The sequence below is a fragment of the Halopenitus sp. H-Gu1 genome (assembly GCF_041821145.1).
In the GTDB taxonomy this organism is placed as follows: Archaea; Halobacteriota; Halobacteria; order Halobacteriales; family Haloferacaceae; genus Halopenitus.
The window spans coordinates 57,109-99,872 of record NZ_JBGUBC010000011.1 but is presented as its reverse complement, the minus strand read 5'-3'; the positions used below and the strand labels follow the sequence as shown (position 1 = coordinate 99,872).

Sequence of the window (42,764 nt, the reverse complement as noted above, 5' to 3'; positions counted from 1 at the left end):
ATTGACGCGCTGATGGGCGGTCACGACTCGGTCACTCCCGTGATCTCGAAGCGTGCACCGCCCTCCCTCCCATCGGTCACCTCGATCGTCCAGCCATGAGCGTCGACGACCTGTTTTACGATCTGCAACCCGAATCCGGTTCCCGACTCGGCGGTCGAGAATCCGGTGGAGAAGACCTCGTCGCGGTCCGCCTCGGGGATGCCCGAACCATCGTCGGCGACGTAAAAGCCGCCTTCGCACTCGCCGACGGTTACAGTCACATCCTTTCCGCCGTGTTCGATGGCGTTCCGAAAGAGGTTCTCGAGGAGTTGTTGGAGGCGACGCCGGTCGGCTTCGATCGATCGGTCGATCCTCGTCATGAGCGTTGCCCCGTCGGTGTCGACGGTGCTCCAACACCGTTCACAGAGTTCCGCGAGATCCACGGACGTGACGGTAGACACCTCCTCTCCCTCACGCGCCAGCGTCAGGAGGTCCTCGATGAGGGTGCTCATCCGCTCGTGTGCGTTCTTCACTGCATCGAGATGTGGACTGTCGCAGTCCTCGATGGCGAGTTCCGTCCGTCCCTCGGCGACGTTGAGTGGGTTTCGCAGGTCATGAGAGACGATGCTCGCGAACTCCTCCAATCGCTCGTTTTGCCGTTCGAGTTCCTGTTCTCGTCGTTTCTGTTCGGTGATGTCGGTATCGAGGCCGACGAGACGTTGGGGAGTCCCGTCCGCGTCAGTCGAGACGTACGCCTCGAATCGGATCCAGCGTTCCTCGCCACGGTCGGGGTGAGTACGGAACTCACAGCCGACGGTCGTGGTATCCTCGTCGATCGATCGCTGTAACTCCTCGAGTTCCTCGCGATCGTCGGGATGGACGCATTCCTCGTAGAACTCCTCGCTCGTCTCGACGCAGCCGGACGCGACTCCGTAAAGGCGTTCGAAGGGACCGAGTCGCGTTACCACCTGCGTTCGCAGATCGATCTCGAAGAGGATCGAATGAGTGGCATCGAGCGCGAACTCCATGCGTTCCCGAAGTGCCTCGAGCGTTTCCAGCCGTGTGCGATCGGTGACGTCGACGTAGAGGGCGTGGGTCCCGACTATCTCGCCGTGCTTGTTTCGACGCGGCGTCGCACGGAGCAGCGTCTCGATCTCGTCTCCGTCGCGCGTGAGAAGGTGTCGGGATTCGCGTGTGAACTCGCCGGTGAGTGCCCGATCGTAGCCGCCGTCACGAAGCAGCGCTTCCGTGGACTCCTCCGTGTAGACGTCCGCTAAGGGCCGTCCACGCAATTTCTCACGCGAATATCCGAGTGTCTCCGCGAACAGCTGGTTGCAGTCGTCGATGATCGGATTTTCCCCGACCGTTCTCGTGAACGCGAACATCACCGGTGCCTCCTCGAAGAGCTCCCGATACTGGTTCTCGTATGCTCGTTGGATGTCGAGACGGTTGTAGGCGTGTGCGATCGTGTCCGAAAGCTCCTCGAGGAGGTCTCGTTCGGATTCGTTGAACGCGTTTGGCCGCTCCGCGTACACACAGAGAACGCCGTAGTCGGTGTCCTCGTAGGCGAGCGGGATCCCGGCGACGGCCCGATACCCGCGTTCGATCGCCTCCTCGCGCCAGGGCTCGAAGGCATCGTCGTGGGTGATGTTTTGGGAGACCGCGATCTCCCCCTCTCGAAGAGCCGTTCCTCCCGGTCCCCGTCCCGTCGGCTCTTCGTCGACGGTCACGGTGATCGTATCGAGGTAGCCGTCCTCGACGCCGGCCGCGGCCTCGGGGATGATGCGGTTCGTTTCCGGATCGGCGGTCCCGATCCAGGCGAACCGGTAGAAGGCCGATTCGGTGAGAATCCGACAGACCTCCTGGTTGATCTCCTCGCGGGTCGTTGCCTGGACGAGAACTTGATTGATATCCCGGACGGCGGTACTGACACGGCGATACTTCGCGGCTTGCTGGTGTGTGCGAGCCTGCGATACGGCGTTCTCAATGCGGTTCGCTAGCAGTTCGTACTGTTCCGATCCGCCGCGCTTCTGGAGGTAGTCGGTTACGTCCATCGAGATCGCGTGGCTTGCGATCTCCTCTGACCCCGTACCCGTGAACAGAATAAACGGGAGATCGGGGTACTGCGTTTCGACCTCCTCGAAAAACTCGAGACCGTCCCGATCCGGAATATCGCACCCACTGACGATGCAGTCGATCCGGCCGTCGAGCCGATCGAGGGCATCCTCGACGCTGTGGGCGGTCTCGACGGTGAATCGGTTGTCCGCCCGCTCGAGGAAACGCGTCGTTAGCTCCGTGAACTCCGGGTCGTCGTCCACGTGGAGAACGCGTATCTCGCCGCGATCGGAGTCATTCGTCATTTTTAATTCTCCATCGTGATAGCGGGGCCGATCATGATGGGTTCATCGTCACCGATGAGGGGGAGTGGGATCGTCCTCGGCCGGGACCGACCACTGGATCCACACACACCTGTGTAAGATCTTCTCACAGTATTCGTATGTCAACCAATTATCTCATTTGATAAATAACTACCTGATGGAGGCGTTTCGGATCCTCATTCCTCGGTCCGGTCAACGTCCCCCATGATGGGTACGGATCCACTCGTCGACCGATCGTAATCACGGAGCACGTCGATCGTTCACCTTCGATCCGGAGGTCGACCCCGTCTACGGCGAGGTCGTCGCCTCGCTTCAGGACTCCTCAGCTTCGCTCGCGGTCATCGTTGGCCACCACCGGCATGGGAGGCATCGGGAATCTCACCGTCTGCAAGTGTTTCGCGCCCATAATAGGCAACGAGCACTGCAACCACGAGCAGGTAGATGACGACGTGCGTCACGACGACGAGTCCGACTGCGTATTCGTCGATGATCCCGTCGACAATGATCTGATCCGGTGCTAGCGGTACGATCACGTCGGCGGTGTTCGCCATCGCGTGTAGGACAATTACGATCAGCACGCTCCCGGTGCCGTTGTACACCCACGCAAGAACGACCGACAGCGTGAGAATGCCGAATATCCAGCCGATCTGATTAACGAGCGTGAAATCGGAGTGTGGCGTCACGGGCGCGAGGAAGTACGGTAAATGCCAGCCTGCCCAGACGACGCCGATAATGAGACTTGCGTTCAATGCTCCGTACTGGTCGTTTAATCGGGCTTGCGCGAACCCACGCCAACCGGGTTCTTCATTCAGGCCGCCACTTACGGTGAGTCCAAACAGGAAGATAATGGCGAAAATCTCGGGACTTACGAGTGCTTGATCGAGATCAACGGGGCCTCCGAGTGCGACAAGGACACCGGTATTGATCACGGCGAGGGCGACCGGAAGTCCGAGTGCAATGGCCCACCAGTACCAACTCACTCGCCACTCGGTTAGTTGTCGTGCCCACGCTCTGAGGTCGTCTCCTCGTCCCCACGTCACGACAGCAGCACTGATTGGAGGGCCGAAACTGCCCACGTATATGAGGATCATCGCCGTCCAGCTTGGCTCCATGAACACGGCCGGCGCGGAAACGATCCACGTGTAGGCGTATGCCCCCATGAAGAAGGCCGCGACGGGATGCTCGTCGAGCCAGGAACGCCATCGGCCGGACATATTGTGAGTACTCACCCGGTGAGAATAAAAAGCAAGGGGCGCTGTCGAACTTCCCGCCGTTTGGTTCGTCGTCTCGAATTACGGAACGCCGCCGTCCGAACACCGTACAGGAAGATGAACGAGACGCTGTTTGAGCGTGTTCGAAACGAGATCCGCTAGCTACGACCGGAGAGACGCCGACTCGACGGTCTCTGGACATGAGTTCTTCAGCCCCATCTAGGTGTGCTCACACCACGCACAGTGATCGGATCCCGGCGGGAATCCGTCCGCTCGTTTCCCACTCGTCATCAACTTCACGGAGGACTCGACCATCGTTTGTCCCGGCAACGACGTGTCCGTTTGCGACCGTCCAGGCGAGCACTATCTCCCGGGGTTCGCCGGGGTAAGAGACGGTGATAACGGTTTCATCGTCGTCCGTGAACACGAACAATCCGGCGTCCGCCCCGGACTCACCACGCCACGTCCCGGGTGAGCCACGAGCGGCCGCGGCGTACAGCCGGCCGTCGTGATCGATCGCTTCACGGAAGTATCGATGCGCGATATCCTCGTCCAGCCGCGTCCAACGTCGGCCAGCGTCCCGTGTTCGGTAGAGACCGTTGCCACACGAAGCGATATACTCTGCCGGATCGCGAACGAACACATGATGCACGTCATCGTGAATGCCGTCTCGGCGCTCGGTCCACGTTTCACCACGATCATCGCTGATATGGACACCGCCGACTTCGACCCCTGCGACGACGCGATCTGGCGCGTCAGGATGTGTCTCCAGACTTCGAACGTGGGCTTCGTTTCGATGGCGGGGCGTGAACCATTCTTTACGTGACGGCAATTCCTGAAAACCCTCCAGTTCACGCCATGATTCACCCTCATCCTCGCTGACATAGAGATGGGCCGGATGCGTCCCTGCATACAGGCGCTCGCCGTCAGGACTCACACAGACCGAATAGACCTCCTCGCGGGGAACGCTTAGATCGGACCATGTCCTCCCACCGTCCGTCGATCGATACAGCCCGGTTTTCGAACAGGCGAAGACGTCCTCGGCTCCCAACCCTCGTTGGACACGCATCACTCGATCAACAGCAAGTACCCGTGTCGCGTCATCGAACGGGATAGTGGACGCACGATACACGCCGTCCTCCGTTCCGAATACTACCGGCATACCCGTGTGTACACTCCCTGCGACCGTAATACTGCTTGCCAGTCCGTTCGGGATAGATGCCACCGATCTGGAAGACGACGGGTGAACGTCGAGTGCCGGGTCGGTTCCCACAAGAAGGCGATCGTAACGTCAGCTCTATCGCGATCCTTTCACCGTGGTGAGATCACGACGGCTCCGGAATGAGGCGTTCTGGTTGTGACCCCGACTGGCTCACTCCTGGTCGGCGGTCGTATCCCCCGCCTCGCTGCTTGCCTCTTCCTCCTCGGATCGGGCTGCCACGAGCGCTCCGCTGGCGACGCTGTACATTGGCTCTGCGGCCGACCGAACGTCGCTGATCGAGAAGGGGATCGTGGCCTCCTTGAGGTGGTCCGCGAACAAGTCCTCGAACCCGTTCGGACTCGAAGTACCGCCGGTGACCACGACCGGCACGTCAAGTCCCTCCTCGATGTCCTCGTCGTCCACCTCCCGTGTGATGTTCTCGATGACGTAATCGAGGAGGTTTTCGTAGTAGATCGCGAGGGCACCTTCGACTCCGCCGACGTCGGTTCGAAAGTCCAACTCGAAGTCGTCCTCCTTGATGCTCGTCACTTTATCCACGGGCGTGCCCGTCGCCTGTGCGGTCTGTTCGTCGATCCAGTCGCCTCCCCGGGCGATCGAGAACTTCATTACGGGAACGGCGTAGTAGGAGAGACAGACGTTCGTCATTCCCGCCCCGAAGCTGATTCCCAGCCCGGTGAAGTTGTTGTCCGCGAGTTCCGAGTAAATGACTGCCATCCCCTCGTTGATCGGCTCCGGATCGTATCCCATATCGCCGAGCATCGATTCGAGCGTCTTCTCGTGATACAGCGTCGAAAGGCCCGAGTCGATCGGATCGGCAGGACTCGAGTAAAAGAGCCGTTCGTTCGGTCTGGAAGGCTCACCGACGACCTGTTCGGTGATGAGCTTAATCATCGGGATCGCCGACGATTCCTCACTGGAGAGGATACCGTGTTGCATCGGTCGACGCGTCTCCTTGTTAAAGATGTTCGCGAAGTTGAGCGCGTCATCACCGACGACGTACACCTTGTCGTCTTTTCGAATATGGAGGACCTCGCTGCGGGAGAGCATCTGCTCGGCCATATCGCTATACTCGATCTCAACGAAGGAATTGCGCTGTTGAACGAACACCGTCTCGGAGCCGTCCTGACGACCCGAAAGGATGTTCATCGTGCCGACATCTAGTCCTTTAGCCATATGTGACAGTTTCGCGCATTCAGCATAAATGTTTGCGAGCGATTGACATTTATAGGATTACTTACCATTGTTAGTTGTCGGACTCCATGAGGTCCTTTCGCGTCCATGCGAGGACGCTCCGACATCACACTCTAATCAGACATCCCACTCTAATCAGACATCCCACTCTAATCAGACATCCCACTCTACGTCGGTCCACAAAGAGTCGGTCAAAGCAGCTTGCGGATCCGGTCGACCACCGAGTTCTCCTCGCTATCGGATTCGTTCTGACGTTCCCGCAACTCCCGGAGTGCCGCAGCTTGGTCATCGGTACTTCCGCCACTTGCCGTTTCAACGGTCCCGCCCTGAAGTCCTTTGAGTTGCCCGACGGCATCTTCGACGGTGTTCGACTCCGTTCTCGTCTCGGTTGCCGTCCCCGCGAGCGTGTCCCGATCGACGTCGTCGACGGCGCTCGTGTCGAGTTCGAGGCGTCGGGTCTCCTGTCGTTCGACGCCGCCCCAAGAAAGCTCCGCCTCGTCGAGTTCGCGTTCGATATCGGCACGGACGTCCTCGTCGCTGATCTCCGGATCAGTGACTGATTCCGAATCGGATCCATTCGCGACATCTGCCGTGGCTCGTTCGACGCGGTGTGCGACCAGCGCTGCCCCGGTCGCTGCGATGACGAGGACGATTCCAAGGCTGTAGATACCGACCCCTTGGGCACTGTAGTCGACCCGACCGACCACGTTCCAGTTGCTCGGGTACGCCCAGACGAACACGCCGGTGGCCGCGACGCAAACGAGCGTTCCCAGTCCCGCGACGTACAACATCCGTTTGTCGACCGGAAGGAGGACGACGACGCCGAACAGGAGAACCGGAAGGCCGACTGCCCCGGCGATGCCGGAGATCTCCCGAACCGTGTACATCGACATGGAACTCGGGCGAAGCGTCGCGCTATAGATGTACACGAGGACCCCCACCAGCACGAGGCTGAGGCCCGCGAAAAAGAGACCGAATCCAACGTAAACGTCCACCGTTCGATCCGGATCCCCGATGTACTCCCGGTAATAGCCGAGGAGGGGATTCGTGTTGTCCGAGTCGCTCATACGAAGGGATCTTCGCCGATCGTAATGATTGTTCGCCCCATCACGAACGAGACTGCCCAGGTGACCCCCGTATTTTAGTCATCTCCGGTCGAAGGACAGTCGAACGCCAGTGTCTCCAGACTGTCCGCGATGTGACGCCACACTAAGCACGTTTACGCTCTCGGGAGCGACCGCGTACGCGTGTGACTCCTGCGGGTACGTCGGCGTCGAAGCCGACCACAGGGGCGAACCGAAACGTCTCGAGACGTGGGAAGAGGCGATCCAACGCTTCGGGGACGAGTGATGCCACCGATCGACCTCTCCGACGACCAGTGGACGCGCCTCGAGGAACTCCGTGAAGAACTTGCCGAGGAGTACGCGGGCGAGTACGCGTCCGTCACGTCCGCAGATGTGCTCACGTTCCTCTTTGATCTCGTCGAAGCCGTCGACGATCCGGGCCAGCATCTCGCCGATCCGGATCCGATATCCGACGGTGACCGGTCATCTGACGGGAGTGACGACGGACGTGGGGGATTCCCCCGCGATCAACTCGAAGCCGTGCTTCGAGATCGAAATCGCAAGGACGAGGCCGACGACGAGATGGATCTCTATACGATCGCTGCCGAATACGAGATCACCGGTCGCAGCGAGATGACGAAAGAGGAGCTGATCGACGCGATACTATCCGAGACACGACGACGCTACACCGACCCGTTTGCGCCCGTGGATGTCACGTTTCCGCCGACCGAGGAAACCGAGGCTGGCGGATCGAAGCGGAGCGAGGACGAACCGGACGGAGCGAAATCGGAAGCATCCTCAAGCGAGCAAACCGCGACCGAGGACGCGTCCAATGGTGATGATTCAGGCACCGATGGCTCAAGCGCCGATGATTCAAGCACCGATGCCGGTGACGCCGATCAGCTGGATGCCATGTTACACCTTCTGGAAACCCACGAGGACAAATGGTGGCAGTCGGACGGAGATGCGAGATACGAAGTCGAACTTCCGGACGGGAGCCGTGAAACGGCCCGGACGAAGGACGACGTTCGTGCGCTCTTGTTCAGAAATTACTGACGCGTTCGCCGCGGAACCACCCGTCGACTCGGTGAGATCGGGTGAGGACGGGGTCGTCGATATCGTCAGCGAGGAGCGAGAAGCGTCTCTCCGGTAATTCGGAATGGTCGCCCGGAACACTAACGACCGGTCTCATCTCCGGCGGCGTGCCGCGTCAACCGGGAAACCCTCGTGCCGGGCGGCCGGATACGTTCCGGCGGACGATCGGAACGCGATCGACGTTCGATCGCATCCACGACGGAATGTACCGCGCCCGGGTTCGCCGCTCGGTCATCGCTCCCAGATGGGATGGCTCCGGCGGGGACAAAAGGCGCGTACGCATTCTATCGGCCACAGGCTCTTAAGACGTGCGGCGCCCTGGATATCGCGTTCTTCCCCATCCGCTCTCGGCTCGCTCGACGATCGACGTCCGCGATCGAGTCGCGTCCGTCACCCATTCCCCATCCGTCCCCCTATTCCCCGTCCGAATTCCCGCCATCTTCCTGGGGCGCGTTCGCGGCGATCGGGTCGATCCCGCGACGGCGCGCGTCGATCTCCGAAAGCCCGTAGACGAGTCCGACGAGAACGATCGCGCCGATCGGAAGCAAGACGAGCGGCGCAATACCGAAGAATCCCCACACAAGCAATAGCACGATCGCGACGCTCCCGACGGTCACGGCGTAGTACAACTGCGTCCGGACGTGGTCGATGAGGTCCGCGCCGGTGAACGTCGCGGAGAGGACGGTCGTATCGGAGATGGGCGAGGTGTGATCGCCGAATATCGCTCCCGAGAATATCGTCCCGACCATTGCCGCGACGAGGGTGTGCCCCTCTGCGCCGCCGCCGGTGATCGTCCAGGCAACCGGAATGACGATCGGGGTGAGAATACCCATCGTTCCCCACGAGGTACCCGTCGAGAAGGCCATGAACGCGGCGATGACCACCACGAGTGCGGGCAATATCGCCGGATTCACCACGTTTTCGGCGATGCCGGCGACGTACTCGCCGGTTCCGAGCGCGGTTACGACCTCGCCGATCCCCCACGCGAGCGTGAGGATCGAGACCGCCGTGAGCATGAGCCCGAACCCCTCTATCGTCGTGTCGGTCGCCTCGCCAAGCCTGACGATCCCCTGTACCTTTCCGAGCACGAATCCGGAGACGATCATCCCGAACGATCCGTACATGAGTGCCCGGTCGTAGGCGGCGTTCGTGACGCCGTCCCAGAGCGCACCGGTCGGATCGGTGCCCAACGCCCCGAGGGTGAAGCCGCCGGTCCAAAGTGCCGTGACGAGGGTGACGACGACGAGTACGGCGACGGGGACGAAGAAGTTGATCAACCGAGGATGGTCCGCTGCCGGCTCACCGAGTTCGGCGGCGACGTCCTGCATTGGCCGTGCGCCATCTCGGTTCACCTTCCCCGTCGTCCACGAGCGTCGTTCGGCGGTGAGCATTTCGCCGTAGTCCCGCCGGGTGCTTACGATGGCGAATACCATCACGATCGCGAGGATCGCGTACATGTTGAACGGGATCGAGTTGACGAACACTTCGAAGACCGGCGGGTGATCGGAGACGCCTGCCGCCTCGTACCCGTCCGCGATGAGCGACAACTGGAAGGCGACCCACGAGGAGATCCCGAGCGTCGCTACCGGTGCGGCGGTCGAGTCGACGACGTAGGAGAGCTTCTCGCGGGAGATCCGAAGGCGAGTAGAGGCATCCTTCATCGCGCTGCCGACGATCGCGGTATTGGCGTAGTCGTCGAAAAACAGGATGACGCCCAACGCACCTATCGCGAGTCCGCCCTTACGCTGGGTGTCGAGCCGTGAAAGCGCCCAATCGCGGATCGCGTACGATCCGCCGAGGTTCCAGACCATCCCCACGCCCGATCCCAGAAACAGCGTGAAGACGATGATCGTCGCGTGGAACTCGCCGGAGACGGCTGCGATGATCCAGTCGAACGTCGGGAAGAATCCGAATCCCGCCCCGACGACGCTTGAGATCCATCCGACCGGATCTCCGAAGGGGTCCGGCCCTCCAGCCTGAAGGATCCCGCCGGACCAGATGCCCAAAAACAGCGACAGTACTGCCTTGCGCGTGATGATCGCCAACGCGATCGCGAGCAAGGGCGGGATCAACGATGCTGCGCCGAACTCGCTCATTTCCTCCGCATCCTTGCGGATGGCACTTAAACCCATCTCGATGGCGTGGGGACGGTGACAGCCCGGTTCGGCGACGTCCCCCTCACGGATGACGTGATCCTCCCGGCTAACGCAACCTCGCGGATCGATTCGCGTCGGGACGATCGTCTGGCCGATCCGTTTGGGATCCGAACGCACTTATGCGCCTGTGACCCACTCCCACCAATGACTGTACGAGTCGGCATCCTCGGTGCGACAGGCGCCGTCGGACAGCGGTTCATTCAGCTACTCGACGACCACCCGACCTTCGATCTCGCCGCGGTCACCGCCAGCGAGGCGAGTGTCGGAGAGACCTATCGGGAGGCGGCCAAATGGCGCGTCAATACGCCCATCCCCGAGGACGTCGCCGGGATGGAGGTCGCGGCAACCAGGCCGGATTCGATTCCCGACGATGTCGATCTCCTCTTCTCCTCGCTTCCCTCGGGCGTGGCCGCATCGGTCGAACCGGACTTCCTTGAGGCGGGGTACGTCGTCTCCTCGAATTCCTCGAACGATCGAATGGCCGCCGACGTCCCGTTGACGATCCCGGAGATCAACCCCGATCACCTCGGGTTGATCGACGTCCAGCGCGAACAGCGCGGGTGGGACGGCGCGCTCGTGAAGAACCCGAACTGCTCTACGATCACGATGGTTCCGACGCTCGCCGCGCTCGATCGATTCGGGCTCGAAGTGGCGAACGTCTCGACCCTCCAGGCCGTCTCGGGTGCCGGCTACTCCGGTGTCACCTCCATGGAGATCATCGACAACGCGATCCCCCACATCGGCGGCGAAGAGGAGAAGATGGAGACCGAATCGCGAAAACTGCTCGGCGCCTTCGATGGCGCGTCGGTCTCGCTTCACGACGCCGAAGTCACGGCGTCCTGTAACCGGATCCCGACGATCGACGGGCACCTGGAGAACGTGTTTGCCGAACTCGCCGAGGACGTTACGCCCGCCGACGTCCGTGACGCCATGCACGATCAGCCCTCGGCCGATCTCCCCAGTTCGCCCGACCAGCTGATAAAGGTCTTCGACGATTCGGATCCCGAACGCCCACAGCCCCGTCTCGATCGCACCTACGCCGACGGAATGGGGATCGTCGCCGGCGGTGTTCAGGAGATGTCGGGAGGCGTGAAGTACAACTGTCTCGCGCATAACACCATTCGCGGTGCCGCCGGCGCGTCGCTTCTCAACGGCGAACTTCTCGTCGAGGAAGGGTGGATCTGAGGGCGACTCCGACCATATCGATCCGAAATCGGCGGCACACAGCTGTTCTCACCACGTCGAACAGTCGAATCGATCACGGACGTTCGAACTCGGCTCCACGCGGGAGAACCGACGATAAGTCGGTGAGAACGCCGAGATCGTTCTCGACTTCACTCGAGCGTCCGGTTCCCGACTCCAAGATCGAGCGTCGTCATCGCTCGTTCGTCACGAGCGCCTCCGCAACCTTCTCGATCGGGTGCGGTGGCTGTTCGTCAGTGGATCGCTCGCCGAGTTGCGAGCGACAGGATCCTCCCGGTGCGACGACGACATCCCCGTCGCTGTCGTCGATCTGCCCGAACAGGATCCGACCGATCGCCATCGAGAGGTCGTGATGTTCGGCCTCGTAGCCGAACGATCCCGCCATGCCACAGCAGCCGGAATCGAGCGGGTCGACCGCATAGCCCGCACGCCGGAGGACGCCGACGGCGTGATGGTCCGTGTTCATGGCCTTCTGGTTGCAATGGCCGTGGTAGGTCACCGTCTCCGCGGGCGCGTTGAACGTGAGCTCCTCGTCGATGCGGGCGAGATCGAGAAACTCCATGACGCCGTGAGCGTTCGCGCTCACGCGTGTCGCGTCCTCGTCCGCCAGGAGATCGAGATACTCGTCCTGGAACATGACGGCGTCGGAGGGTTCGACGAACACGACGTGTGCCCCTTTCTCGACTCGGGATGCGAGCGCGGCGACGTTCTCGCGTGCTCGATCGCGAGCGACGTCGAGAAACCCAGTCGAGTGGGCCGCCCGCCCCGAGGGCGCGAGATCGTCGGGAATCTCGACGCGGTATCCCGCCGCCTCAAGCACCTCGACTGCTGCCTTGCCGGGGTCGGGATAACTGTAGGTCGTGTAGGTGTCGGGGAACAGAAGTATCGTCCCCTCGGCGTCCGCCTCGTCGATCGCGGGGCCACCGCGGGCCTCGAACCAGTCGAGGAGACTCTCAGAGCGGAACGTCGGGAGCTCCCGATCCGCGGCGATCCCGACCGTCCGTTCGAGAACCGTCCTCGCACCCGGGATCGATGTCGCGACGTTCGAGAGGGGGGCGAGCGTGCTCGCAAGCGCCGAGAGCCGATCGATGTCGCGGAACAGACGCTCCCTGAGACTCGATCCGTGCGAATCGTGATGTCGGTGCTTCACCTCGGCTTTCAACTTTGCCAGATCGACGCCGGTCGGGCAGTCGCTTTGACAGCCCTTACAGCCGACACACAGACCCAACACTTCCTCCTGGAACCGATCGGAGTGCAGTTCCTCGGCCGGGAGTTCCCCGCTTATCGCCGCTCGGAGCATGTTCGCGCGCCCCCGGGTCGACTGGATCTCCTCTCTGGAGGCGCGAAAGGTCGGACACATCGTTCCCGATTCGGTCTCCCGACAGGTCCCACAGCCGTTACACAACTCGACGAGGTGGGAAAATCCTCCTTCCTCGGAGAAGTCCATCTCCGTCACCGGCTCTATCGACTGATAGTCCGGTCCATACCGGAGGTGTTCGCGGTTGTCGGCGCCGACGCCTCGATCCGAATCCGGCCCCGGATCCTCGGGACCGTCGCGGTAGACGACGTTTCCCGGATGCAGTTGCCAGTCAGGATCGAAGGCCGTCTTTACCTCCTTGAATGCCTGCCACAGGTCCTCCCCGTACATCTTCGGCGTGAACTCGGTTCGGGCCATCCCGTCGCCGTGTTCCCCCGAGAAGGCGCCGTGGTGTTCCAAGACGAGATCGGTGACGTCGTCGGTGATCGAATGGAGCGTCTCGGCTCCGTCACGTTCCTTCAGGTTCACGATCGGCCGGATGTGGAGCGTCCCCGAGCCGGCGTGAGCGAAGTAAGCCGCCGAGGTGTCGTGGGCCTCCAGGATCGACTGAAATCCCTGGACGTATTCGGCGAGTTCCGCTGGTGGCACGGTCGCGTCCTCGATGAACGGATACGGCTTCGGGTCGCCTTCCAGGCTCATCAACAGGGGAATCGCCGCCTTCCGGAGCTTCCACAGATCCGCCTGAGCACGCTCCGAGTAGGCCTCGACTGCCTCGAAGGCGCGTCCGTCCCCACGAAACCACTCGTTCGTTTCGTCGATCGCGGTCTGGAAGTCGTCGACGAGTTCCGAGTCGAACTCCAAAAGCAGCGCGGCGGCGGTCCCCTCCGGGATCGCCTCGACGTACTCCGCGTATCCCTCGGAGTCGGCGGCCAGTCGGAACACCTCCTGATCCATCAACTCGACAGCACTCACCTCGAACTCGAGTGCCTCCGGGACTGCCCGCAGCGCGTCGATCAGGTCCGAAAAGCAGTAGAGGACGAGTGCGGTCTCCTCGGGTAACCTCACGAGCGAGAGTTCCGCCTCGACGACGATCCCGAGCGTGCCCTCGGCACCGACGAACAGTTTCGAGAGGTTGATGACCCGATCGCCGTCGTCGGTCTCGTAGATCGCCTTTTGGAGGTTGTATCCGGAGACGGAGCGTTTGAGATCGGGGTATCGATTCTCGATCTCCCGTTCGTTCTCCTCGATGATCCCGCGAACCGTTTCGTAGATCCGTGCTTCGGCGTCGTCTCCCTCGACGATCGCCTCGTATTCCGGCGAGTCGAGGACGATTTCCCGGGTATGGATCGTTTCGCCGTTCGCGAGCACGACCCGAAGTTCCTCGGTGTAGGCGTCCGTGATCCCATAGCGTACGGAGTGAGCCCCCGTCGAGTTGTTTCCGATCCCACCGCCGATCGTCGCCCGACCGGAGGAGGCCGGATCCGGCGCGAACTTCAAGCCGTGTTCGGAGAGCGCGTCGTCGAGGCGGTCCTGGACGACGCCGGGTTCGACGACCGCCCGCCGGTCGTCCGGGCGAACCTCCAGAATATCGTCCATGTACCGGGTGAAATCCAACACGACGCAGCCGGGACCGACCGCCTGTCCGGCGAGCGAGGATCCCGTCCCGCGGGGCAACACCGGAACGCCGTGGTCGGCTGCGGTCCGAACCGCCGACTGGACGTCGGAGACGTCGGTCGGAAAGACGACGCCGGCCGGCCGCGCCTGGTAGACGCTCCCGTCGGTCGCATACAGAATCTGTGCGTACTCGTCGAACTGGACCTCGCCGGCGACGCGCTCGCGAAGGTCCTCCGCGAGAGCCGCGTATTCCTCCGCGTCCGGCCGAGCGTGGCCAAGCGTCGCCGCTGATGCCGCCGGATCGGGGTCCGGCCGCTCGTCGACAGCCATACCTCCCGACTCGGCCTCCGTCCAATAAAGATTGTCGTCAACGATCGGGAGGAACGATCCGGTCACGCAAGCAGTATCGTCCCGATCGGGCCCCATCCGGCGGGCGGACAGGGAGACGTCGGGACGCGCCCATCGGGGCGTTTTTACCCGATCCGGACCCACAACGCGGTATGCGACTCGCACGGCTGCTCACGCCGGAGGGACCGATCGAGGGACGGTACGTGGACGGAACGGTCGTGGCCGACGACGGGGTCTACGAGGTCGGAACCGACGGTCGGTTGTTGCCGCCGTGTGAACCGTCCGCACTCTACTGTGTCGGGCGAAACTATGCCGAGACCCTCGATCAGATGTCCTACGAGCGTCCCGAGGAACCCGACTTCTTCATCAAGCCGCCGACGAGTCTCCTCGCTCACGGCGAGACGATCCCCCATCCCGACTGGACCGAGGAACTGACCTACGCCGGCGAGCTGGTCGCCGTGATCGGCGAGCGATGCCGGTCGCTGGAGCCGGCCGCCGTCCCCGGGATCCTTCGCGGCTACACCATTCTCAACGACATCGACGCTCTCGATCAGGTCGGTCGAACGGCCCGAAAGGCCTTCGACGGCTCCGCGCCGCTCGGGCCGTGGATCGAGACGGACCTCGATCCCTTCGATCTGGACATGGAGACGTTCGTCGGCGGTGAGCGTCGACAGGACGCGACCACCGAATTAATGCTGTTCGATCCCCACGAGATAGTGGCCCACCTCTCGAAGCGATTCACCTTGCGTCCCGGCGACTGTATCGCGTTCGGTAGTCCCGCCAATCCCGGACTCGTCGAGCCCGGCGAGACGGTATCGATCACCTACGAGGGGATCGGCACGCTCGAAAACCGGGTCGTCGAGGGCGAGTTCCCGTCCACACACTGACGACAAACCGACACCGAAGAGCCAAACGCGCTATAGGACGCGGTTCCGAAGCGCCTCGCCTTCGTCGAGTCGATCGAGATTCTCCGCGAGGATGTCCGCACACCGTTCGAAGTACTTCGGCGTGTTGCCGGCGTTGTGTGGCGTTATCGTCACGTTCTCGAGACGCCACAGGGGATGGTCTCCCGGAAGTGGTTCCGGATCGGTCACGTCGAGTGCCGCGCTTCGAACGTCGTTCGTCTGCAGTGCCGAGACCAGGGCGTCGGTGTCGACGACGCCGCCACGCGCGATGTTGATGAGGATCGCGTCGGAGCGCATCGTTCGAAGCAGATCCGCGTCGACGAGGTTCTCCGTCGCCTCGGTGAGCGGGCAGGCGAGAACGACGTACTCCGCATCCGAGGCGGCTGCGTGCACGTCTTCGAAGCCGTACACCTCCCCGGTCGGGCCGCCTTTCTCCGGGGAGTACCGCACGCCGACCGTCTCCACGTCGAAGGCGTCCAGCCGGTCGACGATTCCTCGTCCGATCGCGCCCAGACCGACGATCGCGACCCGGGACCCGGACACCTCGGTCACTGGGTGGGTATGCCAGCTTTGACGCTCCTGGTTGCGAACGGCCCTGTGGAACCGTCTCGCATGGGCGATCATCATCCCGATCACGTACTCGGAGATGTTCGGAACGTGGACGCCCGACCCGTTCGTCACGGCGACGCCGTGGCGCTCGAAGGCGTCGAGTTCGAGGTGGCCCGTTCCGGCGTAGACGCCGGCGAACAGTTCGAGGTTCTCCGCGATCTCGAGTTGCTCGGGTGTGAGTGCGAATCCGGTGGACACCCGGGCGGTCCGCAGGTACTTTCGTTCCTCTTCGGGCGTCGCCGGATGGACGACGTCCAGATCGGGAAGCCGCTCGCGCAGGGCCGCGGCGTATGTCGTCCCGTCCATGCCGTGGATCTTCTGTCGCTGGACCAGAACGTCTGGATCGGACATGAACGGCCGTTCGTCGAGCGATCGGATAAGCCTCCGGCTCGCGGCAGTCTCGCGATCGGCGACGACGAAGGGGTCACGTCACCGTGTTTCGAACCGCGCGCGCTCTTCGTCGACGATCTCGCCGCCGTAAACGTCGAGCAGGCCGTCGATCGCCGACCCGAGCGTTCGCATGCACTCGCGCGTGGACGTGAACCCCAGTTCGTCGGCGACGCGTGTCTCCGGATGCCCCTGTAGCACCTTCGACACGAGCACTTGCTCCTCGCGCTCCGTGAGCGGCGGATCGTCGCCGTTTCCGTTCTCACCCCCGGTTTTTCCGTCATCCCTCCGTCCCTCCTCATCGAGGTCGCCGCCCCGATCGAGGAGAGATGCACACGCGAGATCCCGGATCGCGCCGGGCGCCGCGTCGTAGGTCCCGGGTCCGACGGCCGCTGCCACGGCGGCTCGCCAGTCGCGTTCGGAGAGGTCGACTCGTTGCGTTCCGGACGCCGGACACGCTCCGAGCGTCGCCCGGATCACGTCCGGCTCGACCGTTCGTAGCGCGTCCGAGAGCCCGTCACGCATCCGGTCTGCGAGCGCGTCCGCGTGTCGAGCAAGGAGTCTCTCTCCGGCTTCGTTCGCGGGACGGATCATGACCGCCGAGTGCTCGCCGGACGTCGCGTTCCGCGTCGCGGAGACATGAACGGTGCCGTAACCCGCACGGCGCCAGAACCGGACGAGTTGTGGAGTGGCGCCGTAGCTGACCCCGAAGTAGTCGACCGCGATCCCGTCTTCGTTCGACGTTTCGGTATCGCCTTCGTTCCCCTTCGTGTCCCCGTCGGCGAACTCCGCGTGGATCCGATCGAGAAGGTGGCTCCCGAATCCTCGCCCTCGGATCGCCGGATGAGTGGCGATCCGCATCGTTCGAAGGCCGACCGGCCGTCCGGCGTCCTCGTCCCGGAGCTGACTCGTGAGCACGTCCGGAATCATATTGCCGCGAACCCGTGAGCCCTCGTACATCGATGCCCGAAGGTCAGGATCGAGGCCGCCCTCCCGTGCCAGGAGGGCAACCGCGAGCACGTGTCCGCGGGCCATCAGTGCGCGTACGGAGAGGTTCGGTGCATCCAATAGCCGAGCCAGATCGTTCGGCTCGGTCCGGTAGTGTGCGAACACGAGCAGCCCGAACGCCTCTCCGAGCAGGTGCTCGTCGGCGATCAACTCCTCCGGATCGAGAGCGCGATAGGCGATCGAGGGGCCGTCTCGAGTCCGGGCGTTCTCCATCCGGAGGTCGTCGACCGCCTCCGCGGCGGCCGGAGCCGCATCGAGCAGCAGCGCGTGGAACCCGAACCGTTCGATCGGATCCCCGCGAGCGTACCGAATCGGCTCCTCGAGGCGGACGTCACGGACCGTCCGGCCGTCGTCGCGTTCGGCCTCCCGAAGATGGTCCTTGAACCGGACCGAGAACCCCCGTCCAGCGCCCTCATAGCCGTGGATCGTCGTGGAGAACGCGATCGCGTCAGCCGACAGGAGCCGATCGAGCGTCGCGACCGGAAGTGCCGCCGCCTCGTCGACGATAACGGTGTCGGGACGGGGGCGCCTGGGTTCCCTCCCGGTCGAATTCGAGAGAAGTGGTCGATCCGCCCCGGTCGCTGAATCCCCCCGTTGATCCACGCTCGCAGCGGCAACGGATGGCGGGACGTACTCGATACCCCCCCCAGTACCGGTCTCGAATCGTCGTTCCTCGTCGTCGACGGTTCGAATGGTTCCGTGCTTGGAGAGGAACTCCCGGACGCGCTCGAAGAGGCTCGCCACGTTGGTCGCGTCCGGCGCCGTCACCAGAACGCGTTCTCCCTCCATGGCCAGAGCCGCGGCGGCCAGTCCCGCCGCGCTCGATTTTCCCCGCCCTCGATCCGACTCGAGGACGACCGCCGCCTTCGCCGCGGGCCCGCGAAGCGACTCGAACGCCCGAACCGCCCGAACCTGATCGGGCGTGAGACACGACTCGTAGACGGGGTCCGGAAACTCGGCGTTCGCGGGTGGTCGCTGTGGCTTCCGACCGGTGCGGGCGGGAGGATCCGTCAGCCCTCGTGTTCGAACCCGTACCCCGGACGAGTCGGCCGCCGTATCACCGTCCCGGACACTCGCGATCGCGATGCCCTCGTGGTCGCGAAGCGTCCGGACGATTCGGCGACGAAACCGACCGGTAACGTCGTCGATGCTGTAGGGTGGAACTGTAAGCGCCTCGTCGAACCCGTCGCGGATCTCCGGCCAGTCGTCGAGCGGCGGCGTCACGAGTACGAGAAGTCCCCCACCGTCGACCGCCCCGAGGACCTGTCCGAGCGTGTTCGGTTGGAACCGTTCGTGACAGTCAAGGATCACCATTTCACGCGTCGTTCCCAGAAGCGACTCGGCACGCCGCGGCGAGAGGCGATCGAATCGAAATCCCTTCCGGGTCGACACGATCGACACGTCGGTATCGTCGACGTTCCACGCGTCCACCGCGCTGAAGGCGGCGTCAATGCCAGCGTCGCGATCGCCGGCAAGCACGAGTCCGCGGCGCTCGTTGGCTCGAGTCGCCTCCGCGTGGAGTCGCGTCACGAACTCGAGGAACGACGACTCCGGGGTCGACCGGTCCGCGCTCATTCGTTTCCGATTGGCCGAGCGGGCGTATGTGGCTTTCGGGGTGAGGGATCCGACGGGCCGACTTCCACAGCTGCCCGTTCTTGTGGCCGCGATCGCGTCGTGAGGGCGGTCGTCGGTCGAGAGGCTTAACGCGCCGGAGACCATCGGTCCCGACATGTCGACCGTCACGCTCGTCGGAACCCGGCTCGCTGACGTCGGCCGCGAGTTCGTCTATCGAGGGGAATCGGACGCCTGCGAGGGCTGTCCCTACCGCGGACAATGTCTCAACCTCTCGGAGGGAACTCGCTACCGGATCACGGCCGTCCGCGAGAACGCCCGGACGCTCGAGTGTGCGGTCCATGACGCCGGCGTTCGTGCCGTCGAGGTCGAACCTGCCTCCGTGCCTGCGAACGTTCCCTCCAGACGGGCCTACGCCGGGAACACGACGGCACTCGCCGGTGACTGTCCCCACACGGAGTGTCCGAGCCACCACTACTGTGTGCCTGACGGCGTCGATTTCGAGGAGGAACGGACGATAGAGCAGGTGCTTGGCGACCCGCCACACGACCACTGTCTCCTCGATCGCGACCTTACTCTCGTCGAGTTCGCTCCCGAGGAGGAGTGATCCGGGGACATCTCTCGCCGTTTGTGGGTGATCGGTTCAGGATCGGTTCAGGATCAGTTCAAGATCGGTTCGATCGACGACTGATGAATAACGGTCGTTATCCCGACGGGTCGTCGGATCCCGACGGTTAATCCGCGATCGACGGCGTCGCGAGGTACTCGTCGTTGATCTCGTATTCCCCTTCGTCGTTCTCGATCAGATACTCACCGTAGTAGGGGACCCGCTCGGCGACGACCCTCTCGAACGTCTCGGCGATCTCCTCGCGGGTCATCTCCCCCATCGACCGGAGGTCGTCGTTGCGGTTGAGACACCCCTTGAGGTACCCCTCGTGAGTGACCCGCACTCGGCCGCAGTTAGCACAGAACGTCTCGTTTTCGACCGGATCGACGATCTCTACCATGCCGGGGGAGCCGTCCATCTCGGCCGCACCCGTCGCCCCGGTCGCGTCCGTGGCCCCCTCGCCGACGAAATACCGTTTCCGGTCGTGCATCTCGCGGTGTTCGACCCGGTGGGCAATATCGGCGAGCCAGTCGTGAACCCGACTGATGTCGATGCTCCATTCGGGCTTGCCGGTCAACTCGGGCATGTACTCGATGAGTTGTAACTGGAGACCGTCGTTTTTCGCGACGTGGTCGACCATTCCCTCGACGTAGCCGGCGGTATGCTCGAAGACGACCATGTTGAGTTTCACCGGCGCCAGTCCCGCATCGAGTGCCGCCTCGACGCCCTCGATGACCCGCTCGTAGGCTCCCGATTTCGTGATCTCCGCGAACGCCTCCGGCTCGAGTGCGTCCTGTGAGACGTTCACGCGATCGAGGCCGGCAGCGGCGAGTTCCTCGGCGCGCCCCGGCAGGAACGTTCCGTTCGTCGTCATCGAGACCTCCATGGAGTCGGGTGTTCGATCGATTATCTCGGCCAGATCCTCTCGAAGCATGGGTTCGCCGCCGGTGAACTTCACCTTTCGAACGCCATACTCCTCGACGACGTCGAGGAACCGAACGATCTGGTCCGCGGTCATTTCGTTCTCGCTCGGCTCCATGGGTCCGCGCGTGTCCCCGAGTCCCTCGTTGTGACAGTAGACGCAATCGAAGTTACAGCGGTCCGTCAATGAGATCCGGACGCCGGTGACCTCCCGCCCGAAATCGTCCGAGAGCGGTTCGTTCATATTCGATTGAAGTTTCCATGCAAGCTTAAATACCGGGGTCGTATTCGGACCGACGTAACCAACCGAGGTTACGATCAGTTGGGACTTCCGACCGACGGGTTATATACGAATCCGACGCACTCGCCCGCGTGAAATAACGGCTCAACGCGCGACGAGCAGCGACCGTTCGGCATCCTCCTCGCGCGACGTCACGACCGATGCCGACAGTTCGCCCATCTCCCCTTCGAGCGGTTGCCGTCTCCACCCGTCTCGGTCATCGTTCGTATTCCGCCCAGACGTATCGGGTCCCGTAGCTCCGATACGGTCGCCAGGCCTCGGCTATCCCGCGCATCTCCTCGCGGGTCAACGTCCCGTCGTCGGCATACAGTTGTTCGATCCCTCGCCGAACCGCGAGATCCGAAAGCGGCAGGACGTCCTCGCGGCCGAGCACAAAGATGAGGTACATCCGGGCAGTCCACTCGCCGATCCCGCGGATCCGGGTGAGTTCGGCGATCACCTCCTCGTCGCTGGCTCCGGACAGCCCCGCCGGCGTGAGATCTCGTTCCTCGAACGCCGCGGCAGCACTGTGAAGGTACTCGACTTTCGATTCGCTCAGGCCGGCCTCCTGGAGTCGGTCCTCGTCGGCGTCGAGAATCGATCCTGGCGTCACTTCGTCGTCAAGCACGGCGATCATCCGTTCGCGGATCGCGTCCGCCGAGGCGGTCGAGAGCTGTTGGTTGATGATCGACGTACATAGTCGCCGAAACGGCTCATCTGCGGCCGTCACGGTGAGCGCGCCGTGACGATCGACGAGTCGCGCGAGCACCGGATCCTCCCGCAAGACCGGTTCGACGCGTGAGGGAAGCGTTCGATTCACACGACAACTCATCGATCCGCCGGGAGTAAACCCGTTTCGCCCAGGCCATGACGGGATGACGATCGACCCGATGGCGGTCGTTCGTGTCGATCCCACATGGCGGCGACGATTGAAGGGATTTATTAGGGACCCCCCACTCCCTACGAATGCCCACGCGGGCGCTCGGTTGGTGTAGTCCGGCCAATCATTTCGGCCTTTCGAGCCGATGACCGGGGTTCAAATCCCCGACCGAGCATTTTTGCGACCCACGCGAGCGAAACGCGCGGCGGCTGGATTTGAATGAGACCGACCGAACAGACCCTTTATCGGTCCTCGCGCTCTGTCGTCGATCGACCGTGCGTGACCGAACCGTCTTGGCCGTCTGTACGCTCACGGCGACGATCGCGATGGGCGGGAGCCTGTACTTCAGCGAGGTGTTGGGGCTGGTGCCGTGTGTGCTGTGTTGGTATCAGCGACTGTTGATGTACCCGCTCGTCGTTATTCTCGGTATCGCCACCTACGAGGATCGGAGCGGCGTCTGGCGGACTGCGCTTCCGTTTTCAGGTCTCGGGATCGTCGTCTCCGCCTATCACGTGTCCCTTCAGGTAACCTCGGGTCTCACCTGTGGCGTCGACGGATCGTGTGCGGCGGTCCTCTGGCGGGGCTTCGGCGTGTTCACGATCCCGCGGCTGGCGCTCGTCGGGTTCGTCATGATAAGCCTCGGCCTCTGTGCGCTCGCGCTCGCCGAACGCGGGATCGTCGATCCGCTTTCGCTCGCCCGCCCTGATCGCCACTGACCGGCGGAACGCGACGCACGGGGCGATCGAAGAGCGCGATCCTTTCAAGCGATCGCGTTTAATGTGGGACATGGATCTTCCCGAGTTACCCGACGGCTGGCGCGTCTGGAACGAGGAGCCGGAGGGGCGTATCATTCTCGTCTTCCGTCCGGACGTGTTCACCGAGGACGTCGTTCCTGCGGCATGTCTGCCGACGATCTACGTGACCAACGGATCCAGACGCCGACGTCCCGGTGCCGGCCAGTATCGGACGGACGAGTGGCACGTCGTGTTGTTCCTCGAACCGGAGATCGAGGCGGTCGCGGAGACCTACGACGAACGCGGCGAGGCCCTGGAAGCTGCTGGCGACGTCGCCGAGCGATTCGCGGTCGGCGAGATCGACTATCGAGAGCAATACCAGCGTCCACGCGAGCGATACTTCCAGGAACTCGATCGATTGATCGGCGAGTGATCACGAATCCGCAATCGTGATCGTCACTCCAGAACGACGAGCACGTCGCCCATGTCCACGCTGTCGCCTTCCGAGACGTGGACGCTCGAAACGGTGCCCCCGCGTTCGGCGACGACGTCGTTTTCCATCTTCATCGCCTCCAGTACGCAGACGACGTCGCCAGCACCGACCTCATCGTCCTCTGCGACGTCGACGGAGAGGATCGTCCCCTGCATCTCGGCGTCGATCGCCTCTCCACCCTCGGCGACCTCGACGGAGTCGCTTCCCGAGTCCGTCTCCGAGTCGGGCGCTGACTGTGGGCGTGAGGGTCGATCCGTGGATCCGGCGCCCTCCGGAACGTTGATCGCGGGTGCGCCATGCTCTTCGAGTGAAACGTCGAAGCGTTTGCCGTTCACCTCGACGGTGAACTCGCGTTCCTCGGCGTCCTCCTCGTCGTCCGAGTCAGCGCTTGCCGGCGGAGCCTGTTCGGGCCCCCATCGTCGCTGTGCGTCCGCGATCAGATCGGGATCGAGTTTCTCGTCGAGATATTTCGTCGTGTGGGTGCCCTCGACGAACCGGTCGTTCTCGAGCATCAGCCGGTGGAACGGGACGATGGTGGTGACGCCCTCGATGTCGTACTCGGCCAGCGCGCGCCGCGACCGGGCGAGACATTCCTCGCGGTCGTCGCCCCAGACGATCAGCTTCGCGATCATCGAGTCGTAATCGGTGACCAGATCGTCGCCCGCACGGAGCGCATCGTCGAGACGCACGCCGATCCCGCCCGGAGGATCGTAGGTCTCGAGGGTTCCGTCGCTTGCGGGCTGGAACTCCTCGGCGGCGTTCTCCGCGTTGATCCGGAACTCGATCGCATGTCCATCGAGTTCGATATCGTCCTGTTCGACCGACAGCATCTCGCCGGCCGCGATCCGCAACTGCTGTTTGACGATGTCGATCCCGGTGAGTTCCTCGGTGACGGTGTGTTCGACCTGGATGCGGGTGTTAACCTCCAGGAAATAGAAATTCGTCTCCGGGCCGAGAGGATCATCGGGGTCCCGATCGGGATCCTCCTCGAGGAGGAACTCGACGGTCCCGGCGTTGTAGTAGCCGCTCTCGGCCACGCCGCGACGTGCCGCCTCGCCGATCTGCTCGCGAAGCCCCTCCGAGAGCGCGGGCGAGGGTGCCTCCTCGATCACCTTCTGGTGACGGCGCTGGAGTGAACAGTCCCGTTCCCCGAGATGGATCACGTTTCCGTGGCGATCGGCGACGATCTGGACCTCGACGTGGCGTGGATTCTCCAGATATCGTTCCAGGTAGACGGAGTCGTTCGAGAAGTACGCCTCGCCTTCACGTTTCGCGGACTCCAGTTTCGAGGCGGCTTCCTCGGGATCACGAAGGACCTTCATGCCGCGTCCGCCACCGCCGCCTTCGGCTTTGATCGCGATCGGGTAGCCGTGCTCCTCGCCGAAGGCGTGGATGGCCGCGACGTCCTCGACCGGTTCGGTCGTGCCGGGAACGATAGGTACGTCGGCCTCCTGCATGGCCCGGCGGGCCTTCGTCTTCTCGCCAAGTTGCTCCATCGACTCGCTTGCGGGGCCGATCCACGTGATCCCATCCTCGCGTTCCACCCGGTCTGCGAACGTCGCGTTCTCGGCCAGAAAGCCGTATCCGGGATGGATGGCGTCGGCGTCGGCCTTCCGTGCTACCTCGAGGATCGCCTCCTGGTCGAGATAGGAGTCGGCCGCGCGGGCAGGTCCAACGTTGTAGGCCGAATCAGCGTATCGCACGTGGCCGGCGTGTTTGTCGGCGTCGCTGTACACCGCGACCGTGTCGATCCCCAACTCCTCGCACGCGCGCATGACGCGGACCGCGATTTCGCCGCGGTTAGCCACAAGGACCGTATCGAACATTCCTGTCGGTCTTTCCGCAAGCGGATACCTGACTCTATCGGTTCTTCGTGGTATCCCGAATCGTCGATCGTCGAACTGATCCCGATTCCGGACGTCAGAAGCCGGTCATTCGGAGTCGGATCCATCGTCCGGGCCGAGGGGCGAAACGTCCCCGGAATCGGAAGTCGCGTCGTCGGTCGTGTCCCGATCCGAATCCGGGGAGACGACGTCGCCGGCGTCAGTGCGTTTTGCATACGCGAAGACGACGATCGCGGTCAGAAACCAGACGGGTGCGCCGACGCGGACGGCAAAGAGCACGCGCGATCCCCACGTTTCGAGGACGACCTGCGTCGAGAGGAGCGCGACCGCCGGAGCGCCGACGAGGATCGTCACGACGAAGGTGGTCTGCATCACCCATCCGTAGTCGACGCCCTCGACTTCGGTCCGTTCGACGGGTTGCACGCGTCCGTCTTGGCCCCCATCGCGTATGAACCTGCGGGGTTCGATCGTCGAATCGTGGAATTCAATCGTCGAATCGTGGGATCGCCGATGGCGTCGATTCGAAGACCCGACCGATTTAAGCGCCGACCGCGGAACCGTCGTGTATGCCGACGACACGCGATCTCCGGAGACGGGCAGGGGAGGACCCGATCACGATGTTGACCGCCTATGACGCACCGACGGCAGCGGTCATTGACGAGGTCGGCATCGACGTCATTCTGGTCGGCGACAGCATGGGAAACGCCGTACTGGGATACGATTCGACGCTGCCGGTGACGATGGAGGACGTCGCGAGCCGAACGGGTGCCGTCGTCCGTGCGACCGAGGACGTGCTCGTCGTCGCTGACCTCCCGTTTTTATCCTTCGGCGTCGAGCAGGCCGAATCGGTCCACAACGCCGGGCGACTCCTCAAAGAGGAGGGCGCAGACGCCGTGAAGATCGAAAGCGGCCCCCACACCGTTGCCCTGACGGAAGCGCTCTCCGACGTCGGGATTCCGGTGATGGCTCATCTCGGATTGACGCCACAACACGTCAACGAGCTCGGCGGCTATCCCCGACAGGGAACCGATCGAGCGGCCGCCGAGGAGACGATCGAACTCGCGGAGGCTCACGAGGACGCCGGAGCGTTCGCCGTGGTGATAGAACACGTTCCATCGAACCTCGCGGCGGCGATAACCGATCGACTCGAGATCCCCACGATCGGGATCGGCGCGGGCCCCCACTGTGACGGACAGGTGCTCGTCAGTACGGACGTGCTCGGGATGGCCGACTGGTCGCCGCCGTTCTCCAAGCGGTTCGGCGACGTTCGCGGCGAGATGCGACGGGCGGTCGAGTCCTACCAGGAGGCCGTCAAAAGCGGGGACTTCCCCGGTCCCGAACACAGCCACGTCGAGGAGGATATCGAGGATCTCGAGTGAGTCCGGTTACTTCAGACCGACTGCAGCGTCCGCTCTCTTAGTCTCCTCGAGACACCCGCCCTGATCGAGCGGACCGTCGCTTTCGAGAAGCTCGTCGAGGCGGTCGACGCGGTAGTCGCCGAGCACGCACCGCCCCCGCTTGTCGTGGCCGAGCCGCTCGACGTGGACCGCGTCGATCCCCGCGTTCCAGGCGGCGCCGACGTCGGCCTCGCCGTCACCGGCGTAGTAGCCACGCTCCGCCTTTGGATCGACCCCGAGATCCGCCATTGCCATCCGAAGCGGGTCGGGATCCGGCTTCCAGCCGATCTCCTCGTCACAGCAGACGACCGTATCGAAGTAGTCGTGAAGGTCGAGTCGATCGAGGACCGGCTCGGTAAGAAACGACTGACAGTGAGTGATCAATCCCGTGGGACCGTCCAGGGTCGCAAGCACGCGCTCGGCGTCCGGATGGAGATAGGTCGACTCCGCGCGTTCGAGTGGGTTCTCTGCGGCGTGAAACGCCGGCCAGAACTCAGCGGGATCGATCCCCCACGCCCGGAGCGTCTCGTTGCGGGAGCCGGAGAGCCCGTGCCAGAGAGTTCGAACCCGTTCATCCGAGAACGACCGACCGATCCGGTCCCCAACCCGGTCGAAGACCCCGCGCGTATACTCCCATTCGGCGTCGACCAGCGTCCCGTCGAGGTCGAACAGGTGAAAGTCGTACGCGCCCTCGAGCATGTTCTGGTATAGGAACCGAACGGAAATGGCCCTTGTGGTCGGACCCTCCGCTCCGATATCGGTGAAACGGGGCTCGATACCACCGTGTTGAACGACCGCTACGGGATCGTTCACCATCCTGATCCAAGGTAAGTCCCTCATCCGATTTCGAGAACTCCACGAGACCGGATGGCGGGGGCATCACTGAGCGCGGAGTCGCTTTTCCCCGAAAACAGCTTCAGTCCGGGACGAGGTGGCGCTCCCGGGATCTCGATCGTCGGACGAAACTATTTGCTGCCTGCGGAACTACCAATGCCCGTTCTGATCCTATGACCGGATATACTGACGCCGCTCGTCTGGTTGATGGCAGCACACTCCGAGCGGTGTCTCTCGCGCTTCGGGGCGAAGTCGAGACGTTTGCGCCACCTTCGACTCCAGATCCGGCACTCATCGACGTCGTGGATCAGCCCTTTGAATCGGTCACTGAAGCCGCCGCGGACCTGTCGCGACTCGAGTCCCGATTACGGGAACGGGGTGACCGGCGCGCCGTGTTCTTGACCATCTACGCACGAATGACTCGCGACGTCCACGAAGCGATCGAACGCGGGACGTTCCTCGATCCGGACTGGATGCGACAATACGTGATCACGTTCGCGAACCACTATCGAAGGGCGTTTCTCGCGTTCGAACGCGGACATCTCGAGGCAGTTCCGGATCCCTGGCGAATCGCGTTCGGCACCGCCATCCGTGGCGACGCACTCGTCGTTCAGGATGTCTTTCTCGGCGTCAACGCTCACATCAACTACGATCTCGCGCTGACGCTCCAGGCGGTCGGCATCGACCCGGATCGAGCGCAGAAATACGCCGATCATCGCGCTATCAACGACATTCTAGCCCGTCTTATCGACGCCCAACAGGATGCACTCGCCGAGATCTACGCGGCCGGTGTCGATGATATCGATGCCGTGTTCGGGCGGCTCGATGAGTCTGGCACCCTATTCTCGATGAAAGAGGGCCGCGAGCAAGCTTGGCGTGTCGCGATCGTCTTGACCGATGTCGGGATCTCACCGATCGCGTCCGCTGTGAGGTGGGTGCTCCGGGCGACTGCCACCGGCGGTGCGTTCTTCGTTCTTGGACCGCCGCTCGACCCCTCGATCTTGCGAACGCTTCGAGCGATCGAGGCTGAGGACCGGGCGCTCGACACGATTCTAGAGCACGTCCAGGACCGTATTGAAATGGTGAGTACGTGAATACGGGGTATCCGAGACGGGAATATATAGTCTATATAGTCATATGTTGACATTCGTAACCTATTCGGTCGACCCCACCGAACGTTCGTGTATGACCCCGGGGAACGGACCGGATCGCGATCGATCACCGGTCCGTCGATCGATGCGGACGGGAACGCAAAGCGGGGAGCGATCGGTGCGGAGGGCCGCCCGGATTGGGAGGCGTCCGAAATGATCCAGACCGGGATCGAGCCGACGCTGGTGGCCGAACTCGACGGGACAGTGACGCGGCTCGTGATCGCGACGGCTCTCGGGCTGTTTTTGGGGCTCGAACGGGAGTGGTCCCAGAAGACTGCAGGCATCCGTACGTTCGCATTGATAAGCCTCCTCGGTGCGGTGTTCATCGTCTTAGAAAGCGACCTGCTCCTCCTCGTCGGCGGCGTGTTGATCGTCGCTCACGCCGTTTTGCTCGCGGTCCGCAGTCTCACTCGGGAGGACCACGACGGCCTCTCGTTGACGACGTCGATGTCCATGCTCGTCGCCTACAGTATCGGAGCACTCGTCGGTGAGGGGCTCTACATCGAGGGAGTGACGGTCGCCGTCCTGTCCTCGCTGTTGTTGGTGTTGAAACGCGAACTCCACGAGTTCGCGTGGGGGCTCTCGAAAGAGGAGGTTCGGTCAGCCACGGAGTTCGCGGTCCTCGCGTTCGTGGTATATCCGTTGTTGCCCGACGAGACGATGGGGCCCTGGAACGCCATCCAGCCGCGCGTTATTTGGCTTCTCGTGATCGCGATAAGCGCCATCGGCTTCGTCAACTACGTGCTCGTCAAACGCTACGAGGGACGGGGACTTGCAGTCACCGGGTTCTTCGGTGGGCTCGTCAACTCGACGGCGGTCATCGCGGAGATGGCGAAACGCGCGACCGTCGATCCGGCGTTACGTGATCTCGCGATCGGTGCCATCCTGCTGGCCAACGCAGCGATGGCGATCCGGAACGCGCTCGTGGTGGCGGCGTTCATCCCCTCGGAGGCGATCACCGTCGTGATACCGCTCGGCGGGATCGCGGTCGCCGGCGTGGTGCTTTCGATGTTGACGAGCGACTGGCGCGTGAACGTTGAGACGGATCTCACCTCGCCGTTCAGCCTGAAGAACGCGCTCACCTTCGGGGTACTGTTTCTGATCGTCCTCGTGGTCTCGGCGGCGGCCCAGGCGACGTTCGGCATCGGAGGATTCGTCCTCACGACGTTCCTCGCCGGCCTCGTCTCCTCGGGGACGGCCGTAACGACTGCCGTCACGCTCGCGAGCACCGGACAGATCACCTCGACGACCGCCATCTGGGGCGTCATCGCGGGAACGACGGCGTCGATTCTCGTGAAGGTGGTCTTCGCCGCGACGATCGCACGCGAGCTCGTCAGACCCGTTCTCGGGTATAGCCTCGTGTTGATCGCCGTCGGCGTCGGGTTCGGTGCCGGCTCGCTATTGGTGGCGTGATCCGACGTCGGCGATGACGTCCTCATCGAGCCCCACTTCGCGCGACGCTCCGACTGTCGGAGAGTTGATCGAAGAAATCGTCCGAGTCGGTAATCGCGACTACTGCCCCTACTGAGGGGAGCGACCGCTTACTGGTAGTTGTGACCGTGGAAAAATGTGGATGTTCAGAGAGCTATCCGAACATCTGGCGCATCATCGGATGCATCTCCATCAACTGCTCTTCTGCGATCTCCTCGTACAGCTTGTAGGTGATCGAGACTGCAAGCAGTAGTCCGGTTCCGGAGACGCCGCCGACGGTGCCGAGCATGTTCGCCATCACGGCGAGTAGCCCGACGAGCGCGCCGCCGATGACGGTCACCTGCGGGATGTATCGTTCCATCACCTTCTCTACGACCTGTGGGTTCCGTCGGAACCCGGGGATCTGCATCCCGGAGTTCTGTATCTGCTGGGCGGTCGACTCCGGGCCCATCCCGGTCGTCTCCACCCAGAAGATGGCGAAGACCGCGCCACCGACCACCATGACCGTCAGGTCAATGGCGATCCGGATCGCGATCATCCACGGCTCCGCGGCCGTCTCACCGAGGAACCACATCCACTGTTGGGGCTGCTGGATCGGGTTCAGGTAGTAGAACACACCCGAGACCGGCTGCCCCTGATCGCCGTAGACGCCGAGCCACGTGGGCATGCCCGTCCACGTCCGATTGAGGATCTGCCCGAGGAACTGAACGTTCGCCTGCAGCGCGCGAACGAGGATCATCGGGAGGACCGACGCGTAGATGAGCTTCACCGGGAAGCGTCCCCGCGCGCCCTTGACCCGGGCGTGTGAAAGCGGGATCTCAACGCGGACCGACTCCGCGTAGACGACGACGATGAAGATGAAAAGCGTCGTGAACAGCGCGAGCACGTTACCTGGTGCGAAAAGCAGGTTCTGGAGCCCGTCGGCGGTGAACACCGATCCGATCGTCAGATCGCCGGTGATGATCCCGTACCAACTGGCGAAGAAGCCGACGTTACCGAGCGCCGACCAGCTGAAGAACCCGCCGACGATGCGCTGGCTCACGCCGGCAATGATGAACAGGCCGACACCGGAACCGACGCCCCATTTGCTCACGATCTCGTCCATGAACAGAATGAGAACGCCGCCGATGAACACCTGCGTGAAGATAAGCGTCTGCACGCCGAAGGTGCCTATCGAGAGCGCGCGACCCACTGCCGGATCGGCGGGTAAGAATCCACCCGAGTAGACCATCGGCGCCGCCGTCACCGCGGTGACGATGATCACGAGTAGCTTTTGGAGGCCCTGATAGAGGACCTGATCGCGTGGATCGTCCGTATCCAACCCGAGCAGATTGGCGCCGCCGAGCAACTGGAGGACGATCGACGCCGTGACGATCGGGCCGATCCCGACCTGCAGAAGCGATCCCTGTCCGCCGGCCATGATCGAACGGAACTGGCCGAAGAAGTCGCTTCCCTGCCCCGCCGCCAGTCCGAACGGGTTGATGTTGGTAAGGAAGAAATACACCATCAGGATGGCGCCAGTCCACGCGAGCTTCCGTTTGAATGGAACGTGCCCCTCCGGACGACGAACGCCCGGCATCCGCGTGAGCACTGGTTCGGCGGCGTCCTTCCAGCTCATGGTTATTCGCCGTCGGCCTCGGCGTCTGATGTGTCTTCTGATTCAGCTTCCTCGGCGCGCTCCGTGAGGACGCTCTCGCCGCCGGCCTCCTCGATGAGTTCGCGCGCACCGGCAGAGAAGGCGTCCGCGGTGACACGAAGCTCCCCGCGGACCTGTCCGCTGCCAAGCACCTTCACGACGTCCGCCTCGTGGCCGTCCTCGGCCACGTCACGGGCGTCGATCACGGTCGTCTCGCCGTCCTCCTCCGCGAGTTCGTCCGCGACGTACAATGCCGCGTTCTCGTCGAGTTCTTGGACGGTGACCTCTCGAACGTCGAGTTGGGTTCCCTCCGGACGCTTGAACCCGTACTTTCCGAGCGGTTCGTAGTTATGCTGCTCGTGTTTCGAGCGGCCGGCGGCACCGCGGCCGCCGCGATGGCCTGCTCCCCGACGGTTCTTGTGCGTCCCGCCGCCGTGGGTTCGAGAACCGCGTTGTCGTCGTTTCTTATCGGTCATCGCATTGCCTCCAGTAGCGAGTCGATCTCGTCGGTCGTGTGTCGGCCGAGCTCGCCGCCCTCAACGATCGGATGTTTCAGGCCGTCGTGACCGCCACGTGGCGGATGCAGTCGAACCGCCGGCGAAAGGCCCTGATCGCGAAGCGTCGTTTCCTCGTCGACGAGTGCGCTCGCGAGTGCCTCGAGATCGTCGTAGTCGGTGTTGTCGGCGATCCACTCGTCGTCGATATCCGCGGACCCCTCGAGGGGTTCCCCGCGGCGAGCGATCGTCTGCTCGACCGTCTCGACGCTCGGTTTGCCGAAGGCGACGAAGTCGTTCACCTTCGTGATCATGCCACGATAGGTGTCCCGCTCGGGGACGAACGTCGCGTGGTTGACGCGACCGAGGTTGAGCATTTCGAGGGTGTCCTCGACGTCGGAGCTCAGGTTGACCTCTCCGCGAAGCTGTATGATCGCCTGCATCACTCGCTCACCTCGTCGTAGTGGACGGTACGCGCGTGCTGGGGCGTTCGCGACTGTGCCGCGTTCTCCAGCGCGTTGAACGTCGCCTTCGCGAGGTTCACGGTCGTCCGCGTGTTGCCGTTCGAACTCGTCCAGGCGTCCTGTACGCCGGCGAGTTCGAGGATGTGACGAACCGTCGGTGCCGCCGCGAGCCCGAGCCCCTGCGGGGCGGGCTTGATCTCGACGGTGACCGATCCGGCTTTGCCCGTTGCCGTCCGTGTGAGGGAGTTCGTTCCGCCGGGTTGGTCCTCCCAGGAGCCCGATCCGCGATCGACTTCGATGACGTTCAGCTTCGCCACCTCGATCGCCTTCTGGATCGCGCCGCCGACCTGCTCGTCGCGGGCCTGCGCGTAGCCGAGGTAGCCGTCGCGATTGCCCACGACGACCACACAGCGGAACTTCACGCGTCGACCCGAGTCGGTCATCCGCTGGACCATATTGATGTCGAGCACCTCGTCTTCGAGCCCCGGAAGGAGCTGATCGACGATCTCGGGCTCCTTCAGCGGGAGTCCCGATCGAAGCGCTTGGTCCATCGAGGTGACGTCGCCGTCCTGTACCTTGCGGCCGAGCCGCGTACGCGGTTCCCAGCCGTCGTTATGTCTACTCATAGTCCTCCTGGATCGTAGCGAGCACGTCATCGAAGTGCTCGGGGAGTTCGGTGGCGTCGAAATCGCCGCTATAGAGCGGCTCCTCGATCTGCTCGGCATACTCGGCGATATGCTCGCCGCGGTTGCGCGACCAGTCCGCGAGAACGCTGTCGTTGTGCGGGATCTCGAGCCCTGCGTCGATTGCACCTTCCTGTACTGCAAACACCTTATTGCCGGGTGTCGCCGTGTTGAGACCGATGTCGAGGACGGCTTGTTCGAAGCCGTCCTCGATCGCGCGGGCGCCGAGGAGATACCCAGTGAGGTACGCGCTCGGAAGGTTCCCGGTGGGAGCTTCCCAGTCGTACTCATCGAGGTCCTCGCTCGTGGCCGCGACGTGAGTCTCATCGCCGTTCGATTCGGGGGTAACCAGCTGCGCCCTGACGTGAGCGTTGCTCACCCGGGCGACCAGGCGAGGCTTGCCCGATTTCAGCAGGCGCAACCTCTGGTGGTAATCCGTCCGAACCTCACGACGACGGCGCATCGGCACTTTGTATCGTGGTCCTGTTGCCATCAGTCGCTCACCTCGTATCCGTACTGCGTCTCGATGTAGGCCTCGAGACGGGCGACGTCCTCGAAGTCCCCACCGCTCGCTTTGTTATACAGCGTGCGGTACTGTGAGGCGTCGAGAACATCCTCCTCGTCGCGAAGCTCCTTGAGCCGCGCCCGCTGTGCGCGGATTCGAGCCTTCCAGTCGTCCTTATCGCTTTTTCGAGCGCCGGCTTTGCCCTTCCGGGTACCGGCGCCCGTTCTGTGACCGTACGAGCGCTTTTCGGCACGCTCGCGGGCACGACCGCGGGAATTGGACTTCGAGTCCGACGTGCGGATCGTTCCCTCTTCGATGAGTTCACGGACGTCCTCACGCGTGATCGCGTCCGCGATCTCCTCTTGTGCGCCCGGATCGAGCCAGATGCGGCTCTCTCCGACGTCGAGTTCGTCGGCCGCGAGCCGCTTTTGTGCGCTGAGATCGGTCATTCCTCGACCTCCACTTCAACGTACGTCGGATTGAGAACGCGGATCTCACGTTCCTCGGCGATCTCCTCGATCCGTTCGCGCTTTCGCGCGCCGACCGATCCGGCGATTCGAACCGCCTGCGTGTCGCCGTCGACGCCCTCGAGATCGTCCGTGTTGTGGACGTGGACTTCCTCGAAGCCGCTCGGGTGGAGTCCACGTGCCGCCGTCGGCGACCGGAAGCCGGCCTCGACGGTGTCGCCTTTCCCCTTGAATCCACGACGCTGCTTCGAGAGATTGCCCCTCGGTTTGCGCCAGGAGGTGGGGATCCGCTTTTTCTTGTGGTAGTCCTGCCGATTGAACTGTGGTTTGCCCTCGCGGTGTTTCTGGCCGAGTGCACGCGCCGTCTCGTCGTCGAGGTCGGGCGTCTTCTCGGCGTGGCCGCGCGGGCGCAGTTCGGTCTCGACTTCCTCGGGGGCTTCCTCGGCCTCCTCGGGAATCTCCTCTTCGATCTCAGCTTCCGTCTCCGTTTCGACTTCGAGTCCGCCGACGTCGGCTTTGATACGCGCAGCAAGCGCGTTGCCGATGCCGTCGACCTCGGCGAGTTCGGACTGGGAAGCGGCCGTTACGTCCTCGACGGTCTCGTAGCCGGCCTCCCGAAGCGCGTTCGCTTTGGAGGGACCGACGCCGCTTATGTCCTCGAGTTCCTCTGGCATTTAGGCACCACCTGCCTTCGGTTTCTCGACGATGTACACGCCGTCCTGGAAGACGCGCGTGTCCTTGTCGGAAACCCTCGTCAGCTGTTCGATATCGGCGGCGGTCTGTCCGACGTCCTCCTTGGAGGGGCCGGAGAGCGTGATCTCCTCGCCGTCGACCTGTACGTCCGTGTCCCCGCGGATCGGGGTTCGTCGCTCGGCTCGCTCGCCGAGGAAGTTCTCGATAACCACGTCGTCGCCTTCCACCGTGACCTGCATCGGGAAGTGGGCATAGAAGACTTCCATGCCGTATTCCCAGCCGTCGGTCACGCCGTGGATCATGTTGGCGACGTGGCTCTCGAAGGTACCGATCGTTGCGTTGGTCTTTGCGTCCTCCTCCTCGGAGGCGATCGCGACGGTGTCGTCCTCGACCGAGACCTCGACGTCGGGGTACCAGAGACGGCGCGTCACGCTGCCGTTCGGTCCCTCGATCGTGAGATCAAGATGGTCGATCTCCGCGGAGACGTCGTCCGGAATGTCTATTTCGACTCTGTTCATGATCAGTAGACGTATGCGATCACTTGGCCACCGATGCCCTGTTCGCGGGCCTCGTAGTGGCTCATTACGCCGTGGCTCGTCGTGACGATGAGCGTCCCGTAATCACGGGCGGGGAGGAACCGCTTCTCCCATCGCTCGAACTCATCGGCCCCCGCCGAATAGCGGGGTTTGACGACGCCACATTCGTTGATCGCGCCTTTCAGTTCGACCTCGAAGCGGCCGGCCTTTCCGTCGTCGACGAATTCGAAGCCGTCGACGTACCCGCGGTCATACAGGACCTCGAGTACGGAGCCGATCACGTTCGAGGCGGGCTCTACCGTAAGCGATAGATGACCGACGCTCTCGGCGTTATCGAGTCCCGCCAGGGCGTCGGAGAGTGGGTCGTTGCCTGCCATCGTTAGCTGTACTTCCTGAATCCCATATCTCGAGCGACCTCGCGGAAACACTGCCGACAGAGGTTGATCTCGTATTTTCCGACGAGCCCCTGCTTGCGGCCGCAGCGTCGACATTCGACCTGCTGGTCCGTCCGCTTGGTGGCATGTTCGCCCGTTCGTTCGGTTTCGGTTTCGCTTTCAGTTTCGCTCTCGCTCATTCGGCGACCTCCAGATCGAAGTTCTCCTCGAGGTACGCTCGTGCGTCCTCGGCAGTCATCTGGTGTGATTTCGGAATCGATCGGGTCACCGTATTCCGCTTCGAAACGCGGTAGCCCGGTCGAACGATCGACACGGTTACGTCGAGTCCGTAGATCCCGATGTTCGGGTCGTACTCAAGACTCGGGAAGTCCGTGTGGTCGTCGACCCCGAAGCTCAGATTCCCGCGCTCGTCGAACTGCGACGGCGAGATGTCGACGAGTTCGAGTGCGGTCGCAAGGAACTCCTCGGCGTTTTCGCCACGCAGCGTGACCTTCGTTCCGATCGGGTCGCCCTGCCGGATATCGAACTCGCCGACGGTTCGTTTTGCGGTCGTTCGGACGGACTGCTGGTCGGTGATCGTCTCGATGATCTCCTCCGCATCGGCCAGCGGTTCGCCGCCCTCGCCGACGCCCATGTGGACGACGACCTTTTCGACGCGCGGTTGGCGCATCTCGTGTTCGACGCTCATTCGTCGTCACCTCCGACGAAGTTCTCGTCGATCACGACGACGTACTTCTCTATCGTCTCGTACGTGTCGTCGTCGGTTTCGACGGTTACGGCGTTGTCGCCGGAGCCGAGGGTCACGTCGATCGTCTCGATCGTCCCGATTCGGCCGGCGTGCTGGCCGGCCACGGAGGTCACGAGCGCGCCCTCTTCGTAGACGAAGTGGGCGACGATCTCCTTCGAGTCGTTGTCGATGACGATCGAGTCCTTCGGAGTGTACTCGTCGGCTGCGTCCGCATCGACGCGGACGTTCGCGCCGTCGTGGAGCGTAAGCTGGAAATCGCCGCCGGAGACGGTCGTCTTCTCCGTGATCCGGCCAAGGCGGCTTCCCGCCGACTCCGCGTCGATCGACGTCAATGCCAGCCGTCCTCCCTCGTCGGGGAAGACGCGGTAATACTCCTCGCGTTCGGTGAACGCCAGGATGTCGAACATCCCGATCGGCCGCTCCTCGTCGGAGATGGCGTCGCCGTTCACCAACACGGAATCCTGGTTGAGCGCGTAGCGCGCCTCCTTTCGGGTGTCCACGTACTCGAGGACGTCCCGAAGCAGGATCAAGAGCGGAACCCCGGATCGCCCGTGCGGGCCGGCGTCCGCCTTGACGGTGAACGTGTCGGTTTTGCGTTCGACCGGCCAGGAGTTCGGTACTGCCAGTCGTTTCTGGTGGTTCGTCATTCGTTATCCTCCCGTAGCCGCGCCTCGCGGCGGTCGTCCTCGAGGTCGAGTTCCGTGACGCGGACGTTGCTTGCCGGAAGCGGACGGGGAACCTCCTCTCCGTCCGACTTCTCGACGGTGACGTCCTCGACCGTGATGGTCGCATCACGAAGCGACACCTCGACGACCTCGCCTTCCTCGCCGGCGTGATCGCCGCGAAGGATCTCGACCGTATCGCCCGCGTTGACGCGGACGTTTCGCTGGTCGTACTCCTCGCGGAGATCGTCGGTGAGCGTGGCACGAACCTGCTTTTGACGTTCGTGCAGCGGCGCGGTCTCCGTTTGTTTTCGCTGTTTGCGTGGCTGTCGCGACATAGTTAAACGATCACCGTCGCGGTCGACGCGATGCTTCCGAAGCGTTCCGCGACCTCGCGAGCGATGGGGCCTTTGATCTCCGTGCCCCGCGGCTCCTCGAGATCGTCGATAACGACGGCGGCGTTGTCCTCGAATCGGACGCGGCGGCCGTCGGGACGCCGGATCGCCTTGCGCTGGCGGACGATAACGGCCTCCAGCACCTGGCGTCGCATCTCCGGGGTCCCTTTCGTGACCGAGACGGTCACCTTGTCGCCGATTCCCGCCTTCGGATGGCGGTTCTTCGCGCCGGAGTATCCGTGCACGCTGATGACCTTGAGCTCGCGGGCGCCGGTGTTGTCAGCGCACGTGATGAGCGAGCCCTTCTCGAGGCCCTGCGTGACGTCGGCTTTCAGTGCTTCCATCAGGCATCACCGTCCATCACTTCCACGACGACGTGGGATTTCGTCTTCGAGAGCGGTCGCGTCTCCGCGATCGTCACTTCGTCACCGACCGAAAGCGGGTCGAGCACGCCCGGCACGTGTGCCGGGATGCGCGAGCGACGCTTCATGTACCGATCGTATTTCGGCACGAAGACGTCGTATTCCCGCTCGACGATGACGGTCTTTTCCATATCCGTCGAAACGACCGTTCCCTCTCGGGTCTGGCCGCGGACGGAGAGCTGTCCGTAGAACGGACACTTCTCGTAGTCATACTCCCCCGGTTCGTCTGGTTCCGGAGGCATGGGTACGTCAATTCCTATCGCCATACTGAGACACCTTCCTCGGTGCGTTGGGCGGGTCGTGAGAGCAGTCGTCTGCCATCCACCGTAACGTAGACCACGTCCTCGCACTCGCCTAGGGAGCGGCTTGTCCCCTCGACACCCTCGGAGACGTCCTCCGAGGTGGCCGACGGGAACGGACGGGACTGACAGGGGCGGACCCCTGCAGTATCCTGTCCGAGTTCGGACGTGGACCCCGGGACCTTGCGGTCGCCGGCGGCTTCATCTGTGCGTTCGTCCGCGATCGGAGCGACGCTCGGCGTCTCGACGATCGCAAACTCGAATGTCGTCCCCTCCTTGGGAACGCGTTTCTCCCCCGCAGCCGTGCGAACGACGATCGTCCGCTGGGTCTCGTCGACGACACGTCCCGTGATGGTGACGGAATCGCCATTACTGGCGTCCACCACCCGTACCGGGAGGCCGATGAGTTCGTGTCGTGTGAGCGTTTCGGGGGTAATCATTTCGTCGTGTGTTCCGTGGTCGTTATTCGCTCTCGAGGTCGCCTTCCTCGGTCCGGATCGTCTTGATCCGCGCGATGGTCCGCTTCAGCTCGCCCATTCGACCGGGACTTTCGGGCATGCCGCCTGCAGCCTGTTGAGCCTTCACGTTGAGCAGTTCGGTCTCGAGTTCCTCGAGTTCGACCTCGCGTTCCGCGGCGGTCATGTCCCGGATCTCGTCGGGGTGAAGGATCGCCATTATTCCTCCTCCTCGTCAGTCTCGCCAGCCTCTTCGGCCTCCTCGGCCTCCTCGGCTGCGGATTCCATTTCCTCGACGAGTTCCTCGGCTTCGGCCTCGACCTCGGATTCGAGACTCTCGGGTTCCTCGGGTTCCTCCTGGCCCTCGGGCGCCCCTGTCGCAACGGGGTCTTCGGGACCGGTGTCGGTCGCCTCGGTCGCCGTCTCCTGGCTCTCCTCGATGACCTCCTCGACGATCTCCTCGTCGATCTCCTCTTCGGGTCCGCCCGTGGGGACCTCGACGTCTTCTTCTTCGCCGACCTCGGGGACCTCCGCGGGCTCTTCCTCGAGGAGGGCTTCGACGCCCTCCTCTTCGGTCATCTGTTCGACTTCGGGGACCTCCGCGTCCTCGCGGATCTCGAAGTCGTCGGGCAGTTCGGCACCCGGCGGAATGATCTTGACCGTCACGCCGATCGTGCCGAGCTTCATCACTGCGACGCCTTGCCCTTCGTCGACGACGTTCTCCGCGGGCTCACCGTTGTGCTTGATATAGCCGCGGTTGAACTTCTCGACGCGCGATCGCGCGCCGGTGACCTTTCCGGACAGGACGATCTCGGCGCCGAGTGCGCCGGACTCCATGATCCGATCGATCGTCGTGTGACCGGCCTTCCGGAAGTACCAGCCACGTTCGAGCGCGTTCGCAAGCCTATCGGCGACGATCCGCGCGTTGAGGTCGGGTTCGTCGACCTCCTGGACGTCGATCTGGGGATCGTCCATGTCGAAGCGCTCCTCGAGCGTCGAGGTGATCTTCCGGATGTTCTTTCCGCCCTTTCCGATGACCATACCGGGCTTTTCGGCCTTGAGCACGATCTGTGTGCCCATCGGCGTCTTGGCGATGTCCATCCCGCCGTAGCCGGCACGGCCGAGTTCGTCTGCGAAGAACTCGTCGATCTGGGACCGCTGCAGACCGTTTTCGATGAATTGGTGTTCGTCTGCCATTATTCGGCGTCCTCCGTCTCCTCGATGATGAGCTCGACGTCACAGAGAGTCGTGTTCCACGGTGAGGCACGGCCGAACGCGCGGGGTTGTCGTCCCGGACGCTCGCCGACCTTGTGGGCAGCGACGTGTTTGATTACCATACCGTCGCCCTCGAATCCCTGTTCGATCGCGTTGTTCTCGACGTTCTCGATGAGCTTGAGGAAGTCCTTCGAGGCCTTCTCGGGATACCGCCCGGCGTCCCAGCCGTCGATGTCCGATCGGTGGCCGACGCCGGTGTTGTGCTGGCGGAACGGCACCGATCGCTCCTCGTCGATGACTGCCTGGAGGTACGATCGGGCCTCCGAGACGGTCTTTCCTTTGATCTCTCGAGAGATCGCCTTGCTGTGCTTCAGGCTGATCGGCCGCTCGCGGAGCATCCCCTTGGCGGTCGTCTCCGGGTCGGCCTCGACGCTGTAGTTGATTCCCATGGGTTACTTGAGAGGCACGAACTTCGAGGACCGGGTCGCGCCGATGCCGGCCTGTCCGTGTTCGACGGACGTTCGCGTGAGCTGGAACTCGCCGAGGTAGTGGCCGATCATCTCGGGTTCTACCCTGACGCGTTCGAAGCTCTGGCCGGTGTAGACGGAGAAGGTCAAGCCGACGAACTCCGGCAGGATCGGCATGTCGCGCAGATGCGTCCGGATCGGATTGTCGGCCGTCTCCTCTTCGGTTCGGTTTCGGGCCTTCTTGAGCAGCTTTCGCTGTTCGATGCCCAGTCCTCGTTTGATGGTTCGCCGCTGGCGTGCGGGAAGCAGTTCCGCGACTTCTTCGATATCGAGTTCCTGCAGCTCGTCGAGCGTGTGACCACGGTAGGCGAACTCCTCGCCCTCGCGGCCGATGCGGTATTCGGAGCTCATTTGTTTCCTCCTCGTCCGGTCCGTTTCGATGCGATGTCGCCGACCTTCCGTCCCGGCGGTGCATCACGCGAGACGGATTTCGGCTGTCCCGGGTGCTGGCGACCGCCGCCACCGAACGGGTGGTCGACGGCGTTCATCGCGACACCACGAACGCGCGGGTACTTCGTCCCCCGCGCCTTCATCTTGTGATGTTTGTTCCCGGCTTTCACGAACGGCTTTTCGGTCCGTCCCCCGCCGGCGACGACGCCGATCGTCGCACGCGATAGCGGGTTCAGTCGCTTTACTTCACCGCTCGGTAGCTGAACGACCGCGACGTCACGGTCGTGGGTGAGAAGCGTCGCCGAAACGCCCGAGGCGCGGGCGAACTTACCGCCGTCGCCCGGCTGGCTCTCGACGTTACAGATCGGGACGCCCTCGGGAATCTCCGCAAGTGGGAGCGTGTTCCCGGGTTTGATCTCCGCGCTCACGCCGACCTGGATCGTCTCGCCGGTCGAGACACCTTCGGGCGCGAGCACGAGCCGGCGATCGCCGTCCTCGAACTCGATCTCCGCGAGCGGAGCCGAGCGGGCCGGGTCGTGTTCGATCCCGACGACATCGCCGGTGATCGTCTCATCGCCTTCGTTTTGTTTGTGCGACAGATCCGCCTTGTAGCGGTGGGAGGGCGCTCGGAACGTCGAGCCGCCGCGTCCTCGCCGCTGTCCTTGAATTCTTCGTCCCATGTTCAGAACACCCCGATACGGGATGCGACTTCGGTTGCGTCGTCGTCCGGCGAGAGCGTGACCGTCGCCTTCTTTTTGGCTCTCGGCGTCACCTGCGTGTTCACGCTCTCGATGTCGACGTCGTACCGGTTCTCGATGGCGTCTCGAATCTCGCCTTTGGTGGCGTCGATGTGGACGAGAAACTGGAGCTTGTTGTCGAAGTCCATCTCGTCCATCGCCTTCTCCGTGACGATGGGATGTTCGATGATCGAGCTCATCGGTCGGCCACCCCTTCGAGGGCGCTTTCGGTCCAGACGGTGAGTCGCCCCGGATGTGAACCCGGAGCGAGGTCCTCCGCGTCGATCTGGGAGGCGGTCGCGACGTCGACGCCCGAAAGATTGCGGGCGGCTCGCGACGGCTCCTCGCTCGTCACGAAGAGGACCGACTTCGGCTGTTGATACTTCCGCCCGCGGGTCTTCCCGCGACCGGCTCGGACGGAGCGTCCCTCCTCGGCACGCTCGATGTCGGCGTCGAGTCCGACGCTCTCGAGGAATGCCAGGGCGTCCTGGGTCTTCTCGAGGTCCTCGAACTCGTCCGCGACGACGAGCGGGAGCTCGACGTCCTCGTCGAAGGCGTGACCGCGATCGGCGACGATCTCGGCGTCCGTCGTGGCCGCGATGGCCGACCGGACGGCGAGACGTCGCTCCTTGTCGTTGAGGCTCTTCGATCGGTCCTTTTCCGCCTTCGGCGGGTGTGCGCGACGGCCGGAGACCGCGCTCGGAACGCGGCGTGCCTGACCGTTCTCCTGGGGGATGTGTGCCATCCCGCGGCCGGAACCGGGCGATTCCGCCGGGGTTCGAAGCCCCGCGAACTCGTCGGCGCCGTACGCCTGTTTTCGGTTTGCCTGTGCGACGGAGACCGCACGCCGGATGAGGTCCGGGCGGAACGCGGTCTCGAAGACGTCCGGAAGCTCCACGCTTCCGACGTCGTCGCCGTCCAGGTCTCGTACTGTTGCCTTCATAGTTTATCCCTGGTTGGATGCCGTTGATACGTACCGGACCTCGGGATCGAGGCGCGGTTGGTCGTTCGGTCGGATCGCTGGACGGAACCGAAGAAGCCGCTTGTTCGGTCCCGGCAACGAGCCCTTGATGAGCGCATACGATCCGTCGACCTCGCCGTGGTTGACGAATCCGCCGTCGACGGAGGCGTCGTCGCCCTCGCCGAAGTCGATGAGGCGCTTGTTGAGCTCGGTGCGCTGGTGGTAGCCGGTCTGTCCCTGTTGGGGAACCGTCGAGCGAACCCGCGAGGGGTTCCACGGACCGAGGTTCCCGATCCGGCGCCGCCAGC

48 protein-coding genes and 1 tRNA gene (1 of these 49 running past the window's edge) are annotated in these 42,764 nt (G+C 63.3%); 11 read left to right on the top strand and 38 right to left on the bottom strand.

The genetic code is table 11. From position 1 onward, the window contains the following. Positions 1-20: 20 nt before the first annotated feature. From ACERIT_RS10060 to ACERIT_RS10040, 5 genes are all read right to left on the bottom strand, one after another. Entirely contained in the window at positions 21-2,339 is a 2,319-nt protein-coding gene (locus ACERIT_RS10060) for a PAS domain S-box protein (protein WP_373674717.1), read from the bottom strand. A gap of 356 nt (positions 2,340-2,695) precedes the next feature. Beyond that, positions 2,696-3,571 (bottom strand): CPBP family intramembrane glutamic endopeptidase, encoded by an 876-nt coding sequence (locus ACERIT_RS10055; protein WP_373674716.1) that lies wholly within the window; start codon positions 3,569-3,571, stop codon positions 2,696-2,698. A 226-nt stretch (positions 3,572-3,797) separates the two neighbouring features. After that, complete coding sequence (locus tag ACERIT_RS10050) at positions 3,798-4,730, bottom strand: WD40/YVTN/BNR-like repeat-containing protein (protein WP_373674715.1); 933 nt, start codon at positions 4,728-4,730, stop codon at positions 3,798-3,800. Positions 4,731-4,940: 210 nt separating this feature from the next. Further along, the gene (locus ACERIT_RS10045; protein ID WP_373674714.1) at positions 4,941-5,963 is read right to left on the bottom strand and encodes a hypothetical protein; all 1,023 of its coding nucleotides are present in this window, start codon (positions 5,961-5,963) and stop codon (positions 4,941-4,943) included. A gap of 209 nt (positions 5,964-6,172) precedes the next feature. Beyond that, positions 6,173-7,048, bottom strand: a complete 876-nt coding sequence (locus tag ACERIT_RS10040) for a permease (protein ID WP_373674713.1) — start codon at positions 7,046-7,048, stop codon at positions 6,173-6,175. A gap of 109 nt (positions 7,049-7,157) precedes the next feature. Here ACERIT_RS10040 and ACERIT_RS10035 point away from each other — a divergent pair, with 109 nt between their 5' ends. Next, a complete protein-coding gene (locus ACERIT_RS10035) occupies positions 7,158-7,331 on the top strand; it encodes a zf-TFIIB domain-containing protein (protein WP_373674712.1) in 174 nt (57 codons plus the stop codon). After that, the gene (locus ACERIT_RS10030) at positions 7,331-8,101 is read left to right on the top strand and encodes a Rho termination factor N-terminal domain-containing protein (protein WP_373674711.1); all 771 of its coding nucleotides are present in this window, start codon (positions 7,331-7,333) and stop codon (positions 8,099-8,101) included. The genes ACERIT_RS10035 and ACERIT_RS10030 overlap by 1 nt, the downstream gene beginning before the upstream one ends. A gap of 452 nt (positions 8,102-8,553) precedes the next feature. Here the strand turns inward: ACERIT_RS10030 and ACERIT_RS10025 are convergent, their stop codons facing one another. Then, complete coding sequence (locus ACERIT_RS10025) at positions 8,554-10,236, bottom strand: Na+/H+ antiporter NhaC family protein (protein WP_373674722.1); 1,683 nt, start codon at positions 10,234-10,236, stop codon at positions 8,554-8,556. Between the two features lie 204 nt (positions 10,237-10,440). Between ACERIT_RS10025 and asd the strand changes: the two genes are divergently transcribed. Further along, on the top strand, positions 10,441-11,481 hold the full coding sequence (gene asd, locus ACERIT_RS10020; protein ID WP_373674710.1) for an aspartate-semialdehyde dehydrogenase: 1,041 nt from the start codon (positions 10,441-10,443) through the stop codon (positions 11,479-11,481). Between the two features lie 190 nt (positions 11,482-11,671). On the opposite strand, the gene ACERIT_RS10015 is transcribed toward asd, so the two are convergent. Next, positions 11,672-14,701, bottom strand: coding sequence for an FAD-binding and (Fe-S)-binding domain-containing protein (locus ACERIT_RS10015; RefSeq protein ID WP_373674709.1), 3,030 nt, complete (start codon positions 14,699-14,701; stop codon positions 11,672-11,674). A gap of 170 nt (positions 14,702-14,871) precedes the next feature. On the opposite strand from ACERIT_RS10015, the gene ACERIT_RS10010 reads away from it, so the two are divergent. Beyond that, positions 14,872-15,606 carry a fumarylacetoacetate hydrolase family protein gene (locus ACERIT_RS10010; protein WP_373674708.1) on the top strand — a complete coding sequence of 245 codons (735 nt, stop codon included), beginning with the start codon at positions 14,872-14,874 and terminating at the stop codon, positions 15,604-15,606. 30 nt (positions 15,607-15,636) lie between these two features. Here the strand turns inward: ACERIT_RS10010 and ACERIT_RS10005 are convergent, their stop codons facing one another. Then, a complete protein-coding gene (locus ACERIT_RS10005) occupies positions 15,637-16,584 on the bottom strand; it encodes a D-2-hydroxyacid dehydrogenase (RefSeq protein ID WP_373674707.1) in 948 nt (315 codons plus the stop codon). A gap of 78 nt (positions 16,585-16,662) precedes the next feature. Beyond that, positions 16,663-19,203, bottom strand: coding sequence for a tRNA(Met) cytidine acetyltransferase TmcA (gene tmcA / locus ACERIT_RS10000; RefSeq protein WP_373674706.1), 2,541 nt, complete (start codon positions 19,201-19,203; stop codon positions 16,663-16,665). 154 nt (positions 19,204-19,357) lie between these two features. On the opposite strand from tmcA, the gene ACERIT_RS09995 reads away from it, so the two are divergent. Continuing rightward, positions 19,358-19,807 carry a UPF0179 family protein gene (locus tag ACERIT_RS09995; protein WP_373674705.1) on the top strand — a complete coding sequence of 150 codons (450 nt, stop codon included), beginning with the start codon at positions 19,358-19,360 and terminating at the stop codon, positions 19,805-19,807. 127 nt (positions 19,808-19,934) lie between these two features. Here ACERIT_RS09995 and moaA read toward each other — a convergent pair whose 3' ends face one another. Both moaA and ACERIT_RS09985 read right to left on the bottom strand, forming a co-directional pair. After that, complete coding sequence (gene moaA / locus ACERIT_RS09990) at positions 19,935-20,972, bottom strand: GTP 3',8-cyclase MoaA (RefSeq protein ID WP_373674704.1); 1,038 nt, start codon at positions 20,970-20,972, stop codon at positions 19,935-19,937. A gap of 253 nt (positions 20,973-21,225) precedes the next feature. Further along, positions 21,226-21,828, bottom strand: a complete 603-nt coding sequence (locus tag ACERIT_RS09985) for a DNA-3-methyladenine glycosylase (RefSeq protein ID WP_373674703.1) — start codon at positions 21,826-21,828, stop codon at positions 21,226-21,228. Positions 21,829-21,988: 160 nt separating this feature from the next. Between ACERIT_RS09985 and ACERIT_RS09980 the strand changes: the two genes are divergently transcribed. The 3 genes from ACERIT_RS09980 (at position 21,989) to ACERIT_RS09970 (ending at position 23,055) form a co-directional block, all read left to right on the top strand. Beyond that, positions 21,989-22,063, top strand: a tRNA-Glu gene (locus ACERIT_RS09980). Positions 22,064-22,163: 100 nt separating this feature from the next. Beyond that, positions 22,164-22,604 (top strand): disulfide bond formation protein B, encoded by a 441-nt coding sequence (locus tag ACERIT_RS09975; protein WP_373674702.1) that lies wholly within the window; start codon positions 22,164-22,166, stop codon positions 22,602-22,604. A 70-nt stretch (positions 22,605-22,674) separates the two neighbouring features. Next, complete coding sequence (locus ACERIT_RS09970; protein ID WP_373674701.1) at positions 22,675-23,055, top strand: DUF5820 family protein; 381 nt, start codon at positions 22,675-22,677, stop codon at positions 23,053-23,055. A 23-nt stretch (positions 23,056-23,078) separates the two neighbouring features. Here ACERIT_RS09970 and ACERIT_RS09965 read toward each other — a convergent pair whose 3' ends face one another. After that, the gene (locus tag ACERIT_RS09965) at positions 23,079-24,941 is read right to left on the bottom strand and encodes an acetyl-CoA carboxylase biotin carboxylase subunit (protein ID WP_373674700.1); all 1,863 of its coding nucleotides are present in this window, start codon (positions 24,939-24,941) and stop codon (positions 23,079-23,081) included. Positions 24,942-25,046: 105 nt separating this feature from the next. Beyond that, the gene (locus ACERIT_RS09960) at positions 25,047-25,382 is read right to left on the bottom strand and encodes a DUF5822 domain-containing protein (RefSeq protein WP_373674699.1); all 336 of its coding nucleotides are present in this window, start codon (positions 25,380-25,382) and stop codon (positions 25,047-25,049) included. A gap of 143 nt (positions 25,383-25,525) precedes the next feature. Here ACERIT_RS09960 and panB point away from each other — a divergent pair, with 143 nt between their 5' ends. Continuing rightward, positions 25,526-26,338, top strand: a complete 813-nt coding sequence (panB, locus tag ACERIT_RS09955; protein WP_373674698.1) for a 3-methyl-2-oxobutanoate hydroxymethyltransferase — start codon at positions 25,526-25,528, stop codon at positions 26,336-26,338. 6 nt (positions 26,339-26,344) lie between these two features. Here panB and ACERIT_RS09950 read toward each other — a convergent pair whose 3' ends face one another. Continuing rightward, on the bottom strand, positions 26,345-27,055 hold the full coding sequence (locus tag ACERIT_RS09950) for an HAD family hydrolase (RefSeq protein ID WP_373674697.1): 711 nt from the start codon (positions 27,053-27,055) through the stop codon (positions 26,345-26,347). A gap of 308 nt (positions 27,056-27,363) precedes the next feature. Between ACERIT_RS09950 and ACERIT_RS09945 the strand changes: the two genes are divergently transcribed. Further along, complete coding sequence (locus ACERIT_RS09945; protein ID WP_373674696.1) at positions 27,364-28,284, top strand: DUF5995 family protein; 921 nt, start codon at positions 27,364-27,366, stop codon at positions 28,282-28,284. 213 nt (positions 28,285-28,497) lie between these two features. Next, complete coding sequence (locus ACERIT_RS09940; protein ID WP_373674721.1) at positions 28,498-29,754, top strand: MgtC/SapB family protein; 1,257 nt, start codon at positions 28,498-28,500, stop codon at positions 29,752-29,754. Positions 29,755-29,926: 172 nt separating this feature from the next. Here the strand turns inward: ACERIT_RS09940 and secY are convergent, their stop codons facing one another. The 24 genes in view from secY to ACERIT_RS09820 are tightly spaced (at most 22 nt apart) and all read right to left on the bottom strand, a layout consistent with a single transcriptional unit that may run on beyond the window. Continuing rightward, positions 29,927-31,390, bottom strand: a complete 1,464-nt coding sequence (gene secY, locus ACERIT_RS09935) for a preprotein translocase subunit SecY (protein WP_373674695.1) — start codon at positions 31,388-31,390, stop codon at positions 29,927-29,929. 2 nt (positions 31,391-31,392) lie between these two features. Then, on the bottom strand, positions 31,393-31,884 hold the full coding sequence (locus tag ACERIT_RS09930) for an uL15m family ribosomal protein (RefSeq protein WP_373674694.1): 492 nt from the start codon (positions 31,882-31,884) through the stop codon (positions 31,393-31,395). Next, complete coding sequence (locus ACERIT_RS09925; protein WP_373674693.1) at positions 31,881-32,345, bottom strand: 50S ribosomal protein L30; 465 nt, start codon at positions 32,343-32,345, stop codon at positions 31,881-31,883. Before ACERIT_RS09925 ends, ACERIT_RS09930 begins: the two co-directional genes overlap by 4 nt. Continuing rightward, positions 32,345-32,992 (bottom strand): 30S ribosomal protein S5, encoded by a 648-nt coding sequence (locus ACERIT_RS09920; RefSeq protein ID WP_373674692.1) that lies wholly within the window; start codon positions 32,990-32,992, stop codon positions 32,345-32,347. Before ACERIT_RS09920 ends, ACERIT_RS09925 begins: the two co-directional genes overlap by 1 nt. Continuing rightward, the gene (locus tag ACERIT_RS09915) at positions 32,985-33,542 is read right to left on the bottom strand and encodes a 50S ribosomal protein L18 (protein ID WP_373674691.1); all 558 of its coding nucleotides are present in this window, start codon (positions 33,540-33,542) and stop codon (positions 32,985-32,987) included. Before ACERIT_RS09915 ends, ACERIT_RS09920 begins: the two co-directional genes overlap by 8 nt. Then, a complete protein-coding gene (locus ACERIT_RS09910) occupies positions 33,542-34,003 on the bottom strand; it encodes a 50S ribosomal protein L19e (protein WP_373674690.1) in 462 nt (153 codons plus the stop codon). The genes ACERIT_RS09915 and ACERIT_RS09910 overlap by 1 nt, the downstream gene beginning before the upstream one ends. Continuing rightward, a complete protein-coding gene (locus tag ACERIT_RS09905; RefSeq protein ID WP_373674689.1) occupies positions 34,000-34,695 on the bottom strand; it encodes a 50S ribosomal protein L32e in 696 nt (231 codons plus the stop codon). The genes ACERIT_RS09910 and ACERIT_RS09905 overlap by 4 nt, the downstream gene beginning before the upstream one ends. Next, on the bottom strand, positions 34,696-35,232 hold the full coding sequence (locus tag ACERIT_RS09900; protein ID WP_373674688.1) for a 50S ribosomal protein L6: 537 nt from the start codon (positions 35,230-35,232) through the stop codon (positions 34,696-34,698). Between the two features lie 2 nt (positions 35,233-35,234). Further along, on the bottom strand, positions 35,235-35,627 hold the full coding sequence (locus ACERIT_RS09895; RefSeq protein ID WP_373674687.1) for a 30S ribosomal protein S8: 393 nt from the start codon (positions 35,625-35,627) through the stop codon (positions 35,235-35,237). 2 nt (positions 35,628-35,629) lie between these two features. Then, complete coding sequence (locus tag ACERIT_RS09890; RefSeq protein WP_373674686.1) at positions 35,630-35,824, bottom strand: 30S ribosomal protein S14; 195 nt, start codon at positions 35,822-35,824, stop codon at positions 35,630-35,632. Beyond that, complete coding sequence (locus tag ACERIT_RS09885; protein WP_373674685.1) at positions 35,821-36,333, bottom strand: 50S ribosomal protein L5; 513 nt, start codon at positions 36,331-36,333, stop codon at positions 35,821-35,823. Before ACERIT_RS09885 ends, ACERIT_RS09890 begins: the two co-directional genes overlap by 4 nt. Further along, positions 36,330-37,040, bottom strand: a complete 711-nt coding sequence (locus ACERIT_RS09880) for a 30S ribosomal protein S4e (protein ID WP_373674684.1) — start codon at positions 37,038-37,040, stop codon at positions 36,330-36,332. The genes ACERIT_RS09885 and ACERIT_RS09880 overlap by 4 nt, the downstream gene beginning before the upstream one ends. Beyond that, positions 37,037-37,393, bottom strand: coding sequence for a 50S ribosomal protein L24 (rplX, locus tag ACERIT_RS09875; protein ID WP_373674683.1), 357 nt, complete (start codon positions 37,391-37,393; stop codon positions 37,037-37,039). Before rplX ends, ACERIT_RS09880 begins: the two co-directional genes overlap by 4 nt. Before the next feature lie 2 nt (positions 37,394-37,395). Further along, positions 37,396-37,794, bottom strand: a complete 399-nt coding sequence (locus tag ACERIT_RS09870; RefSeq protein WP_373674682.1) for a 50S ribosomal protein L14 — start codon at positions 37,792-37,794, stop codon at positions 37,396-37,398. Further along, positions 37,794-38,138: a 30S ribosomal protein S17 gene (locus ACERIT_RS09865; protein WP_373674681.1), complete on the bottom strand. Its 345-nt coding sequence runs from the start codon at positions 38,136-38,138 to the stop codon at positions 37,794-37,796. Before ACERIT_RS09865 ends, ACERIT_RS09870 begins: the two co-directional genes overlap by 1 nt. Further along, complete coding sequence (locus ACERIT_RS09860; RefSeq protein WP_373674680.1) at positions 38,129-38,611, bottom strand: ribonuclease P protein component 1; 483 nt, start codon at positions 38,609-38,611, stop codon at positions 38,129-38,131. Before ACERIT_RS09860 ends, ACERIT_RS09865 begins: the two co-directional genes overlap by 10 nt. A 22-nt stretch (positions 38,612-38,633) precedes the next feature. After that, a complete protein-coding gene (gene rpmC / locus ACERIT_RS09855) occupies positions 38,634-38,846 on the bottom strand; it encodes a 50S ribosomal protein L29 (protein ID WP_373674679.1) in 213 nt (70 codons plus the stop codon). Further along, the gene (locus ACERIT_RS09850; protein ID WP_373674678.1) at positions 38,846-39,823 is read right to left on the bottom strand and encodes a 30S ribosomal protein S3; all 978 of its coding nucleotides are present in this window, start codon (positions 39,821-39,823) and stop codon (positions 38,846-38,848) included. The genes rpmC and ACERIT_RS09850 overlap by 1 nt, the downstream gene beginning before the upstream one ends. After that, a complete protein-coding gene (locus tag ACERIT_RS09845) occupies positions 39,823-40,290 on the bottom strand; it encodes a 50S ribosomal protein L22 (protein WP_373674677.1) in 468 nt (155 codons plus the stop codon). Before ACERIT_RS09845 ends, ACERIT_RS09850 begins: the two co-directional genes overlap by 1 nt. A 3-nt stretch (positions 40,291-40,293) precedes the next feature. Next, the gene (locus ACERIT_RS09840) at positions 40,294-40,719 is read right to left on the bottom strand and encodes a 30S ribosomal protein S19 (RefSeq protein ID WP_373674676.1); all 426 of its coding nucleotides are present in this window, start codon (positions 40,717-40,719) and stop codon (positions 40,294-40,296) included. Further along, on the bottom strand, positions 40,716-41,438 hold the full coding sequence (locus tag ACERIT_RS09835) for a 50S ribosomal protein L2 (RefSeq protein ID WP_373674675.1): 723 nt from the start codon (positions 41,436-41,438) through the stop codon (positions 40,716-40,718). Before ACERIT_RS09835 ends, ACERIT_RS09840 begins: the two co-directional genes overlap by 4 nt. 2 nt (positions 41,439-41,440) lie before the next feature. Next, positions 41,441-41,695, bottom strand: coding sequence for a 50S ribosomal protein L23 (locus tag ACERIT_RS09830; protein ID WP_373674674.1), 255 nt, complete (start codon positions 41,693-41,695; stop codon positions 41,441-41,443). Further along, positions 41,692-42,438, bottom strand: coding sequence for a 50S ribosomal protein L4 (rpl4p, locus tag ACERIT_RS09825; RefSeq protein ID WP_373674673.1), 747 nt, complete (start codon positions 42,436-42,438; stop codon positions 41,692-41,694). The genes ACERIT_RS09830 and rpl4p overlap by 4 nt, the downstream gene beginning before the upstream one ends. 3 nt (positions 42,439-42,441) lie before the next feature. Beyond that, positions 42,442-42,764, bottom strand: the 3' portion of a protein-coding gene (locus ACERIT_RS09820) for a 50S ribosomal protein L3 (RefSeq protein WP_373674672.1). Its footprint extends 694 nt past the window's final position; the window shows 323 of its 1,017 coding nt (coding positions 695-1,017); its start codon lies beyond the right edge, outside the window; it ends in the stop codon at positions 42,442-42,444.

Excerpts from the sequence above, each read along its gene's own strand:
- ACERIT_RS10060 (WP_373674717.1), bottom strand. The coding sequence starts at position 2,339 with ATGACGAATGACTCCGATCGCGGCGAGATACGCGTTCTCCACGTGGAC.
- ACERIT_RS10055 (WP_373674716.1), bottom strand. The coding sequence starts at position 3,571 with ATGTCCGGCCGATGGCGTTCCTGGCTCGACGAGCATCCCGTCGCGGCC.
- ACERIT_RS10050 (WP_373674715.1), bottom strand. The coding sequence starts at position 4,730 with ATGCCGGTAGTATTCGGAACGGAGGACGGCGTGTATCGTGCGTCCACT.
- ACERIT_RS10045 (WP_373674714.1), bottom strand. The coding sequence starts at position 5,963 with ATGGCTAAAGGACTAGATGTCGGCACGATGAACATCCTTTCGGGTCGT.
- ACERIT_RS10040 (WP_373674713.1), bottom strand. The coding sequence starts at position 7,048 with ATGAGCGACTCGGACAACACGAATCCCCTCCTCGGCTATTACCGGGAG.
- ACERIT_RS10030 (WP_373674711.1), top strand. The coding sequence starts at position 7,331 with ATGCCACCGATCGACCTCTCCGACGACCAGTGGACGCGCCTCGAGGAA.
- ACERIT_RS10025 (WP_373674722.1), bottom strand. The coding sequence starts at position 10,236 with ATGAGCGAGTTCGGCGCAGCATCGTTGATCCCGCCCTTGCTCGCGATC.
- asd (WP_373674710.1), top strand. The coding sequence starts at position 10,441 with ATGACTGTACGAGTCGGCATCCTCGGTGCGACAGGCGCCGTCGGACAG.
- ACERIT_RS10015 (WP_373674709.1), bottom strand. The coding sequence starts at position 14,701 with ATGGCTGTCGACGAGCGGCCGGACCCCGATCCGGCGGCATCAGCGGCG.
- ACERIT_RS10010 (WP_373674708.1), top strand. The coding sequence starts at position 14,872 with ATGCGACTCGCACGGCTGCTCACGCCGGAGGGACCGATCGAGGGACGG.
- ACERIT_RS10005 (WP_373674707.1), bottom strand. The coding sequence starts at position 16,584 with ATGTCCGATCCAGACGTTCTGGTCCAGCGACAGAAGATCCACGGCATG.
- tmcA (WP_373674706.1), bottom strand. The coding sequence starts at position 19,203 with ATGAGCGCGGACCGGTCGACCCCGGAGTCGTCGTTCCTCGAGTTCGTG.
- ACERIT_RS09995 (WP_373674705.1), top strand. The coding sequence starts at position 19,358 with ATGTCGACCGTCACGCTCGTCGGAACCCGGCTCGCTGACGTCGGCCGC.
- moaA (WP_373674704.1), bottom strand. The coding sequence starts at position 20,972 with ATGAACGAACCGCTCTCGGACGATTTCGGGCGGGAGGTCACCGGCGTC.
- ACERIT_RS09970 (WP_373674701.1), top strand. The coding sequence starts at position 22,675 with ATGGATCTTCCCGAGTTACCCGACGGCTGGCGCGTCTGGAACGAGGAG.
- ACERIT_RS09965 (WP_373674700.1), bottom strand. The coding sequence starts at position 24,941 with ATGTTCGATACGGTCCTTGTGGCTAACCGCGGCGAAATCGCGGTCCGC.
- panB (WP_373674698.1), top strand. The coding sequence starts at position 25,526 with ATGCCGACGACACGCGATCTCCGGAGACGGGCAGGGGAGGACCCGATC.
- ACERIT_RS09950 (WP_373674697.1), bottom strand. The coding sequence starts at position 27,055 with ATGCTCGAGGGCGCGTACGACTTTCACCTGTTCGACCTCGACGGGACG.
- ACERIT_RS09945 (WP_373674696.1), top strand. The coding sequence starts at position 27,364 with ATGACCGGATATACTGACGCCGCTCGTCTGGTTGATGGCAGCACACTC.
- secY (WP_373674695.1), bottom strand. The coding sequence starts at position 31,390 with ATGAGCTGGAAGGACGCCGCCGAACCAGTGCTCACGCGGATGCCGGGC.
- ACERIT_RS09930 (WP_373674694.1), bottom strand. The coding sequence starts at position 31,884 with ATGACCGATAAGAAACGACGACAACGCGGTTCTCGAACCCACGGCGGC.
- ACERIT_RS09925 (WP_373674693.1), bottom strand. The coding sequence starts at position 32,345 with ATGCAGGCGATCATACAGCTTCGCGGAGAGGTCAACCTGAGCTCCGAC.
- ACERIT_RS09920 (WP_373674692.1), bottom strand. The coding sequence starts at position 32,992 with ATGAGTAGACATAACGACGGCTGGGAACCGCGTACGCGGCTCGGCCGC.
- ACERIT_RS09915 (WP_373674691.1), bottom strand. The coding sequence starts at position 33,542 with ATGGCAACAGGACCACGATACAAAGTGCCGATGCGCCGTCGTCGTGAG.
- ACERIT_RS09910 (WP_373674690.1), bottom strand. The coding sequence starts at position 34,003 with ATGACCGATCTCAGCGCACAAAAGCGGCTCGCGGCCGACGAACTCGAC.
- ACERIT_RS09905 (WP_373674689.1), bottom strand. The coding sequence starts at position 34,695 with ATGCCAGAGGAACTCGAGGACATAAGCGGCGTCGGTCCCTCCAAAGCG.
- ACERIT_RS09900 (WP_373674688.1), bottom strand. The coding sequence starts at position 35,232 with ATGAACAGAGTCGAAATAGACATTCCGGACGACGTCTCCGCGGAGATC.
- ACERIT_RS09895 (WP_373674687.1), bottom strand. The coding sequence starts at position 35,627 with ATGGCAGGCAACGACCCACTCTCCGACGCCCTGGCGGGACTCGATAAC.
- ACERIT_RS09890 (WP_373674686.1), bottom strand. The coding sequence starts at position 35,824 with ATGAGCGAGAGCGAAACTGAAAGCGAAACCGAAACCGAACGAACGGGC.
- ACERIT_RS09885 (WP_373674685.1), bottom strand. The coding sequence starts at position 36,333 with ATGAGCGTCGAACACGAGATGCGCCAACCGCGCGTCGAAAAGGTCGTC.
- ACERIT_RS09880 (WP_373674684.1), bottom strand. The coding sequence starts at position 37,040 with ATGACGAACCACCAGAAACGACTGGCAGTACCGAACTCCTGGCCGGTC.
- rplX (WP_373674683.1), bottom strand. The coding sequence starts at position 37,393 with ATGTCGCGACAGCCACGCAAACAGCGAAAACAAACGGAGACCGCGCCG.
- ACERIT_RS09870 (WP_373674682.1), bottom strand. The coding sequence starts at position 37,794 with ATGGAAGCACTGAAAGCCGACGTCACGCAGGGCCTCGAGAAGGGCTCG.
- ACERIT_RS09865 (WP_373674681.1), bottom strand. The coding sequence starts at position 38,138 with ATGGCGATAGGAATTGACGTACCCATGCCTCCGGAACCAGACGAACCG.
- ACERIT_RS09860 (WP_373674680.1), bottom strand. The coding sequence starts at position 38,611 with ATGATTACCCCCGAAACGCTCACACGACACGAACTCATCGGCCTCCCG.
- rpmC (WP_373674679.1), bottom strand. The coding sequence starts at position 38,846 with ATGGCGATCCTTCACCCCGACGAGATCCGGGACATGACCGCCGCGGAA.
- ACERIT_RS09850 (WP_373674678.1), bottom strand. The coding sequence starts at position 39,823 with ATGGCAGACGAACACCAATTCATCGAAAACGGTCTGCAGCGGTCCCAG.
- ACERIT_RS09845 (WP_373674677.1), bottom strand. The coding sequence starts at position 40,290 with ATGGGAATCAACTACAGCGTCGAGGCCGACCCGGAGACGACCGCCAAG.
- ACERIT_RS09840 (WP_373674676.1), bottom strand. The coding sequence starts at position 40,719 with ATGAGCTCCGAATACCGCATCGGCCGCGAGGGCGAGGAGTTCGCCTAC.
- ACERIT_RS09835 (WP_373674675.1), bottom strand. The coding sequence starts at position 41,438 with ATGGGACGAAGAATTCAAGGACAGCGGCGAGGACGCGGCGGCTCGACG.
- ACERIT_RS09830 (WP_373674674.1), bottom strand. The coding sequence starts at position 41,695 with ATGAGCTCGATCATCGAACATCCCATCGTCACGGAGAAGGCGATGGAC.
- rpl4p (WP_373674673.1), bottom strand. The coding sequence starts at position 42,438 with ATGAAGGCAACAGTACGAGACCTGGACGGCGACGACGTCGGAAGCGTG.